46 protein-coding genes (1 of these 46 running past the window's edge) are annotated in these 57,671 nt (G+C 59.6%); 41 read left to right on the top strand and 5 right to left on the bottom strand.

The window, feature by feature from the left end:
* The 6 genes from HMPREF2527_RS08420 to HMPREF2527_RS08395 all read left to right on the top strand — a co-directional run.
* A protein-coding gene (locus tag HMPREF2527_RS08420) for a hypothetical protein (protein ID WP_070507722.1) crosses the window boundary here: on the top strand, positions 1 to 203 show its 3' portion. Its footprint begins 136 nt before the window's first position; the window shows 203 of its 339 coding nt (coding positions 137–339); its start codon lies off the left edge, out of view; its stop codon occupies positions 201 to 203.
* Positions 204 to 455: 252 nt separating this feature from the next.
* The gene (locus tag HMPREF2527_RS08415; RefSeq protein ID WP_070507720.1) at positions 456 to 1,862 is read left to right on the top strand and encodes an amino acid permease; all 1,407 of its coding nucleotides are present in this window, start codon (positions 456 to 458) and stop codon (positions 1,860 to 1,862) included.
* A gap of 303 nt (positions 1,863 to 2,165) precedes the next feature.
* Entirely contained in the window at positions 2,166 to 2,435 is a 270-nt protein-coding gene (rpsO, locus tag HMPREF2527_RS08410; protein WP_005507098.1) for a 30S ribosomal protein S15, read from the top strand.
* A gap of 401 nt (positions 2,436 to 2,836) precedes the next feature.
* A complete protein-coding gene (locus HMPREF2527_RS08405; protein ID WP_070507719.1) occupies positions 2,837 to 5,056 on the top strand; it encodes a polyribonucleotide nucleotidyltransferase in 2,220 nt (739 codons plus the stop codon).
* A 142-nt stretch (positions 5,057 to 5,198) separates the two neighbouring features.
* Complete coding sequence (locus tag HMPREF2527_RS08400; RefSeq protein WP_168160859.1) at positions 5,199 to 6,245, top strand: acyltransferase family protein; 1,047 nt, start codon at positions 5,199 to 5,201, stop codon at positions 6,243 to 6,245.
* A gap of 22 nt (positions 6,246 to 6,267) precedes the next feature.
* A complete protein-coding gene (locus tag HMPREF2527_RS08395; RefSeq protein ID WP_005507100.1) occupies positions 6,268 to 7,599 on the top strand; it encodes a M16 family metallopeptidase in 1,332 nt (443 codons plus the stop codon).
* A 187-nt stretch (positions 7,600 to 7,786) separates the two neighbouring features.
* On the opposite strand, the gene HMPREF2527_RS08390 is transcribed toward HMPREF2527_RS08395, so the two are convergent.
* On the bottom strand, positions 7,787 to 9,733 hold the full coding sequence (locus tag HMPREF2527_RS08390) for an acyltransferase family protein (protein WP_070507714.1): 1,947 nt from the start codon (positions 9,731 to 9,733) through the stop codon (positions 7,787 to 7,789).
* A gap of 253 nt (positions 9,734 to 9,986) precedes the next feature.
* Here HMPREF2527_RS08390 and dapB point away from each other — a divergent pair, with 253 nt between their 5' ends.
* From dapB to HMPREF2527_RS08335, 11 genes are all read left to right on the top strand, one after another.
* On the top strand, positions 9,987 to 10,757 hold the full coding sequence (dapB, locus tag HMPREF2527_RS08385; protein ID WP_070507712.1) for a 4-hydroxy-tetrahydrodipicolinate reductase: 771 nt from the start codon (positions 9,987 to 9,989) through the stop codon (positions 10,755 to 10,757).
* A gap of 9 nt (positions 10,758 to 10,766) precedes the next feature.
* On the top strand, positions 10,767 to 11,429 hold the full coding sequence (locus HMPREF2527_RS08380; RefSeq protein ID WP_049348889.1) for a tetratricopeptide repeat protein: 663 nt from the start codon (positions 10,767 to 10,769) through the stop codon (positions 11,427 to 11,429).
* Between the two features lie 193 nt (positions 11,430 to 11,622).
* Complete coding sequence (gene dapA / locus HMPREF2527_RS08375) at positions 11,623 to 12,558, top strand: 4-hydroxy-tetrahydrodipicolinate synthase (RefSeq protein WP_005507104.1); 936 nt, start codon at positions 11,623 to 11,625, stop codon at positions 12,556 to 12,558.
* 388 nt (positions 12,559 to 12,946) lie between these two features.
* Positions 12,947 to 14,662: a ribonuclease J gene (locus HMPREF2527_RS08370; protein ID WP_070507710.1), complete on the top strand. Its 1,716-nt coding sequence runs from the start codon at positions 12,947 to 12,949 to the stop codon at positions 14,660 to 14,662.
* A 266-nt stretch (positions 14,663 to 14,928) separates the two neighbouring features.
* Positions 14,929 to 18,135 (top strand): FtsK/SpoIIIE family DNA translocase, encoded by a 3,207-nt coding sequence (locus HMPREF2527_RS08365; protein WP_070507708.1) that lies wholly within the window; start codon positions 14,929 to 14,931, stop codon positions 18,133 to 18,135.
* Between the two features lie 200 nt (positions 18,136 to 18,335).
* Positions 18,336 to 18,983: a CDP-diacylglycerol--glycerol-3-phosphate 3-phosphatidyltransferase gene (gene pgsA / locus HMPREF2527_RS08360; RefSeq protein ID WP_070507706.1), complete on the top strand. Its 648-nt coding sequence runs from the start codon at positions 18,336 to 18,338 to the stop codon at positions 18,981 to 18,983.
* A 100-nt stretch (positions 18,984 to 19,083) separates the two neighbouring features.
* Entirely contained in the window at positions 19,084 to 19,674 is a 591-nt protein-coding gene (locus HMPREF2527_RS08355) for a CinA family protein (RefSeq protein WP_070507704.1), read from the top strand.
* Between the two features lie 285 nt (positions 19,675 to 19,959).
* Positions 19,960 to 20,367, top strand: a complete 408-nt coding sequence (locus HMPREF2527_RS08350; RefSeq protein WP_012903910.1) for a helix-turn-helix domain-containing protein — start codon at positions 19,960 to 19,962, stop codon at positions 20,365 to 20,367.
* Positions 20,368 to 20,512: 145 nt separating this feature from the next.
* Positions 20,513 to 20,734 carry a DUF3046 domain-containing protein gene (locus HMPREF2527_RS08345; RefSeq protein WP_049351797.1) on the top strand — a complete coding sequence of 74 codons (222 nt, stop codon included), beginning with the start codon at positions 20,513 to 20,515 and terminating at the stop codon, positions 20,732 to 20,734.
* Between the two features lie 403 nt (positions 20,735 to 21,137).
* Positions 21,138 to 22,241: a recombinase RecA gene (gene recA, locus HMPREF2527_RS08340; protein ID WP_049351794.1), complete on the top strand. Its 1,104-nt coding sequence runs from the start codon at positions 21,138 to 21,140 to the stop codon at positions 22,239 to 22,241.
* A 209-nt stretch (positions 22,242 to 22,450) separates the two neighbouring features.
* Positions 22,451 to 24,415: a regulatory protein RecX gene (locus HMPREF2527_RS08335; protein ID WP_070507702.1), complete on the top strand. Its 1,965-nt coding sequence runs from the start codon at positions 22,451 to 22,453 to the stop codon at positions 24,413 to 24,415.
* A 162-nt stretch (positions 24,416 to 24,577) separates the two neighbouring features.
* Here the strand turns inward: HMPREF2527_RS08335 and HMPREF2527_RS08330 are convergent, their stop codons facing one another.
* Entirely contained in the window at positions 24,578 to 25,960 is a 1,383-nt protein-coding gene (locus HMPREF2527_RS08330; RefSeq protein WP_070507700.1) for a hemin ABC transporter substrate-binding protein, read from the bottom strand.
* Positions 25,961 to 25,995: 35 nt separating this feature from the next.
* Between HMPREF2527_RS08330 and miaB the strand changes: the two genes are divergently transcribed.
* From miaB to dapF, 3 genes are all read left to right on the top strand, one after another.
* The gene (gene miaB, locus HMPREF2527_RS08325) at positions 25,996 to 27,510 is read left to right on the top strand and encodes a tRNA (N6-isopentenyl adenosine(37)-C2)-methylthiotransferase MiaB (protein ID WP_005507114.1); all 1,515 of its coding nucleotides are present in this window, start codon (positions 25,996 to 25,998) and stop codon (positions 27,508 to 27,510) included.
* A gap of 89 nt (positions 27,511 to 27,599) precedes the next feature.
* Positions 27,600 to 28,520, top strand: a complete 921-nt coding sequence (gene miaA / locus HMPREF2527_RS08320; RefSeq protein ID WP_070507698.1) for a tRNA (adenosine(37)-N6)-dimethylallyltransferase MiaA — start codon at positions 27,600 to 27,602, stop codon at positions 28,518 to 28,520.
* 96 nt (positions 28,521 to 28,616) lie between these two features.
* Complete coding sequence (gene dapF / locus HMPREF2527_RS08315; RefSeq protein ID WP_070507696.1) at positions 28,617 to 29,552, top strand: diaminopimelate epimerase; 936 nt, start codon at positions 28,617 to 28,619, stop codon at positions 29,550 to 29,552.
* Positions 29,553 to 29,678: 126 nt separating this feature from the next.
* Here the strand turns inward: dapF and HMPREF2527_RS08310 are convergent, their stop codons facing one another.
* Positions 29,679 to 30,302: a class I SAM-dependent methyltransferase gene (locus tag HMPREF2527_RS08310; RefSeq protein WP_070507693.1), complete on the bottom strand. Its 624-nt coding sequence runs from the start codon at positions 30,300 to 30,302 to the stop codon at positions 29,679 to 29,681.
* A 142-nt stretch (positions 30,303 to 30,444) separates the two neighbouring features.
* Here HMPREF2527_RS08310 and hflX point away from each other — a divergent pair, with 142 nt between their 5' ends.
* The gene (gene hflX, locus HMPREF2527_RS08305; RefSeq protein ID WP_070507691.1) at positions 30,445 to 32,157 is read left to right on the top strand and encodes a GTPase HflX; all 1,713 of its coding nucleotides are present in this window, start codon (positions 30,445 to 30,447) and stop codon (positions 32,155 to 32,157) included.
* Positions 32,158 to 32,163: 6 nt separating this feature from the next.
* The gene (locus HMPREF2527_RS08300; RefSeq protein ID WP_070507689.1) at positions 32,164 to 34,236 is read left to right on the top strand and encodes an ATP-dependent DNA helicase; all 2,073 of its coding nucleotides are present in this window, start codon (positions 32,164 to 32,166) and stop codon (positions 34,234 to 34,236) included.
* Positions 34,237 to 34,481: 245 nt separating this feature from the next.
* Here the strand turns inward: HMPREF2527_RS08300 and lexA are convergent, their stop codons facing one another.
* Positions 34,482 to 35,156 (bottom strand): transcriptional repressor LexA, encoded by a 675-nt coding sequence (gene lexA / locus HMPREF2527_RS08295; protein ID WP_005507121.1) that lies wholly within the window; start codon positions 35,154 to 35,156, stop codon positions 34,482 to 34,484.
* Positions 35,157 to 35,985: 829 nt separating this feature from the next.
* Here lexA and HMPREF2527_RS09625 point away from each other — a divergent pair.
* The 3 genes from HMPREF2527_RS09625 to HMPREF2527_RS08280 all read left to right on the top strand — a co-directional run bounded on the left by HMPREF2527_RS09625 (position 35,986) and on the right by HMPREF2527_RS08280 (position 38,316).
* Positions 35,986 to 36,642 carry a LysM peptidoglycan-binding domain-containing protein gene (locus HMPREF2527_RS09625; RefSeq protein WP_083294484.1) on the top strand — a complete coding sequence of 219 codons (657 nt, stop codon included), beginning with the start codon at positions 35,986 to 35,988 and terminating at the stop codon, positions 36,640 to 36,642.
* Between the two features lie 118 nt (positions 36,643 to 36,760).
* Positions 36,761 to 37,528 carry a type 1 glutamine amidotransferase family protein gene (locus HMPREF2527_RS08285; protein WP_083294483.1) on the top strand — a complete coding sequence of 256 codons (768 nt, stop codon included), beginning with the start codon at positions 36,761 to 36,763 and terminating at the stop codon, positions 37,526 to 37,528.
* On the top strand, positions 37,528 to 38,316 hold the full coding sequence (locus tag HMPREF2527_RS08280) for a HisA/HisF-related TIM barrel protein (protein ID WP_049361759.1): 789 nt from the start codon (positions 37,528 to 37,530) through the stop codon (positions 38,314 to 38,316). Before HMPREF2527_RS08285 ends, HMPREF2527_RS08280 begins: the two co-directional genes overlap by 1 nt.
* Positions 38,317 to 38,489: 173 nt before the next feature.
* Here the strand turns inward: HMPREF2527_RS08280 and HMPREF2527_RS08275 are convergent, their stop codons facing one another.
* The gene (locus tag HMPREF2527_RS08275; RefSeq protein WP_049345337.1) at positions 38,490 to 38,912 is read right to left on the bottom strand and encodes a DUF1844 domain-containing protein; all 423 of its coding nucleotides are present in this window, start codon (positions 38,910 to 38,912) and stop codon (positions 38,490 to 38,492) included.
* A 293-nt stretch (positions 38,913 to 39,205) separates the two neighbouring features.
* Here HMPREF2527_RS08275 and infC point away from each other — a divergent pair, with 293 nt between their 5' ends.
* From infC to tyrS, 16 genes are all read left to right on the top strand, one after another.
* Positions 39,206 to 39,907, top strand: coding sequence for a translation initiation factor IF-3 (infC, locus tag HMPREF2527_RS08270; RefSeq protein ID WP_083294482.1), 702 nt, complete (start codon positions 39,206 to 39,208; stop codon positions 39,905 to 39,907).
* A 197-nt stretch (positions 39,908 to 40,104) separates the two neighbouring features.
* On the top strand, positions 40,105 to 40,299 hold the full coding sequence (rpmI, locus tag HMPREF2527_RS08265; RefSeq protein WP_004006287.1) for a 50S ribosomal protein L35: 195 nt from the start codon (positions 40,105 to 40,107) through the stop codon (positions 40,297 to 40,299).
* A gap of 114 nt (positions 40,300 to 40,413) precedes the next feature.
* A complete protein-coding gene (gene rplT, locus HMPREF2527_RS08260; RefSeq protein ID WP_005507127.1) occupies positions 40,414 to 40,794 on the top strand; it encodes a 50S ribosomal protein L20 in 381 nt (126 codons plus the stop codon).
* Between the two features lie 209 nt (positions 40,795 to 41,003).
* Positions 41,004 to 41,915 (top strand): TrmH family RNA methyltransferase, encoded by a 912-nt coding sequence (locus HMPREF2527_RS08255; protein WP_246824802.1) that lies wholly within the window; start codon positions 41,004 to 41,006, stop codon positions 41,913 to 41,915.
* 91 nt (positions 41,916 to 42,006) lie between these two features.
* Positions 42,007 to 42,927, top strand: a complete 921-nt coding sequence (locus HMPREF2527_RS08250) for a cation diffusion facilitator family transporter (protein WP_070507685.1) — start codon at positions 42,007 to 42,009, stop codon at positions 42,925 to 42,927.
* Between the two features lie 18 nt (positions 42,928 to 42,945).
* Positions 42,946 to 43,761: a DUF421 domain-containing protein gene (locus HMPREF2527_RS08245; protein ID WP_070507683.1), complete on the top strand. Its 816-nt coding sequence runs from the start codon at positions 42,946 to 42,948 to the stop codon at positions 43,759 to 43,761.
* Positions 43,762 to 43,777: 16 nt separating this feature from the next.
* On the top strand, positions 43,778 to 44,260 hold the full coding sequence (locus tag HMPREF2527_RS08240; RefSeq protein ID WP_070507681.1) for a (deoxy)nucleoside triphosphate pyrophosphohydrolase: 483 nt from the start codon (positions 43,778 to 43,780) through the stop codon (positions 44,258 to 44,260).
* 313 nt (positions 44,261 to 44,573) lie between these two features.
* Positions 44,574 to 45,095: a hypothetical protein gene (locus tag HMPREF2527_RS08235; protein WP_005507133.1), complete on the top strand. Its 522-nt coding sequence runs from the start codon at positions 44,574 to 44,576 to the stop codon at positions 45,093 to 45,095.
* 236 nt (positions 45,096 to 45,331) lie between these two features.
* Entirely contained in the window at positions 45,332 to 46,459 is a 1,128-nt protein-coding gene (gene pheS, locus HMPREF2527_RS08230) for a phenylalanine--tRNA ligase subunit alpha (RefSeq protein ID WP_049328035.1), read from the top strand.
* Positions 46,460 to 46,462: 3 nt separating this feature from the next.
* Positions 46,463 to 49,033 carry a phenylalanine--tRNA ligase subunit beta gene (gene pheT, locus HMPREF2527_RS08225; protein WP_070507679.1) on the top strand — a complete coding sequence of 857 codons (2,571 nt, stop codon included), beginning with the start codon at positions 46,463 to 46,465 and terminating at the stop codon, positions 49,031 to 49,033.
* A gap of 192 nt (positions 49,034 to 49,225) precedes the next feature.
* Entirely contained in the window at positions 49,226 to 49,993 is a 768-nt protein-coding gene (locus HMPREF2527_RS08220) for a hypothetical protein (RefSeq protein WP_049345348.1), read from the top strand.
* A 395-nt stretch (positions 49,994 to 50,388) separates the two neighbouring features.
* On the top strand, positions 50,389 to 50,874 hold the full coding sequence (locus HMPREF2527_RS08215; protein WP_049345349.1) for an arginine repressor: 486 nt from the start codon (positions 50,389 to 50,391) through the stop codon (positions 50,872 to 50,874).
* Between the two features lie 153 nt (positions 50,875 to 51,027).
* Positions 51,028 to 52,632 carry an AMP-binding protein gene (locus HMPREF2527_RS08210; RefSeq protein ID WP_070507677.1) on the top strand — a complete coding sequence of 535 codons (1,605 nt, stop codon included), beginning with the start codon at positions 51,028 to 51,030 and terminating at the stop codon, positions 52,630 to 52,632.
* 133 nt (positions 52,633 to 52,765) lie between these two features.
* Positions 52,766 to 53,341 (top strand): adenine phosphoribosyltransferase, encoded by a 576-nt coding sequence (locus HMPREF2527_RS08205; protein ID WP_005507865.1) that lies wholly within the window; start codon positions 52,766 to 52,768, stop codon positions 53,339 to 53,341.
* A gap of 226 nt (positions 53,342 to 53,567) precedes the next feature.
* Positions 53,568 to 55,862 carry a HelD family protein gene (locus HMPREF2527_RS08200; RefSeq protein ID WP_070507675.1) on the top strand — a complete coding sequence of 765 codons (2,295 nt, stop codon included), beginning with the start codon at positions 53,568 to 53,570 and terminating at the stop codon, positions 55,860 to 55,862.
* Positions 55,863 to 56,028: 166 nt separating this feature from the next.
* Positions 56,029 to 57,333 carry a tyrosine--tRNA ligase gene (tyrS, locus tag HMPREF2527_RS08195; RefSeq protein ID WP_049341763.1) on the top strand — a complete coding sequence of 435 codons (1,305 nt, stop codon included), beginning with the start codon at positions 56,029 to 56,031 and terminating at the stop codon, positions 57,331 to 57,333.
* The last annotated feature ends 338 nt before the right edge of the window (positions 57,334 to 57,671 follow it).

Here is a 57,671-nt window from a genome sequence, read left to right as displayed (position 1 = left end):
CACTGTGCGGTGCCGTGGCTTACAAGAATTGGAAGCGTAAGGCTGGCGCAGGCCGTGCCACCTTCCTCACCGCTCTCTACCTCGGCGCGTTCGGCGCCGCTCATCCGCTCGCCAAGAAGCTTGGCGCGTGGCCTGCAGTCTACACTGTGACTGCTGCAACCGCTCTGTGCTCTATCGTCATTGGACGTAAGCGACAGAAGTAATCTTTGACGAAAAGACGGCGGAAAGGCAACGTTGCCTTCCCGCCGTCTTTTGCGTTCCCTCCCACCGTACCGGTTGGGAGCGGATGCGCCGGGGCGACGCGCGAAGGCAACACCTTCCGCGCAACGCCCCATCACTCGATGGGGAGTGAATCAACCGGTACCGCTCTCAGTCACCTGCTGAGCTGCGGCACCGCCCGATACGTTTCCCCGCCACCGGCGGGTACACCCCACGAGGTAAAGGAAAAGAAGAAGATGAATACCACTCCGGACTCATCCCCGGTACAGCAGGGCGTAGCTGAGGCTACCTCCGAGAGCCCGCAGCTAGCGCGTGGACTCTCCCTGCGTCACATCATGTTCATCGCCCTCGGCTCCGCCATCGGCACCGGCCTGTTCTACGGCTCGGCATCCGCCATTCAGCTGGCGGGCCCCTCCGTGCTGCTTGCCTACGTTATTGGCGGCGCGGCAGTGTTCATGGTGATGCGCGCAATGGGCGAACTCGCCCTGGCGCACCCGGTCTCCGGAGCGTTCTCCGAATACGCTACCCGCTACCTCGGACGCTGGGCTGGTTTTGTGACCGGCTGGACCTACGCCCTGGAAATGGCGCTGGTTGCCATTGCGGACGTCACCGCCTTTGCCGTGTACATGAAGTTCTGGTTCCTGAACAGCCCCTCCTGGATCTGGATCGTCTCGGTTCTGCTGATTCTGCTCGCCATTAATCTGGCGAAGGTCAAGGCGTTCGGCGAAACCGAATTCTGGTTCACTCTCGTGAAGGTCAGCGCCATTATCGCCATGATTGTTGGCGGCGTGGTTCTGCTCTTCGTGGGTGTGCAGGCGCACGACTCCGTGGCGCCCTCCGTTACGAACCTCTGGGCTCTTGAAGGCGGCTTCTTCGCGAACGGATTTACCGGCTTCCTCGCCTGCTTTACCGTGGTGATGTTTGCCTTCGGTGGTATCGAGAACATCGGTATTGCCGCCGGTGAGGCGAAGGATCCGCGCACCTCGATTCCCAAGGCGATTCGCACGGTGCCGTTCCGCATCCTTATCTTCTACATTCTGACCCTGTCGGTCATCATGTCCCTGTACCCCTGGTACTCGGTGACGAAGGCGAACTCGCCGTTCGTGCAAATCTTTGAGGGCCTGGGCATTCCGGCTGCCGCTTCGATTCTGAACGTGGTCATCATTACCGCCGCCATCTCTGCGCTGAACGCGGACGTGTACGGTGCCGGCCGCATGATGTACGGCCTGGCGAAGCAGAACCTGGCGCCGGCTTCCTTTGCGAAGGTTACGAAGAACGGTGCGCCCTGGATGACCACCCTCATCATGGTGCTGGTTATGGCAGTCGGCGTGATTGTGAACGTGCTCTTTGAGAACGCGTTCGAGGTGGTCGCCTCCCTGGCGACCTTCGCGACGGTGTTCGTGTGGGTCATGATTCTGCTGGCGCACATTGCGTTCAAGCGTAGCGGCGCCGATACTGACCCGCAGCCGGTGCGCCAGCCCCTGTGGCTGAGCTACCTGGCGTTGGCGTTCATGATCTTTATCGTGGTGCTCTTCGGTTGCTTCGCCGATACCCAGCTGGCGCTGGTGATGGGCGCAATCTGGTGCCTGTTCCTGCTGGGCTACTACCGCCTCGTGGTGGTCCGCGCTCGCGTTGAAGTATAGAGAACAGAAGCGTAGAGAACAGAATCACAGAGAGCAGAAGCATAAACGCTGAATCCTCAACGTAAAGCCCGGTGCGAGAGCCCTGCGTGAGAGCCCGGCTGTGAAGCCCGGCGACCGGTAGTGTGATGAGCTACCTGTCGCCGGGCTTCTGCTCACCCTTCCACGAAAGCGCCTCGGTAGCGTAGAATGGGAAGAACGCGTCTGCAGTCCGCAGTAGACGACGTGTATTACAGGGCGTAAGCCCACCACCCGGCGGCAACCGTCCGTACGGGACGTATGCGGTACTAACTCTAGGAGTTAAAAGTGGCACTGGATCCCGCTGTCAAGCAGGCAATCATCAAGGAATACGCAACCCACGAGGGCGACACCGGTTCGCCCGAGGTTCAGATTGCAGTTCTGTCTCGTCGTATCGCCGACCTGACCGAGCACCTGAAGTTCCACAAGCACGATCACCACTCCCGTCGTGGCCTGATGATCCTCGTTGGTCGTCGCCGCAACATGCTCGGCTACCTGAAGAGCGTCGACATCGAGCGTTACCGTTCGCTGATCGAGCGCCTGGGTCTGCGCCGATAAAACAGGAGCGTCTTGACGCTTTTGTGGTGATTAATCGCCTTTAGGCGGTGTGTGCGGACGTGCTGTCAGCACTACCAGCCCTCCATTTCGGAGGCGGGTAGCGCCAGCGCGTCCGTACTGCCGCGTTGAGGGGCGCATCTTCCGCTAGCTAGATTCCTGCGCTAGGTTTTTGGGCTAGATTCCAAAGCTGCGCGAGAAGATGCCGCCTCACCTGAAAGAAAGAACACGGGCCGTACCGGCACACACGCCGCGGTCCTCGGTAGCGAATTACGGAACAACACCACCCCCACAACCGTGCCGACACACGTCGAGCACACGAAAAGGCGGGGGAGAGGTGCCGTGGTTTCCTATCGAAGGCCGACTCGTGCGCCGTACGGCCTGCCAAGAAGAAAGAAGGAACCGTGGAAGGTCCCGAAATCAAGTTTGCTGAAGTCGAAATCGACAACGGCATTCACGGTAAGCGCCACGTGCGCTTTGAAACCGGCCGTCTCGCCAAGCAGGCTAACGGCTCGGTGCTCGTCACTATCGATGACGAGACCACCCTGCTCTCCGCAACCGTGGTCGGCAAGTCTCCCCGCGATGGCTTCGACTTCTTCCCGCTGACCGTGGACGTGGAAGAGCGCATGTACGCAGCCGGCAAGATCCCGGCATCCTACTTCCGCCGCGAAGGCCGCCCCAGCACCGAGGCCATTCTGGCAGCCCGCCTGATTGACCGCCCGCTGCGCCCCGCCTTCACCAAGGGCATCCGCAACGAGGTGCAGGTCGTCGTGACCGTCCTGACCTACAACCCGGACGAAATCTACAACACCTTCGCGATCAACGCGGCTTCGGCATCGACCACGCTCTCCGGCGCGCCCTTCAGCGGCCCCATCGGTGGCGTGCGCATGGCACTGATTGACGGCCAGTGGGTCTGCTTCCCCAAGTACTCCCAGCTGGAAAACGCCGTGTTCGACATGGCTGTTGCCGGTCGTATCGTCACCAAGGCTGACGGTACCGAAGACGTCGCGATCATGATGGTCGAGGCTGAGGCCACCGACAACTCCTGGAAGCTCATCAAGGAAGACGGCCAGACCGCCCCCACCGAAGAGGTCGTCGCCCAGGGTCTGGAAGCCGCTAAGCCCTTCATCGCCGCCCTGTGCAAGGCCCAGGCTGACCTGGCCTCCCGCGCCGGCAAGCCCGCTCTTGAGTTGCCCTTCTTCGGCGGCCACGGCGAGGACGTGGACGCAGCCGTGAAGGAATTCGCCGCAGACCGCCTGGTCGAGGTGTACTCCATCGCTGGTAAGCAGGAGCGCGAAGCAGCAGCAACTGAGCTGAAGGAAGACCTCAAGGAGGCCCTGACCGGCGAGGGTAAGGAATTCGAAGAGCGCGCCGACGAGGTTGACGTGGCATTCGCCGCCCTGACCAAGCACATCGTGCGCCAGCGCATCCTCACCGAGCAGGTCCGTATTGACGGCCGCGGCCTGACCGACATCCGCCAGCTCACCGCTGAGGTTGAAATCCTGCCCCGCGTGCACGGCTCCTCCCTCTTCGAGCGTGGCGAGACCCAGATCATGGGTATCACCACCCTGAACATGCTCAAGATGGAGCAGCAGCTGGACTCCCTGCACCCGCTCAAGTCCAAGCGCTACATCCACCACTACAACTTCCCGCCGTACTCCACCGGTGAGACCGGCCGCGTGGGTTCGCCCAAGCGCCGCGAAATCGGCCACGGTGCACTCGCAGAGCGCGCAATCACCCCGGTGCTGCCCTCCCGCGAAGAGTTCCCCTACGCAATCCGTCAGGTCTCTGAGGCTCTGGGCTCCAACGGCTCGACCTCCATGGGCTCGGTCTGTGCATCGACCCTGTCCCTGCTGAACGCCGGTGTGCCGCTGCGCGCACCCGTTGCAGGTATCGCAATGGGCCTGGTCTCTGACGAGGTTGACGGCGAGACCCGCTACGCAGCCCTGACCGACATCCTTGGCGCGGAAGACGCACTGGGCGATATGGACTTCAAGGTTGCAGGTACCTCCGAGTTCGTGACCGCTATCCAGCTGGACACCAAGCTCGACGGTATCCCCGCATCCGTGCTCGCTGGCGCACTGACCCAGGCACGTGAGGCTCGCCTGCACATCCTCGAGGTGCTCGTCAGCGCGATTGACGCACCGGATGAGATGAGCGAGTTCGCACCGCGCATTATTTCCGTGAAGATCCCGGTTGCCAAGATCGGTGAGGTCATCGGCCCCAAGGGTAAGATGATCAACCAGATCCAGGAAGACACCGGCGCAGACATCTCCATTGAGGACGACGGCACCGTGTACATCGGCGCAGCTGACGGCCCCTCCGCAGAGGCAGCACGTTCGGCAGTGAACGCTATCGCTAACCCGCAGGTTCCCGAGGTTGGCGAACGCTACCTGGGTACCGTGGTGAAGGTGACCGACTTCGGTGCGTTCATCTCCCTGACCCCCGGTAAGGACGGCCTGCTGCACATCTCCGAGATGCGTAAGCTCAACGGCGGCAAGCGCGTTGTTGACGCTGAGGACGTTGTCTCCGTGGGCCAGAAGGTCCAGGTGGAAATCACCAAGATTGATGACCGCGGCAAGCTCTCGCTGGCACCGGTCGTTGAGGGTGGCGACGACGAGTAGTCGTAACCCCCGCTAAGTGATGAGGGGCGCCCGGCGCACCCGGTGCGGTTCATTCCCCGCCGGATGCACCGGGCGCCCCTTGTTCGCGAGTAAGAGAGATAAGATTAATATATTTCTCTTGCACTGGAAAGAAAGTGAGCGAATGCAGACACGACGTGACAGCACAATTGATATTGCTAAAGGCATCGCAATCATTGCAATTGTGTTTGGGCACATTCATCGAGGGATGTGGGCATCTGGACTGGGGACGGAAGCCTTCCGCCCCTACAAATATGTGTTTGACTACGGTGTCTATTTTTGGCACCTGGTAGTTTTCGCTTTTCTGAGCGGCCTTTTTGTCGCACGAGGAGCCACGAAGACTACCCCCTCCTCATACCTGACAAAGCGTCTGATCCTCTTCGGATACCTCTACGTTATTTGGCAGGTTCTGCAGGTGGGCATGAAGCTTGTGCTCCCGTCTAATTCTTCCGATAAGACGACTGTTATGAGCCTGCTCGAGCTGTGGAAGCCCGAGGGTCAGCTCTGGTTCTTCCCTTGGCTCATGATTGTCACCATTATTGCTGTGGTGACGCGAGTATGGCAGAAGAACGCTATTGCTGCCCTAACGATTGCTGGTTCAGCGATTCTTGCGCTTGCCTCGTGGGGCTACATCGGCGAATATGTCGGCACGCAGGGTCTTTCGCTGCTCTTCTTCTTCCTCGTTGGTGTAGCCCTTGGCTATGAGAGATTCCAGCGCATTATGAGCTCCATTCCTTTGGCTGCTCACGCGGGTATCGTTGCTGTTGCCCTGTTCGACTACATCTATCTTCTGATGAACTTTCAGGCTACTCCGCCTACCGTCATTCCTTACTTCACGAATAATGTCGGTGCGGTAGCTATGGGTATTCTTGCAACGGCGATGTCCTCGCTGGCGGTGCTTTCGCTCTCCTACCTGCTGGCGCGGGTTCCGTGGAGCGGATGGCTCGCCTACCTGGGCCGTCACTCCCTGGAAATCTTCATCGCGCATATTGTGTGCGGTGCAGCTTTCCGTTTCGTACTGATTAAGTCCGGTTTCTTCTCGGTGCCCCTGTTCTTGGTGGGAGGAACGATCTTCGCGATCCTCGCCTCGCTCCTGATGGGGTACTGCGCTCAGAAGCTGCGGGTTCCGCTGTTTGCGTTGCCTCGCCCTCTTGAACGAAAAATTAGCTAATCGAAATATCGAAGGACGCTGAATGTCTATTTCCCTGCCCGTCGAGCTTGAGGCCATCGCCGAAGAGCTCAACTATGAGCACGGCCGCCTCATCTACGAGGGTGTAGGCGGTAACGAGGTGCGCCGCTCCATCCTGCCCGGTGGTGTACGCGTGATTACCGAAAAAATGCCCGGTACCCGCGGCGTATCCATCGGGTTCTGGGTGGGAGTCGGCTCCCGCGACGAAGCCCCCGGCATGCTCGGCTCCACCCACTTCCTGGAGCACCTGCTGTTCAAGGGCACCGGAACCCGCACCGCCCTGGACATCGCATCCTCCTTCGACGCGGTAGGCGGCGAATCCAACGCCCTGACCGCTAAGGAGCACACCTGCTACTACGCGCGCGTGCTCGACGATGACGCACCCATGGCGGTGGACGTTATCACCGACATGGTCACCAACGCCCTGCTGGACCCGGCTCACCTGGAGCAGGAACGCGGCGTGATTCTCGAAGAGATCGCCATGGACCAGGACGACCCGACCGACGTTGCCTTCGAGAACTTCGTGGAGCAGCTCATGGGAGAGAACCCGCTGGGCCGCCCCATCGGCGGTACCCCGCAGGAGATTACCGAGGTGCCGCGTGACGCCGTGTGGGAGCACTACAAGCGCTACTACACCCCGGACCGCCTGGTGATTTCTGCGGCCGGTTCGCTGGAGCACAGCACCATGGTCCGCCTCGTGCTGGAGGCGCTGACCCGCTACGGCTGGAACCTGCAGGAGGGCGTGGCACCGGCACCGCGTCGCGTACGCACCGACAGCGGCATTGTTCCGCTGAGCGAGCTGCGTGAGGTGGAGAAGGGCTTCGAACAGACCAACATTGTGATGGGCTGCCCGAGCATTATCGCGGGCGACGACCGCCGCTACGCGATGAGCGTGCTGACCAGCGCGTTCGGTGCGGGCATGTCCTCGCGTCTGTTCCAGGAGATTCGTGAGAAGCGCGGTCTGGCGTACAGCACGTTTGCGTTCTCCGGTGCGTACTCGGACGCCGGCTACTTCGGCATGTACGCGGGCTGCCTGCCCGCCAAGACCGAGCAGGTGCGCGAGGTCATGGGCTACGAGTTCGATAAGCTCGCCACCGCCGGTATTACCGAGGAGGAGCTGACGAAGGTCCGCGGCCAGCTGGCTGGCTCCACCGTGCTCGGTAGCGAGGATTCGGGTTCGCGCATGTCCCGCCTGGGCCGTGCCGAGCTGGATTCCGGTCTGTTCACCAGCACCGACGAGCTGCTGGAGAAGATTCGTGCGGTCTCCCTGGAGGAGGTTCGTGACCTGGCGGCGTACCTGGGGCAGCAGCAGATGATTACCACCATCGTGCGCTAACCCTCAACGCGAATAAGGCATAGAATGCCCGTTCCCACACCCCACTAAATCGGGGGAGGGAACGGGTATTTTGTATGTATCGGCACCTATCAAAGAGATGCCTCCAAGAAGTGTTTCCGGGTGTTCTGCCACCCATACTCTTGACGCTCAGCATGAGCGGCAGAACCCGAAAAACTACTGCTCAGGGCTACTTCTGTGCCTTGGCGATAGCTTCCATCAGCACCTGGGCGTAGAGTTCCTGACCAGCAACCTCAGGGTGAACACCGTCAGAGGCCAGCAGACCACTCTGAGTCTGCAGAGCCTGGCGGATCGTAGAGTTCCAATCCGCAATAATCACACGATCAGAATGCTGAGCCGCAAACTCACGAATCTTACCGTTCGAGTAGTCAATCCAGGTCAGGTTGCGCGGGCCGTAACCGGTGACCAGCACCAGCTTAGAATCGGCGGGCATAGCCGCCAGAACCTCGTCGAGCTGACCATCCAGAATGGTCGAGTTCGCGGTCACCGACAGCACGAAGGTTTTACGAATCTGGCCGTTGGCACCCATGGACTTAATAATCGGCAGGGCCTTAGCAATGGTTCGTCCCTCAGCCGCATCGATAGATGCCTCGGGCATCTTGTCGTACAGCTCGGGGGATACCGCCACCACAATGGAGTCACCCACAATGGTCACCTGCGAAGAATCCACCGAACCGGTCGCGGCCTTCGACTCCGAGGGACTTGCCGAAGGCTTCGCGTCCTTACCCGCAGCGCTCGGGCTTGCCGATGCGCTCGCAGCCTGTGCCTCCTGACGAGCCTTCAGGCGTTCAGCGGCGGCACGCTTGCCGTCCTCAACGGACTGCTGGGCGGTAGTCATTGCCGGAGCGGTGTGCACCGCCAGGCCGGTCGAAGCAGCAGCCACAACAACGGCAAGAGCCACCGAAACCGGCAGGAACTTAGTGCGCGAGGACTGGAAAGCCGCCACCACACGGTTAGCGCTACCGCGGAAACCGTAGCGGCGAATCGGGGTCTCAACCCAGCGGTACGACATCTCCGCAATAGCGAAGGTCGCCACCAGAACGCCCACGTTCACCAGCGGGGAGCGGTCCGCACCCATCAGGTAGTGCATGACCACGGCGAGCGGCCAGTGCCACAGGTACAGGCCATAGGAACGTTCGCCCACCCAGCGTAGGGGAGCGAAGTTCAGCAGGCGGCGCAGCACCTCGGAGGCGCCAGCAAGCATGTCGGGAAGCATGCCCTGAATCACGCCCAGTGCCAGCAGGGAGGCGCCAAACAGGCCCCAGGGAATCGCACCGGGAGCCGATTCGGGAACGAGGATTGCGTAGGGAATCAGTGCGAACAGGGACAGCCAGCTGATCATGACGCGGGCGAAAGCGACCAGTCCGAAGGGCTGAGCCACGCGGTACAGTACCGACTGCTGTAGCGGCGGGTACAGCGACCAGGGGCGCGCAAACGCCAGCAGGGCGCCGAGCAGCAGGCCGTACAGGTGAGTATCGGTGCCGTAGTAGACGCGGCTAATGGGTGCGCCGGACATCAGAAGAGCGGTAGCAACGCTCAGTGACGCAATAATGCCCAGCACCATAACCACGCTGAAGCGACGCCACGAACGGCGCAACAGCACGCCGGCGCCAACAATGAGCAGCGGCCACACCACGTAGAACTGTTCTTCCACTGCCAGGGACCAGAAGTTTGTGAAGAGCTCCGGGGAGGTCTGCGCGAAGTAGTCATTACCGGCAAAAATGGAAATCCAGTTGGACGAGAAGGTCGCCGCACCGGCGAGCTGTCGGCCGAGGTTCACCTGAATATCGCCGCCAATGAGCAGGCTGACCGGTCCCATGACCAGAATCAGCAGGGTAATGGCGGGAAGTAGTCGGCGGGCACGGCGAATCCAGAAGTTGCCCAGGGCAATTTTGCCGGTGAGAGCACCTTCACGCAGAAGCAGGGAGGTAATCAGGAAACCGGAGATGACGAAGAAAATATCCACGCCGATCATGCCGCCGGGTAGTACGGTGGGCCAGAAATGGTACACCATCACGAGGAGCACAGCGATTGCTCGCAGACCGTCCAGACCCGGCAGAATATAACGCCGGTTAGCCTCATCTGGACGCACGGAGGAGGTAAAGAGGGACTTCATACTGTCAAAGCACTCCGTAGGATGGAAATTATAGAAATACTTCCTAATTATATGGTTGCTAACTTTAGATAGCGTATTAAACGGCTTGTATGACGGTTAGATTACTTCGCTTTTTAGACCGCTGAGGTTCCGCGGGGTATCTCACCCAGCGTGTGCGATGGCGTGCACCGCGCCCACACGGGGGATAATAGAGGCTGTACGTCACAGCGTCTGCCCCATAGTCGGGGTGCACAAAAGCTACGGAGGAGAGAAGATGGCCCACGAGGGCGACGAAAAAATCTGGAAGGTAGCGGTACTCGGTGCCGCAGGCCGCATGGGCTCTGAGGCGGTGCGCGCCGTCAACACCTCCGCAGACATGGACCTGGTGGCGGCACTGGGCCGTGGCGATGACCTGCAGGAGCTGGTCGATGCCGGCGCAGAGATTGTTATTGACCTGACAGTTCCCGAATCCAGCGAGGCGAATGTGCGTTTCGCGGTGGAGCACGGTATGCACGCGGTGGTTGGTACGACCGGTTGGACCCCCGAACGCCTGGACTCCCTGCGCGAGCTGCTGGTAGAGCACCCCGAGGTGGGTGTGCTCATCGCCCCGAACTTCGCGATTGGTTCGATTCTCGCCACCGAGTTCGCGGCGAAGGCGGCACGCTACTTCGAGTCTGTAGAGATTATTGAAATTCACCACCCGAATAAGGTAGATGCCCCCTCCGGTACCGCTGTGCACACCGCCCGCAAGGTGGCTGCCGCCCGCGCGGAGGCTGGTGTGGGTGCAAGCCCGGACGCCACCACCTCCGATCCTTTGGGCTCGCGCGGTGCCGTGGTCGACGATATTCACGTACACGCGGTGCGTCTGCGCGGCATGGTGGCGCATCAGGAGATTCTGCTGGGCGATCCCGGTCAGCAGCTCGTGATTCGTCACGATTCCTTTGACCGTGTCTCCTTCATGCCCGGCGTGCTGTTGGGTGTGCGTGAGGTGGCGGCGCATCCGGGCCTGAGCGTGGGCTTGGACGCCTACATGGATTTGTCCTAGGAGAGAATATTGTCTGAACAGACTTCACCCGACACCTCGCCGGTATCTTCCGAGGCTCGTAGCCCCTGGTGGACTTCGCTACGTTTGTGGACTGTCTGCGCCTGCGTGCTGATGGTGCTGACCGTGCTGATTCTGCCGCTGCCTCTGGCGGCGCGTGCCTCTATCCTGGGCGTGCTGATTTTTAGTGCCGTCTTTGTGACGGTGGATGCCGGCGGCTGGGGTAAGACCTTCGCGGCACTGACTTGCGCGCTGCTGACCCTGTACCTGGTACACATTGCGCAGCAGGGGTTCGTGATGCTCACCTCCGGTTCGGTGGCTGGCATTGTGCTTGGCGCGGGTATGATTTTGCTGCCGATTCTGGGTGCGTGGGCGCTGGTGCGTGAGGTGCTTTTCGGTGCTCGTATTCAGCGTATGGCTCAGGAGTTGGCTGCTTCGGGTGAGCTGGCGGAGGATACCCTGCCGCGCACCCCCTCCGGTCGTGTGGACCGTGAGGCGGCGGCGGTGGAGTTTGAAGGCTTTGCGGCGGCGGTTGAGCAGGACCCCGAGAACTGGAAGGCGTGGTTCAACCTGGCGTGCATGTACGATGCCGGTGGTGAACGCAAGCGTGCCCGTGCGGCGATGCGCAACGCGTGGGCGTTGCGTTCGGGCGGTCAGGCGAAGGGCATGCGTTAGGCTCTGACCCTGCGATCCCTAGTCAATGCCACATTTATTTTCGGTATGAGACTGATAACGCCGAGGCTATGTGCCCGGTTTCATAGGCTCTCGTGGAAGTACCGCGGGTTTGAAAGAGTCCGAATAGTAGAACACGCATGAAAACTTATGCGTTCTAACGGAAAAATCTGCATTTCGGGCGTACTCTGGACATATGTCTGAGAACCTTTCGAACCCCGGTACTTTTGTTGAACCCGTCTTCGGTCGCCTCCTGACCGCAATGGTGACCCCCTTCGCGAAGGACGGCTCCGTTGATGAAAAGCAGGTCGCAGACCTGGCGAACTACCTTGTGGAGAACGGCCACGATGGTCTGGTGGTCTGCGGTACCACCGGTGAATACTCCACCATGACCGATGACGAGAACGAGCGCGTCTTCCAGATTGTGAAGGATACCGTCGGTTCTCGCGCGAAGATTATTGCCGGTGTTGGTTCGAACGATACGGCGCATACTATTGAGCTGGCGCACCGTGCCGAAAAGATTGGTGTGGACGGCCTGCTGGTTGTGACCCCCTATTACAACAAGCCGACTCAGCCGGGTGTCTACGCCCATTTTGCGACCGTTGCGCAGGCAACTGAGACCCCCGTCATGCTTTACGATATTCCGGGTCGTGCGGGCATCCCCATCGCACCCGAAACCTACCGTCGCCTTGCAGAAATTGATAGTATTGTAGCGGTGAAAGACGCCAAGGCAGACTTCGGTGCCGCAACCGAGGTCATGGCAACCACCGACCTGCACTACTACAGCGGCGACGACGGACTGACCCTTCCCTGGATGGCAATGGGCGCCGTCGGCCTCGTTTCGGTGACCGCACACGTGGCACCTGCACTCTTCCGTGCCCTGATTGATGCTGTCGTTGCACAGGACCTGGTGGAGGCTCAGCGTCTTCACCTGGAACTGACTCCGATTGTCCGAGCAACCATGGGTCGTGCCCCCGGTTGCGTTGCTGCCAAGGAAATCCTTTCCTGGCAGGGTGTGCTGGATGAGCCCGTCGTTCGCTTGCCGCACGTACTCTCCGAACCGGAGGTTGCCCAGGCTATGCGAGCTGACTTGCTCTCCTCGAGTATCGCTCACACCCTGAAGAACGCCTAAACTTTAACGCAGAACCTGCACAACTTATCGTGCAGAGCGCGTATATATAGAGGACTTAGGCTACCGTCACACCCCGCTTTTGGGGCGCATGATGTAGTCAACGGATGCGGACTCCACACCTAGCAATGGGTGAGGGGTCCGCTCTGGCGTATTGCCACGGTTTACCGCCCAATGATTCGGCCCCCACTCAGACAGGGACGTAACTTAGGCAGAGGCACCCGCGCAGTACGCCCCCAATACTTTTAAATACTTTCGGTGATTTGGACGCACCGGCAGCACCTCCGCCTCGGCACATGAGAGCCGAACCGGCGGGAGCGCATGCGGTACGAAGCGTCGCCTACGAATCACAGACATCACAAGAAAACATAGAAGAAAGAGGAGACACACGATGAGCGTCTTTGAAGCGAATCTTCCCCTCCCTCCCCGCCTGAAGAAGGACACCCTGCGCGTGGTGCCCCTGGGCGGCCTGGGCGAAGTCGGTCGTAATATGACCGTGTACGAAATTAACGGCAAGCTGCTGATTGTTGACTGCGGCGTGCTCTTCCCCGAAGAGTCCCAGCCCGGCGTGGATCTGATCCTGCCCGACTTCAGCTACATTGTCGACCGTCTGGACGACGTGGTTGCCATGGTGCTGACCCACGGCCACGAGGACCACATCGGCGCGGTTCCCTACCTGCTACGCCGCCGCCCCGACATCCCCCTGGTCGGTTCCGAACTGACCCTGGCACTGGTTGAGGCGAAGCTCGCCGAGCACCGCATCAAGCCCTACACCCTCGCGGTGAAGGAGCACCAGGTGGAGCGTTTCGGTCCGTTCGAGTGTGAGTTCGTTGCTGTGAACCACTCGATTCCGGATGCGCTGGCTGTCTACATCCGCACCAAGGCCGGCAAGGTTCTGCACACCGGTGACTTCAAGATGGACCAGCTGCCGCTGGATGGTCGCCTGACCGACCTGCGCCACTTTGCTCGCCTGGGCGAGGAGGGCGTGGACCTGTTCCTGCCGGACTCCACCAACGCTGAGGTTCCCGGCTTCACCCCGACCGAGAAGCACATCGGTCCGGTGCTGTCGAACGTTTTCCGTGACGCAAGCGGCCGCATCATTGTGGCTTCCTTCTCCTCGCACGTTCACCGCGTGCAGCAGGTGCTGGACGCAGCCGCTGAGCGTGGCCGCAAGGTCGTGCTCGTGGGCCGCTCCATGGTGCGTAACATGACCATTGCTGAGAAGCTGGGCTACCTGAAGGTTCCCGCTAACGTGCTGGTGGACCTGAAGAAGGTTGACGACTACCGCCCCGACCAGATCGTGATGATGTGCACCGGTTCGCAGGGCGAGCCGATGGCGGCACTGTCGCGCATGGCGAACGGTGACCACAAGATTCAGATTGAGCCCGGCGACACCGTGGTGCTCGCCTCCTCGCTGATTCCCGGTAACGAGACCAGCGTCTTCCGCATCATTAACGCCCTCATGAAGCTGGGCGCTAACGTGGTGCACAAGGGCAACGCGAAGGTTCACGTTTCCGGTCACGCTGCCGCGGGTGAGCTGCTGTACTGCTACAACATCCTCAAGCCGAAGAACGTTATGCCGGTTCACGGTGAGGTTCGCCACCTGATTGCTAGCGGTGACCTGGCGATGGAGACCGGCGTTCCGAAGAAGAACGTGCTGCTCTGCGAGTCCGGCACCGTCGTGGATCTGCGCGATGGCGTGGCGTCCGTGGTGGGCGAGGTTCCCTGCGAGTACCTGTACGTTGACGGCCGCTCTGTCGGTGAGGTCACCGAGAGCGATCTGAAGGACCGCCGCATCCTGGGTGAAGAGGGCTTCGTGTCCATCGTGACCGTGGTGGATCGTGCCACCAAGCGCGTGGTGACCGGCCCGGATATTCACGCTCGCGGTATCGCTGAGGACGACTCGGTCTTCGACGAGATCGTTCCGAAGATTACTGCCGCCCTGGAGGATGCTCTGCACCGCGCACCCGAGAAGGTGCACACCGTGCAGCAGCTGCAGCAGATTGTGCGCCGCACCATCGGTGCCTGGATTTCTCGCCGTCTGCGCCGCAAGCCCATGATTGTTCCCGTGGTTGTTGAGAACACCTCGAAGGCTGCGAAGAACTAATACTCTGCGCGAGGCTAACTGCCTGGCATAGCGAAAGGCGGGGTCGATACTTGGTGTCGGCCCCGCCTGCCGTGTATCTGCGCAACGTACGCGTGAAAGCTGCGCGAAAGCTGCGTGAAAGCTCGGCGAAAGCGAACGCAGTAGGGGAGAAGCGCCTCATCAGCGCCCTATCAACACCTCTATAGGCACCGGGCGGGGCGCACTTTTTAGCTCACTGATAACGAAAGAATCGGTACATTAACGGGAAGGTTGATACCCTAAAAGGTATGGCTCCACGGACCACGAAGGGTCGTAACACGACCTCTACTAAAGCAAACACTAAGAAGACCACCCGCAAGCGCACCACCTCCCGAGGCGGTGCCCAGCGCGGTGCCAACGCGGCGAACCCTGTAGCGGGCGCTATCTCCTCCGTCTGGCTGAGCATCGCTCACGCTATCGGTGGGCTCTTCCGCTCCATTGGCGCGGTGCGCACCGACCTTGCGCCCGAAGACCGCCGTGACGGTGGCGCGCTCACCATCCTGCTGTTCGGCATGATTAGCGCCGGAGTGGAGTGGTACAACTGGCGTGCCCACACCTCCCTCGGTTTGTTGCGCGCGCCCCTGGACGCCTGGCACACCATGCTGGGTGGTATTTTCGGTCAGGGCGCCCTGTTGATTCCGGTGTTCTGCCTCATCATGGCGTGGTGTGTTTTCCGTGGGCCCGACCTGATTAAACGTAATAACCGCGTGGCGGTGGGGTCCTTCATCATGCTGATGGCGGCATCCCTGTTCTTTGCACGCCATGCGGGTCACCCGACGTTCGCGGATGGTTTTGACGCCGTCTGGGCTGGTGGTGGCGTGGCTGGCGTGCTGCTGGGCACCCCCATTGTGCGTTTGAGCGGGGGTATTGCGTTCGTTGAGATTCTGATTCACCTGCTACTGGGTATTGCCGGTCTGATGGTTCTGACGAACACTCCGATTCGTCAGGTGGTGCCGCGTACCCTGCACCTGGTCGGTTTGGCTTTGGGTGAGAAGCCTAACGGCACGACTCGAACCTCCGCGAAGGATAGCCCTTCGGATGCGACTCAGACCGTGGATCTGAACGCTGAGGAGCACGACCGTAGCTACCTGTACGAGGATGAGAAGCCGGCGCGTACGGCTCCGAAGTCTGGCGGCCTGTTCTCTCGTCTGCGCGGTTGGTTGGGCATTGCTCCCGCTGCCTCGACCGATTCTTCCCTGGACGAGTACGCCGGTGATGAAGCATTCGTGAGTGCCGTGGTGGATGAGACTCACCCGGAGACCACGCAGATGCCGGTACAGCCGGAGGACTCTGCACAGGATTCTGCGCAGGGATCCGCTCAGCAGACGCGCCCGGCGGCTAAGCCGAACCGTCTGTCCCGTCTGCCCGGTCGCCTCAACCAGGCACCGGCCGCGCAGGGTACGTCCGCCCAGGGTACTTCTGCACAGAACGGTGCTTATTCGAGCAGCCCTGACCTCTTCGACGTTGAGGCGTCGGATGCACCCGCAGCCCGCCTGGATCAGGTGCAGCGTGCCGCCGTGGCGAACGGCCGCGTGAACCGTATTCCTGGCGAGGAGCCTCTCTTTGACGTTGAGGCATATGACGGATTCGGCGCTTCTGAGGAAGCTTCACCGCAGACGAAACCGCACCAGGTGGTGAACCCTGCACAGTCTGCGGCACAGCCCGCCGCCTCGGCTTCTGCATCCCAGGCTCCTGCCGCACCCGCGGCGCAGCCGCCGATTCCGACCCGCATGCACTCGCCGGGTGCGCACCCGAAGAACGCGGCTCCCGCGGCTTCGCGAGCGCCCGAGGCTGGCGCATCCCGCCCGCTGCAGAACAACACTCAGGTGGCGACCACCGAGCAGGCGCGCGGCGAGCAGGTTGTGCAGTCCTCCCGCGGCACCTATGTGCTGCCCTCGGAGGAGATACTGGTTGCTGGTCCTCCCGCCAAGGAATCTTCCGAGGTCAACGAGCACGTGGTTGAGGCTCTGACGAATGTGCTGGAGCAGTTCAAGGTGGATGCGCAGGTCACCGGCTTCTCGCGCGGCCCGACCGTGACCCGTTACGAGATTGAGCTGGGTCCCGCCACGAAGGTTGAGCGTGTGACGGCGTTGAGCAAGAACATTGCGTACGCTGTGGCGAGCCCGGATGTTCGTATTCTGTCCCCGATTCCGGGTAAGTCCGCGATTGGTATTGAGATTCCGAATACGGACCGTGAGACCGTTGCCCTGGGTGATGTGCTGCGTTCCCCGCAGGCTCACGCGAACCAGCACCCGATGGTCATGGGTGTGGGTAAGGACGTTGAGGGCGGTTTCGTGCTGGCGAACCTCGCGAAGATGCCGCATATGCTGGTCGCTGGTGCGACCGGTGCGGGTAAGTCTTCGTTTGTGAACTCGATGATTACCTCGATTCTGATGCGTTCGACTCCGGACCAGGTGCGCCTGGTGATGGTTGACCCGAAGCGTGTGGAGCTAACCGCCTATGAGGGTATTCCGCACCTGATTACGCCCATCATTACGAACCCGAAGAAGGCCGCTGAGGCCCTGCAGTGGGTAGTTCGTGAGATGGACGCCCGCTACGATGACCTCGCCCACTACGGCTACAAGCACGTGGACGACTTCAACAAGGCGGTGCGTGAGGGTAAGATTCAGCCCGATCCCGGTAGCAAGCGCACGGTGCATGAGTACCCGTACCTGCTGGTGATTGTTGACGAGCTCGCCGACCTGATGATGGTCGCTCCGCGCGATGTGGAAGAGGCGATTGTTCGTATTACCCAGCTGGCGCGTGCGGCGGGTATTCACCTGGTGCTGGCGACCCAGCGTCCTTCGGTGGATGTGGTGACCGGTCTGATTAAGGCGAACGTTCCGTCCCGTATGGCGTTTGCGACCTCCTCGGTTACTGACTCTCGCGTGGTGCTGGATCAGCCCGGCGCGGAGAAGCTGATCGGTCAGGGTGACGCGCTCTTCCTGCCGATGGGTGCTTCGAAACCGATGCGTGTTCAGGGCGCGTGGGTGTCTGAGTCTGAGATTCACGCCGTGGTTGAGCACGTGAAGAAGCAGGCGCCGACCATCTACCGTGAGGACGTGATGGTCTCTGCCGCGAAGAAGCAGATTGATGAGGAAATCGGCGATGACCTCGACGATTTGCTGCAGGCGGCGGAGATTGTGATTACGACCCAGTTCGGTTCGACCTCGATGCTGCAGCGTAAGCTGCGCATGGGCTTCGCGAAGGCTGGCCGCATTATGGACCTGCTGGAGTCGCAGGGCGTGGTGGGCCCCTCGGAGGGCTCGAAGGCACGTGAGGTGCTCATCCGTCCGGATGACCTGCAGGCGACCCTGGCACGTATTCGCGGTGAGGAGCCTCCGGCTGCCGACCCTTACGCGAATGCGGTGGACACGGGCGAGGCGGTCACCGACTATTTCGATGAGCCCGATGAGGAGGGCTCGGAGGACGCCTGGCAGCTGACCGGCCGCTAGCCCTTCAGAGCCCTATCCATTCGGCTGAGTCCACTCGGCTGTGTGAGTGCGCGACATGCACCCCGTATCGTCCCTGTGATGTCTGCTACGGCACACGTATAATGGACGGTACGGGGTGTTTGCGTATCCCCGATACGTTTAGGTGTCGGTGCGTACGCGGTCTCTCACCGTCGAAAGCCATCTACCCGTAAGGAGCCGTTATGAATGAAGCTCGCAATTCCGCATCCGCCGGTGCGGTCAGCACCGCGAAGCCTTCGAACTGGAATGTGCCGAATGTGTTGACGGTTCTGCGTATTATTGCGGTTCCTTTCTTCATTGTTGCCCTGGTCGCGGGCGGTACTTTTGGTGCCGCTGATCCGACGCACCGCTGGCTGGCGTGGATTATTTTTATTCTTGCCATGCTCACGGACTGGGCAGACGGCTACCTGGCGCGCTCGCGTAACTTGATTACGAGCTTCGGTAAGATTGCTGACCCGATTGCCGATAAGTTCCTCACCGGCGCGGCGTTTATTGTGCTGTCGGCGCTGGGTGAGCTGTGGTGGTGGGTCACGATCGTGATTCTGCTGCGTGAGTGGGGCATTACGATCATGCGTCTGTTCGTCATTAAGTACGGTGTGATGGCCGCTAGTAAGGGCGGCAAGATTAAGACTGTGCTGCAGACGGTGGCGCTGGTGCTGATGCTTCTGCCGCTGGGTCAACTGGGTATTGGCTGGCTGCTTCCGGGTTGGGTTCTGATGGGCGCGGTCACCGCGATTACCGTGTGGACCGGCTTGGTGTATGTGCGTGATGCGTATATTTTGCGTCGTAACTGGTTGCAGGCTCAGGCCTCCCAGGGCGGCGGTAAGTAGAGGCGAGGGGAGTGGCATGTGCTGCTCCCCTTCGCTGTACCTGCGGTGCGTTGCGTGCCGCGTGAGGTTTTGGGCGGCGGTGCGCCGCTGAAAGGAGAGAATGATGGTTCCCCTCGTACTTGAAGACGCTCTGTCCCTTGAGCTTTCCTCCGCTGAGGTTTTCTCCGGCACCCCGGAGGCGGCGGCGCTGCTGCTACGTGATGCGGTGCAGTTGCGCGCCGCCCAGGAGGGGCCGGTGCAGGTGGCGACGGCTGAGTCGCTGACCGGCGGGGATGTGGGCGGTGCGATTTGTACGGTGCCGGGCGCATCCGCGTATTACCGCGGCGGCGTGATTTCGTACGCCTACGAGGTGAAGTCTCAGGTGCTGGGCGTGGACGCTCAGCTGCTGGCACGTGAGGGAGCGGTGCATCCTGCGGTGGCGGTGCAGATGGCGGTCGGTGCGGCGCGTGTGTGCGGTGCCGATTATGCGGTGTCGACTACGGGTGTTGCCGGTCCTGATCCTGCGGATGGCCAGCCGGTGGGCACGGTCTATATTGGCGTGTGTTCCCCGTCCGGTTCTGAGGTGTTTGAGCGGCACTATTCGGGGGACCGGGCGCAGATTCGTGCGGCGGCGAGTGCGGATGCGATTGCTCTGCTGGCGCGTGCGGTACGCGGCGGTGCCGGTGGGGTTCTGGAGAACGAGCAGGCGTAGCGTGCTGGGCTAGACTGTGCTGTGCTGTGCGGCGCCTGGAACGGCTGTGTAGTCGTCTGTGCAGCGCCTACCTGAGAAAAAATTTTACGGTTCAAATATATTCACAGGGTTCTTTCAGCTCCGAGGGAATAAAGGCATAGGTTCGTCTGTTTGAATAGATACAAGCCGTAAGAAGAAGACAAAAATGGCGGGGCTCCTAGCTCACGCTCCAAAAATCAGTTAGGCTTAACTATGTACAGTCCCGCGCGTCGGGAATACCTACTCAGGAAAGTGATATAGAAGCTCATGGCTAAGCAGCGCGTATCGATTAATGGCATTACTAAGTGGAAGGAAATCGAGGAGACCCCCCGACAGGCCGCCCCGGTCGTTGAGGAAGCTAAGGTTGTTCCCCTGCGACAGGCAATCGGTGAGGTCCTTCGCGACGTTCGCCAGCGTCAGGGCCGCACCCTGCGTGAGGTTTCCCAGCGTGCCCGTGTTTCCCTCGGTTACCTGAGCGAAGTTGAGCGCGGTCAGAAGGAAGCTTCCTCCGAACTGCTGGCGTGGATTTGCCAGGCTCTGGACATTCCGATGTCCCAGATGCTGCGTGAGGTTGCCGACCGTATGGCGGTTCTCGAGGGCGTTCAGATCCCGGATACTGTTCCGGCTGAGATGTCTGAGCAGTACAAGAGCGATTACTACATTCTCTCGAAGTAACGCGAGGCGGCACATGCCGCGCTAAACGTGAAGCGATGCCGTGCATCCCCGTAAGGTGGGTGTGCGGCATCGCTTATTCTCGGTTTATTACCGAGCGATGTGACGAATTATGAAGCAAACTAGCGGTGAAGCGGAAGGAGCGCTTGTGAAGCTGAGCGAATTTTGGGCGTGCATGGAGTATGAGTTCGGTGCCGGGTATGCTCCGGTACTTGCGCGGGACCTGGTGCTGGGCTCGCTGGGTCATGTGACCGCTGCGGAGGCGCTGGACCAGGGCGTTAACCCGAGGGATGTGTGGCTGGCGATCTGTGATGAGCAGGAGATTCCGCAGGAGCGCCGCCTGGGTCCGGATAAGGAACCGCTGCGCTAGGTAGTGAGCCTGGCGTGTTCTAGCGTATGGGCGGTGCCCACCGTCTGTTCCCTAGCGTTTGTTCGAGTGCTGGCGCCTGTGCGGGAGGTATTTTCGAATAATTAGCCGAGAATCCGGGGTTTTTCGAAAATATATGCCGAAACCCTATCCGATTTATTCGAAACCGGGTCGTAATTTTGTTCGACTCATGCTAGACTTTCCACATCAGGAATTTTTCGGAAAAATCTTCAAAGTTTTCCACAGATTTTAAAAAATGGCCTTATCCTGTCAGGCTGTGACCCTAGAGTAGTCTCAGAAGGAACCGGTAGGCCAAAACCTTCAAGGTCTCGATTACGAGTCCCACCGATTCCGAAGAAACATTACTCCCGTCAACCACTGACAACACAAAGAACGAGGTACTACCGTGGCTAAGAACACCAAGTCTCAGAGCGTAGCTCGCGTTCCCGAAGAGGGTCGCGCCAAGGCACTTGAAGCCGTGATGGCACAGATCGACAAGAACTACGGCAAGGGTGCAGTCATGCGCCTGGGTGATAAGGAAATCACCAAGACCGAGGTTATCTCCACCGGCGCTATCGCCCTGGATGCCGCTCTGGGTATTGGCGGTCTGCCCCGCGGCCGCGTCATCGAGATTTACGGTCCCGAGTCCTCCGGTAAGACCACCGTTGCGCTGCACGCTGTAGCGAACGTTCAGAAGGCAGGCGGCGTGGCGGCGTTTATCGATGCCGAGCACGCACTGGACCCAATCTACGCGGCTAAGCTGGGCGTGGACATCGACCAGCTGCTGGTCTCTCAGCCCGACACCGGTGAGCAGGCGCTGGAAATCATGGACATGCTGGTTGGTTCCGGCGCTGTTGATATCGTGGTCGTCGACTCCGTCGCCGCGCTGGTACCCCGCGCCGAAATTGAAGGCGACATGGGTGACTCCCACGTGGGTCTGCAGGCTCGCCTCATGAGCCAGGCGCTGCGTAAGATTACCGGCCGCCTCTCTGCAACCGGCACCACCGCAATCTTCATCAACCAGCTGCGTGAGAAGATTGGTGTCTTCTTCGGCTCTCCCGAAACCACCACCGGTGGTAAGGCGCTGAAGTTCTACGCTTCGGTCCGTATCGACATCCGCCGCATTGAGACCCTCAAGGACGGCGCTAACCCGATCGGTAACCGCACCCGCGCCAAGATCGTGAAGAACAAGATGGCTCCGCCCTTCAAGCAGGCTGAGTTCGACATCCTCTACGGTGAGGGCATCTCCGTTGAGGGCGGCATCCTGGACCTGGCGGTGGAGAACGACATCGTCAAGAAGTCCGGCGCATGGTTCACCTACGACGGTGAGCAGCTGGGCCAGGGCCGCGAGAACGTTCGTAAGCTGCTCAAGGACAACCCCGAGCTCACCGAGGAACTGCAGTACAAGGTTCTGGTGAAGCTGGGCATCATTGAGGAAGAAGTTGAGGAGCAGGCAGTTGCTGAGTCCGAGGGCAACGACCCGCTGGACGAGCTGGCTGAGGAGTTCTAAACCCGCCCGCGTAGCTTCTTGCTAACGCCACGACTGATTGCCGTGTGCTGTGCATTCCGCACGGTGCACGGCAATCTGTCGTTAACGGGAGCCCGTTAACGGGCGTATCGGGGGTGCCGAGACAACGCCTCGTTACAATGGGGGAGCGCCGTATAGCCGGGCGCACGGGTCATCAAGCGAGCCAACACAGGGGAGAGGAGGAACTGAACATGACGGAACAGAACGGTCATGAAGAGCGTGAGCAAAACAGCGCGCGTGACGGCGACGCCGGTTTTGCGGCGCTGGATGCGACCGAACCACACTTCGGTCCCTCAACTATGCAGGGGTCAGCCTTCCATGACCCTGCATTCCATGACTCGACTTTCTCTGCGTCTGTTTCCTTTGAAGCTACTGGTTCGTTTGAATCTACCGCCCCGCCGGTTGAGGTAGGCGGCTTCGAGGCGCTCAATTTTGAGGCGCCTGCCGCCCTGGCGGAGCCCATCCTCAGCTGGGAGGCGCCTCCTTCTGTTGAAGAGCCCCCGTATGAGGATGAGCCCCCATACCCTGATGAACCCCCATACCCTGATGAGCCTCCCTACGAGGACGAACCTGCGTATCCGGTAGAGCCTTTGTACCCTGAAACAGAGTACCCTAAAGCAGAGTACGCGGGGGAATATTGGGTACCCTCGGACGAAGCGGCACCCCCAGAAACGATAGCGGAGCAGCGTGGGGGCCAAGAAACCGCATCCCAGAAACCTAAGCCGAAAGCACGGCAGGCTGAAAAGCTCGCGCATAAGAAGAAGCCAGCGCCTCAGAAGAAGTCAGCGGCCACAGAAAACGCATCCAAAAAATGGGTGCGGAACAGGACCGCGGATTCGGTAGCCGCTGAGGAGTTCCCGGACTGGCACCCCGCCTCGCACGGCTTTGTTGAAGAAAGCATCGCCCGCGATAACGGCGGTGACTACGCCGGGGAGTTCCGCGTACCCGAGCTGCCCCTGCAGGCTGTGCCCGCCAGTTCTGAAGGTGGCAGTTCTGAGGAAGACGGCGAATCCCCGCGCCGTAGCCTGCTCGTTGACCCGAACCTGCCCGCCGTCTCCATTGACGAAGCGCCCGCTCGTGCCTTCACCCCCGGCGGTGCCGAGCCGCGCCCTATGGCGGCGGGGCGCATGAGTCGAGCGGGTGCCGCCTCCATCGGCTCGGGGCTCACTGCCGAAGAGAAGGAAGAGATCGAGAGGCAAGCCGCTCAGCGGGATAAGCAGAAGAAACGCAAGTCTTCGCGTGCCTCCAAGAACACCGACTATAAGCGTGGGTTCCGCCGTATGAGCGCGGCGCAGCAAGAGAAAATGCGGAGCCGCTCGCCCTACGCGCCCGCCTTCGGGGCTCGAAGCGACGACGAGGAAATCCGCAAGAGCCCCACGCGCCGCGGCTCGGGGAGCAACCTATTTAGGGAGGGAAGCGCCTTGAACGAAGAACTCACCCCCGCCGAAGAAGCACTCATTCGCGGTATCGCTGAGGAAGAGGCGCAGGGCGTCGGTACCGGAAAGCGCCGTGCCGCTTCGGTCGGTTCCCCAAAGGGTGGTTCTCGAGCTCGGGTCTCCCAACCAGGCGGCTCTCAGATGGGACATGCTTCCTCACCGCCGGAAAGCAACGTGCCTTCCTGGAAACAGAAGGTGCGTGCCGCCCGCGCTGCGAAAGAAACAGACCCCTACACGCGCGCTAAAACCATCGTGTACAACCAGCTGGCGTACTCGGCAAAAACCCGAGGTCAGCTGCGTAAGAAGCTGCAAACAGAAGGATTCGACGCGGAGCTCATTGAGCCGCTACTCGATAAGTTCGAGGCAGCAAAACTCATTGACGACGCCGAATACGCCCAAAGCTTTGTGGCGCAGAAGAGCCGCACCAAGAAGCTCTCCCGCGCCGCGCTGCGCCGTGAGCTCGCCGAACGCGGGGTGCGCGGTGAAGAGGCGGAGAACGCACTGGCTCAGCGCACCGACGAGCAGGAACGTGAGGATGCCGCCGAGCTGGTGCGTAAGAAGCTGCGCCCCGGCATGGATCTGAGTGACCGCGCCGAAAAGGATAAGGTGACCCGCCGACTGCTGGGGATGCTGGCTCGCCGCGGGTACTCCTCCTCGGTGTCGATGTCGGTGATTCGTGAGGAACTCGCCGCCTACGGTGCAGAGGACGAGCTCTGGTAGAGGGCGAATAAAGACGGTCCGCACGCACAGATAGACCCATGCTGGGGTGACCATAAAATAGGCACAACAAAGGGTGAGCCCGCTACAGACATACTCTGTGGCGGGCTCACCCTTACGTTTTTGAGATTTATAAAATACCTTGTCGAAGGCCATATCCGCTGGTTACTCGACCGCTCCCAGACGGTCCGCGAAATCGGCGAGGGTTGCATCCTGAGAACCAGCGATTTCCAGCAGCAGGCGCATCAGTTGCGCACTCTCACGGCGAATACGAGGCAACAAGCCGGCACGCGCCGAAGAAGAGTACAGCTCCAACAGGGCGCACACGGTCACCGCCGTGCACACCGCCAAATCCTCCGCCAGGTGCTCATCCAGCGGGGCGTCCTCGAACAGTGCAGAGTACAGCGCCGGCAGCGCCTTCTTACGGTCCACCCGGTAGCGCGGGTACTCCGGCGAGGAGGGGAAGCCCAACATCGCCTCAACGAAGGGGAAGCCGCGGTGGTGCAGGCAGGTGCCCTCCGCATCGACCATGCGCACCTGCGCCCCGTCCGCCGAACCAATCAACACGTTCTGCGGCGAAAAATCGCCCGAAGAGAGCATATACACCTTGCCGCGGTTGAGCTTGAACTGCTCGGGTACCGGCGGGCGCTTGGTGAAGAAGGGCTGCAGAACGCGGCGGAAACGGAAGGACAGCTCCTCAACAGCGGCGGGAAGAACGGGGGCGTCCTCATGCGCGGCAGAGCTGGAAGCCGGGCTGTCAGCACCGTGCTCGGGGGCGCGCGCCTCGTCAGCCACACCGTACAGCTTCTTCAAACCGCGCTCAGCCAGCCCCGGCGAGGCGATAGCACCCGGGAACTGCGCCTTGCGGTCGGCGCGCGCCAGGTTCAGGCGGTAATCCTCCACCGCCTCGCCCATGATGCCGCTGGCGGCAAGGGAACGGTACGCCTCAATGTAGTAGTTCAGCGCATCCAGCGCCTGCTGTTCGGTGCCCTCCAGTAGGGCGTGGGCGACCGAATACTGCTCGCCCTCAACGGTTCCGGCGCTCACATCTTCCAGCGCCAGCACGCGCAGCTCAGCGTCCGCGCCATAGAGCTGCGGGAACAGACCCGGAACCTGCCGGTTCAGCGCCTCCAAACCGTAGCGCTCACGCAGGTACCCGAAACCGCCCGCGTTCACCGTCGAATCCTTACGGCGGTAACGCTTCACAATAATCGAGGTCGGCAAAGACTGTGTAGACTCGAAAGACTGTGCAGACTCGGCGGCAGGCTCATACACGACACGCACCACAACGGAACGCATGCCGGTGCCCAGAATCTGCACGCGCTCAACCGCACGGGCAGCTACCTGATCCAAAGAATGCGCCCAGCTGAGCAGCTGCATCAGGGTCTGACGCATCGAGGCAGAATCAGCGCTCGCCTGAGGCGGCACGGGAGAGTAGGCGGCAATCGCCTCCTCGATGAGGGTGTTTAGAAGCTCCCCGTCAGGGGCGGGGGCGGAAGAATCGTTCGGTGACAGAGCCGGAAAGTTACTACTAAGGGAAACCTGCATAGAGCCATTATCCCCTATCGGATACCCTATAGGGCATGACTTCGACCCTCAGCGATTCCGCCCAGACCCCCGAAACCAGCCCCCGCACCTACGAAGTGCGCACTTTCGGCTGCCAGATGAACGTGCACGACTCCGAACGAATGTCGGGTCTGCTGGAGGCTAACGGCTACGTTCGCGCTGAGGAAGGCACCCAGCCCGACCTGGTTGTTTTCAACACCTGCGCGGTCCGCGAAAACGCTTCCAACCGCCTGTACGGCAACCTCGGTCAGCTGGCACCGGTCAAGCGCGCCCACAAGGGCATGCAGATCGCTGTGGGTGGTTGCCTGGCACAGAAGGACCAGGACGCCATCATTGAGAAGGCACCCTGGGTGGACGTCGTGTTCGGTACCCACAACATTGGTGCCCTCCCCACCCTGCTGGAGCGTGCCCGCCACAACCACGAGGCGCAGGCAGAACTGCTCGAATCCCTCGAAGTTTTCCCCTCCACCCTGCCGACTAAGCGCGACCACGTGTACTCCGGCTGGGTGTCCATCTCGGTTGGCTGTAACAACACCTGCACCTTCTGCATCGTGCCGTCTCTGCGCGGTAAGGAGAAGGACCGCCGCCCCGGCGACATTCTCGCTGAGGTTCAGGCGCTGGTCGATGATGGCGCTATTGAGGTGACCCTGCTCGGCCAGAACGTGAACTCCTACGGTGTGGAGTTCGGCGACCGCCAGGCGTTCTCCAAGCTGCTGCGTGCCTGCGGTGAGATTGAGGGCCTGGAGCGTGTACGCTTCACCTCCCCGCACCCGGCAATGTTCACCGACGACGTGATTGACGCGATGGCGGAGACCCCGAACGTCATGCCCGTGCTGCACATGCCGCTGCAGTCCGGCTCCGACAAGGTGCTCAAGGACATGCGCCGCTCCTACCGTTCCAAGAAGTTCCTGAACATTCTGGACAAGGTGCGCGAGCGCATCCCGAACGCCGTGATTACCACCGACATTATTGTGGGCTTCCCCGGCGAGACTGAAGAGGACTTCCAGGACACCCTGAAGGTTGTGGAGCAGGCTCGTTTCTCCTCCGCGTTCACCTTCCAGTACTCGATTCGCCCCGGCACCCCGGCGGCGACCATGGAGAACCAGATCCCGAAGGAGGTCGTGCAGGAACGCTACGAGCGTCTGATTGCCCTGCAGGACCGCATCGCCGGTGAAGAGAACCGCAAGCAGCTCGGTAAGACCGTTGAACTGATGGTCGTTGCGGAGGCAGGTCGTAAGGCTGACCAGACTCACCGCCTCTCCGGTCGTGGCCCGGATCAGCGCCTCGTGCATTTCTCGGTGCCCGAGGGTTGCGAGACTCCGCGCCCCGGCGACATGGTCACCGTGCCCATTACCGAGGCTGGTTCCTTCCACCTGATTTCTGACCCGACCGCCGAGCAGTACCAGCTGCGCCGCACCCGCGCCGGTGACGCGTGGGACCGCTCCCAGGCTGACTCTTGCGGTACCGGCACCACCCAGGTGCCCGGTGCGCCGGTGGGTCTGGGCATGCCGACCATCGGTCTGCGCCCCTAAAACCTAGATTCGAATCATGCGCCCTGTTCTTCGGGCTCGCACCGCTACCGCAAGTGGGGGGGGGTGAGGGAACCGGTAGAATGGGGCGCATGACTATCTCCGAAACTCTGCCCGTTATCGCTATTGTGGGCCCGACCGGCACCGGTAAGAGCGCGCTCGCTATTGAGCTGGCTCTGCGTCTGAACGGTGAGTGCATTAACGCTGACTCTATGCAGTTCTACCGGGGTATGGATATTGGTACCGCGAAGGTCACTGCGGAGGAGATGCGCGGCGTCCCGCACCACCTGCTGGACATTATGGATGTGCGGAATGAGGCGTCCGTGGCGGAGTTTCAGGAGCGTAGCCGTGAGCTGATTGAGCAGATCCGCGGCCGTGGCCGCTACCCGATTCTGGTGGGTGGTTCCGGTCTGTATGTGCGTGCAGCCCTGGATAAGTTGGAGTTCCCCGGCACGGAGGCGCGGGTGCGTGAGCGCCTGGAGGAGCAGGCGCGTACCGAGGGTATTGGTGTTCTGCATGCCCGCCTGGCGGAGGTCGACCCGGAGTCGGCGGCGCGCGTGAAGGATGAGCGCCGCATCATTCGCGCCCTGGAGGTGTTCGAGGTGACGGGTCGCCCGTTCTCGGCGTTCATGCCGGTGCGCGAGTACGTGACCGAGAGTATTCAGATTGGTCTGGATATGGATCGTGCCCTGCTGCACGAGCGTCTGCACCGCCGCGTGGAGCTGATGCACGAGCGCGGCCTGCTGGACGAGGTGCGCACCCTGAACGAGCAGGGTTTGCAGGAGGGTAAGACCGCCTCCCGCGCGATTGGTTACGCGCAGTTTGCTCGTGCCCTTGAGGATGCGGACTACAACGTGGAGCAGGCGATTGAGGATACGACCATTGCGACCCGCCAGTTTGCGCGCCGCCAGCTGACCTGGTTCCGTGCGGACCCGCGTGTGCACTGGCTGGATGCGCTCTCACCCACCCTTGCCGATGAGGCGGAAGCCATCATCCGCGAAAGCACCCGATAAGCCACAATAACGAGCCGTCGCCGAACCGATACCTCGTCGAGTCGGTCGGCGCGGTAAAATCATAAACGGACAGGTCACCAACCTTAAGGACAGCATATGAGCGAGAACCCTTCCACCTGGGGCGAGCTGGCAGGCCTGACCCTCACCAAGGGTCACGGCACCGGTAACGACTTCATCTTTCTGACGGACGAGAACGCAGAAATTGCTCTCACCCCCGAGCTGGTAGCCCGCGCCTGCGACCGACACTTCGGCATTGGTGCGGACGGCTTCATTCGTGCTACCCGCAGCACCGCCTCCCGCGCGGGCCAGAAGCTGCTCGAGGAGCACCCGGACGCTGTCTGGTTCATGGACTACCGCAACGGTGACGGCTCTATCGCTGAAATGTGCGGCAACGGTGTGCGCGCGTTCGTGGAGTACCTGCGCACTGAGGGCCTGATTGAGCTTGAGGTGGGCGAGACCGTCAAGATTGGTACCCGTGCCGGCGTGAAGACTGTGGCGCGTACCGAAGAGGGCTACGCGATTGATATGGGTCCGTGGAGCTTCATTCACGGTGAGGCTGCCCGCGAGGGTGGCGAGGACTGCCTGGTGTCTGCTCGCGGCCTGAAGACTCCGCGTGCTGGCCTGTCCATTTCGATGGGTAACCCGCACACCGTGGTGATGCTCGGCTCTGACGGTAAGCTGGACGGCCTGGACCTGCACAGCCTGCCTCAGGTGAGCCCCGCCCCGGTCAACGGTACGAACGTTGAGTTTGTGGTGCCGGTCGATCTGGACGTTGAGAGCGGCGCGCATGTGGGCGCTATCCGTATGCGCGTGCACGAACGTGGCGTGGGCGAGACTCTGTCCTGCGGTACCGGCGCGTGTGCGGCTGCTGCTGCGACCCGTTTCTGGGGCGGCGAGGAAGCACCGGATGAGTGGCTGGTGCATGTGCCCGGCGGTACCCTCGCGGTGACTTTCGTGCTGGGCCCGGATGACCTGGAGCATGTTGTTCTGGCTGGTCCGGCGCAGATGGTTGCAACCGTCGTGCTGCGATAACGTGCTGTTTTAGAACAGAGATTTTATAGAGAAAAGCGGCGGGTGTTTTCTGATAACACATTCAGAAAACACCCGCCGCTTTTACGTTTTTAGCAATGAGCGCCAGAGGAATCAGCGCCAGGGGCTTTAGTCCTCGTAGCGGTGCACCTGCAGAATACGGAAGCCCTTCGAAGTCGTATAGCGCGACACCTCAAACTCGCCGGGGTGCAGCTCCTCAAGCTGCGCGTCCATCCACTTCTGTAGTGAATCGGAGCCCAGGTTCTTCTGAACCACCAGGTAGGCGTCACCGCCGGGCGCCAGACGCGGCAGCCAGGTCAGCAGGATCTCGTGCAGAACCTCCTTGCCCACGCGAATCGGCGGGTTCGACCAGATGGTGTCAAAACGCAGTTCGGGGTCAACCGATTCGGGGGTTCCCACGGTGACGTTGGACAGGCCGAGAGCGGCGGCGTTGCGTTCAGTCAGGCTAACGGAGCGGGAGTTCACGTCCACCGCGTGCACCTGCGCCTGCGGTGCGAGCATCGCCAAAGTCAGGGTGATGGGGCCCCAACCGCAGCCGATGTCGAGCATGCGTTCGCCCTGCGGGTCGGGTGCTTCCTGCAGCAAAATAGCGGTGCCCTTATCAATGCCGGAGGGGCTGAAAATGCCGTTAGCTGTAGTGACAGTGACCTTGCGACCGGCAAGCTCCACCTGCACGGGGCGGGGCTTGAACTCGGTCTCGGGGGTTTCAGAGAAATAATGCTGCTCGCTCATGCTATCCAGTGTACCGGTAGGGCAAGAACCCGCCGCACACGGGCAGAGTATGCGCGGGTGGGGCAATAGCTTGCACGCCCTGAGCGCACAGGCGACCGAACCCCCTACCCGATGCGGGCAACGGCGGTAGAATTAGAATCGTATGAATTCTAAGAACACCCCCGTATCTGATACCGAAAAGCTGCCCAGCGATGAGCAGCTGCGCCGCACCGTAGACCGCGTTCTGGGCCGATCCCAGGCCGCCGCCTCCGTCACTACGTATGACGCCGCCGGTACCGCGCATCACAGCGATAATTCTTCCAGCACCCACGGCAACAATAGCCGCCGTGTGCTGGATACCCGCGCGCGCGAAATTTCTGACGTTCAGCGCGAGCACTCCGAATATGACGGTGATCAGGAAGATCTCGCTGAGCGCCGCGCCCTGCGCCGTACCGCGAACCTCTCAACCGAACTTGAAGACGTCACCGAGGTCGAGTACCGCCAGCTGCGCTTGGAGCGCGTGGTGCTGGCTGGTCTGTGGACTGAAGGCACCGTAGAGGACGCAGAGAACTCCCTGCGTGAGCTCGCGGCACTGGCTGAAACCGCAGGTTCCGAGGTTCTGGACGGCCTGGTTCAGCGCCGCCTCAAGCCGGACCCCGGCACCTTCCTCGGCTCCGGTAAGGCACTGGAACTCAAGGACATTGTGGAGGCGACCGGCGCCGACACCGTCATTGTCGACTCTGAACTGGCTCCCTCTCAGCGTCGCGCCCTCGAAGACATTGTGAAGGTCAAGGTTATTGACCGCACCGCCCTGATTCTCGATATTTTCGCTCAGCACGCTAAGTCCCGCGAGGGTAAGGCGCAGGTTGAGCTGGCTCAGCTGGAGTACATGCTGCCGCGTCTGCGTGGTTGGGGTGCGTCCCTGTCCCGTCAGGCGGGTGGCCGTGCCGCAGCCGGTGAGGGTATCGGTTCGCGTGGTCCCGGTGAAACCAAGATTGAGATGGACCGCCGCCGCCTGCGCGCTCGCATGGCGAAGCTTAAGCGTGAGATTGCTGCGATGGCGCCGGCGCGTGAGACGAAGCGTCTGAACCGTCGCCGTAACCGTGTGCCTTCGGTTGCTATTGCCGGGTACACGAACGCGGGTAAGTCCTCCCTGCTGAACCGTCTGACCGACGCGGGCGTGCTCGTGGAGAACGCCCTGTTTGCGACCCTGGATCCGACCGTCCGTAAGGCTCAGACCCCGGACGGTATCGGCTACACCCTTTCTGACACGGTGGGGTTCGTGCGTTCGCTGCCGACCCAGCTGGTGGAGGCGTTCCGCTCCACCCTGGAAGAGGTCGCTGACGCTGACGTCATCCTGCACGTGGTGGATGCTTCGCACCCGGACCCGGAGGGGCAGATTCGTGCTGTCCGCGAGGTCATCGCGGAGGTTGACGCCCGCCATATCCCCGAGATCATTGTGCTGAATAAGGCGGATGCCGCCGACCCGTTCGTGCTGGAGCGTATGCGCCAGCGCGAGCCGGAGCATGTGATTGTTTCGGCGCGTACCGGTGAGGGTATTGAGGAGCTGAAGCAGAAGATTGCGGACACCATTCCGCGCCCCTCCATTGAGGTGAGGCTGCTGATTCCGTACTCGCACGGTGAGATTATTTCGCGCCTGCACGAGTGGGACGCCGAAATTAAGAGCACTGATTTCGTATCGGACGGCACCTTCGTGGTGGCTCTGGTTCGTGAGGATGTCGCCTCCGAACTGTCCGAGTATGTGCTGGAGGGCGACCTGCTGGAGGTTCTGGAAGAGGAACTTGCGGAGGCACACGCCCTCACCGAAGCGACCGCTTCTGTTTCCGAGCAGTCCTCTACCCCTGAGGCTCGCTAGGAGCGTATGAGCGTGACCGAGAGCATCAACGCGCCCAAAAACACCCCGGGAACTGTACCCGGACCGGCAACCGACGGCACCCGATTCACCGGGCAGGAGCTTGAGACCCTGCCCGGTGCGAAGGATGCCCTGACCCTGCTGGACGAGGCGGTTGCCGCCACCGGCGGTCAGAACCGTGCCGGTCAGCGCATCATGGCGGCGCATGTGGCGCAGGCTCTTGAACTGCAGCGTCACCTGTTGGTCCAGGCGGGTACCGGTACCGGTAAGTCCCTGGGCTACCTGGTTCCTGCCCTGGCGCGGGTGGGGGAGTCGGACCAGCCGATTGTGGTTGCGACGGCGACTCTTGCCCTGCAGGCGCAGATCGTGAACCGCGATATTCCGCGTCTTCTACAAGCGCTGGAGCCGCGCCCGGAGTCGCAGGCGCAGGTGGCTCTGCTCAAGGGCCGCAATAACTACCTCTGCCTGCACAAGCTGGAGGGCGGCTACCCGGAAGACGAGCCGGATGCTCTCTTCGACATGCCTTCTTCGACCTCGCGCGTGGGTGAGGAAGTGGTGCGCCTGCGCGAGTGGGCTGACCGCACGGAGACCGGAGACCGTGACGAGCTGAAGCCCGGCGTCTCTGACCGCGCCTGGGCTCAGGTATCGGTCAGCGCCGCCGAGTGTTTGGGTCGCCGTTGCCCGCTGGTGGAAGAGTGCTTTAGCGAGATGGCGCGTAGCCGTGCCGCTGAGGCTGACATTGTCATCACGAACCACGCCCTGCTGGCGATTAATGCTTTTGAAGGCATGAAGGTTCTGCCCGAACATGAGACGGTCATTATTGATGAGGCTCATGAGCTGGTGGACCGCGTGACCGGTGCCGTGTCTGGTTCTTTGACGGTTGCGATGGTTCGCCGTGCGGCACGTAGCGTGAAGAAGCATTCGAAGGCTGATTCCGGCGCACTGGAAATGGCAGCCGGCACCCTGGAGACCGCGTTCGAGGGTCTTGCCGAGGGCCTGCTGAAAGGCCTGGACGGTCGCCTTTTGACCGCTATTTCTGCGGTCAACGATGCCGCCCGCACCGCCCTGTCCGATACCAAACCGGACGGTCAGGACGTTGACGCCGGCCTGCAGATGGCGCGCTCGCGTGTCTCTGAGGTGCACGATATGAGCAGCCGCATTCTGGAGGCTTCGGGCGAGCAGGACGTTCTGTGGATTTCTCGTCAGGGCGGTTGGGAGAACGGCCGCTACGTGGCTGCTTCCGATACCGACCCGGCGACCCTGAATATCGCTCCGTTGAGCGTTGGCCTGCAGTTGCGTGACGGCCTGTTCGCTGACCGCACCGTGATTTTGACGAGTGCGACCCTGACGGTGGGTGACTCTTTTGATGTTGCAGCCGCTGCCCTGGGACTGCAAGGGGAGGGTGCGCCGCGCTGGACGAGTATCGATGTGGGTTCACCTTTCGACTACCGCAAGCAGGGCATCATGTACGTTGCCGGAGATTTGAAGCCTCCGGGATTTGGTGTGCACGAGGGTCAGCTGGAGCGTCTGCGTGAGCTGTGCGAGGCGTCGGAGGGCGGCGCCCTGGGCCTGTTCTCCTCGAAGCGTGCCGCTGAGCGTGCCGCCGAGTACATGCGTGAGCATAGCGACCTGAACATTCTTCTGCAGGGTGAGTCTTCGCTCAAGGCTCTGGTGGAGGAGTTCAGCGAGGACGTTGACTCATGCCTGTTCGGAACGATGAGCCTATGGCAGGGCGTGGATGTTCCGGGTGACTCTTGCCGCCTGGTGGTGATGGACCGCATTCCGTTCCCCCGCCCGGACGACCCGATTGCGCAGGCTCGTACGGAGGCGGTGAACCGTCACCGCGGTAACGGCTTTATGGCGGTTTCTGCTCACCATGCGGCGATTCGTATGGCGCAGGGCGCGGGCCGCCTGATTCGTTCGGTGTCTGACCGCGGCGTGGTGGCTGTACTGGATTCTCGTGTGGCGACTAAACGTTACGGCGGTTTCTTGATGAAGGCGATGCCGCCGATGTGGTCGACGCAGAATAAGGCAGCCGTGATTGGTGCGCTGGCTCGTCTTTCGGCGAGTATTGAGCGTTAGCTCGGGCGAGATCCATTCCTTGCCGCGCCGCCGCCCCGTTTTGGGCATATAAATTTAGACATATAGAAATCACCCCGGTGATACGTGAACGTTTACGTATCACCGGGGTGATTTCTATAGAGAGCTAAAAGCCTCGTAGCTATGTCTTTTAGAGGCTGTGTTGTTTAAAACAGCTTCTTTGAGATGCTGTGGCTGTTTAGAGCCCGCGTCTTTCAGAGACTGCATCTTCTAGAGGCTGTGGTTTTCTAGAGACTACGCAGCACGGAGACGACCTTACCCATGACGGTTGCGCGGTCACCCATAATCGGCTCGTAGTTGGAGTTGCGCGGCATGAGCCAGGTGTGGCCGTCAACCTGACGGAACACCTTTACGGTTGCTTCATCGTCGAGCAGAGCAGCAACGATATCGCCGTTGTCTGCGGTGTGCTGCTCGCGGACAACCACCCAGTCGCCGTCGCAGATTGCGGCGTCAATCATGGAATCGCCCTTGACCTTGAGCATGAAAAGCTTGCCGTTACCGACCAGCTGGCGGGGCAGGGCAAGCACATCCTCCACGGACTGCTCGGCGGTAATGGGGCCGCCCGCTGCAATTCGTCCAACCAGGGGAACGGGTACGAGGTCCTCATCGCCGACTTCGAAGTTCGGCAGCTCGGGCAGGGAAGAGGAAGCGCTACCGTGGATGCCGACGCCGTTCTCATCCAGCACCTCAATGGCGCGGGGGAGCTTGGGGTCGCGGCGAATGTAGCCCATGGTCTCGAGACGGCCGAGCTGGTGAGTGACCGAAGACAGGGACGCAAGACCCACCATGTCACCAATCTGGCGCATGGACGGCGGGTAACCCTTTTGTTCAATCTCGGTGCGGATCGCGTCAAGAATCTTCTGCTGGCGCGCGGTCAGCGCCGGACGGGGTGCTGTTGCCATTTCTTTTCCTTCGGTCTGTGCCCCGATTTCTGTATTCCGGTCTCTGCAGTCTGTTTGAGACACAGTCCGGTCGGGGCACGGATGGGTGCTTCACACGTTTTCCGATGGTGTCCTAAAAATTTTTTGGTTCTGCTGAAATTGGTCTTATCTCGTCAGGGGGTGGAGGAATTCTATCCGTGCCGGAGCGATACGCGGGCAACGAGTATGCGCCTCCGCCCTATAAAACTCAGTCAGCAGCACCTGCATTTAGATACAGAACCAAGCTGTAACGGGTACAGAAACCTGCTGTGAGTAGGACTCATCAGGAGCGTGTGGAACGTCTCTTGACACCAGTGTAGAACACTACACCGAAAAACTCAAACAAATATTCTAGATTTTTTCTTCGAAACTCGAAGAAATTTTTAGTACATCTCTGCTAGACTTTAGAACAAGAGTTCGTATATACTCTTGAATCTCTCCTGAAATTCAGGATTTACGGGTGAATGTTCGAAAAATATTCGAAGATTCGACCCGGAGTCTTCCAGGAGGGGCGAGTGAAGGAGTGTTCGAATGTATTCGAATCCTCTGCCTCTCTCTTCGCACGATCTACCCCGGATGCTCTAGGGAGCATCCGGCGAAGAGAGAGCGCAGGGGATGGGGTGTTGGGGCGACCCAGCGCAACCCGGTGCATCCGGCGCTCTGACCTAACTAGAGAATAGCTACCCAATAGTTATCGCCTAACAATCACCACTCCATAGTTATCACTCAACTAGGACCTCCGAGCGGGTATCGCTCGGCATTGCTAGACCCGCGAGGTAACCCCGGGGCGAGCTAAGAGAAAGGAACCACAATGACTACTGCAACACCTCTTGCTTCTCGTGACACTTCTGCACACCTTCCGGCAGGTTTGGTGGTACTTCACCCCGCCCGCACTGCGTCCGCCAGCACCGTGCAGGGGCGTTCTCGTGTGCCTGCGTCTTCGCAGTCTGTTCGCTCTTCTCGTGCGGCTCATGCGCCTCGCCCCGCTCAGGTGGGTCAGCCTACTCGTGTTCCCGCCGCTTCTGCCCCTGCTGGCTCTATTCAGGCACCGGTTCGCTCTGTAGCTTCTGGCGCGCAGACTGCTTCTGATGCGCCGACCCCTAGCGTGAAGAGTGTTCTTCTGGCTAAGGGCGGCGAGTTTCTGCGCGCGGTTCCCGCTTCTATTCGTCGTCTTGGTACTGTGCGCGGTTTCCTGAAGGGGCTGCCTCTGCTGACTTTGGCGGCGCTGATTGTGCTCGGTGCTATTAGCTTCTTTGGCCCGGCGGCTTCTGCTTCTGTGGAGAACGCTTCGGTGACTCGAACCGTCGTTGTGGTCAAGCATGGCGAGACCCTGTGGGATATTGCTCAGGCGGTGGATCCGCAGGGTGACACCCGTGATACTGTGGTTCGTATTATGGAGTTGAACTCGTTGACCAGCACCTCTGTTGATGCCGGTCAGCGTCTGGAAATTCCTCAGACTCAGCGCTAAGCATGGACACGTACGTGGTTGGCTTCTGCATGAGGTTGATGTCTTGACTCCGAACCCGCTATCTCTCAAGCTGAGCGCTTGAGTCGAATTCTTGAGCCTATGAAATAGGAGCGCACCGATGCCTGTTCCCGCTGAACCCACACCCGCTGCAACCACACCCGTCGAAACTGAATCTGTACAGACCACTCAGCCCGCTCGTCCCGTGGTTGCCGTTTTGGGGGATCCCGGAACTCGTGGTCCTCTGGTGAAGCTTCTTCAGGATGCGGGGGCGGACGTTATCGTGACCGCTGTGCCCGACCAGTTGCGTGAAGCTGACGGCATGGTGGTGACCGGCGGTGTGAGCTCTCTCGAGGCGTACGAAGACCTGAAAGCTAAGGACGCTGAGCGCGTGATTGGTCGCCGTGTTGCTGGCGGTCGTCCGGTGCTGGTTGCCGGTGCGGCGTTGAGCTGCCTCTTCGACTCGGTGACGGTGGAGCATCCGCAGATGGGGCAGGTTCAGGTGCAGTGCATGGGGGAGTGGCCCGGTGAGAGCGTGGAGCTTTCTGCCCGAGACCTGGCGCCCGGTGCTTCTGCCCTGCGTTCTTCCTCCGATAGTACGTTGCTCAAGGATCTTGAGGGTGAGGCTCACTTCAAATCTGAGCACGGCGTTTTTGAGTGGGCTTTTGATCAGAGCATTGAATATATTGCCCCTCCGGCGGTGACGTGGACTGTCACCGAGCCCGCCTATATCGCGGCGGTTGAGAACGGTCCGCTGACGGCGGTGCAGTTCTGCCCGGTGGGATCTGGTGAGCTGGGTGCGGAGTTTATGCGCCGCTGGGTTGCATCCCTGGCGGCGACCGGTCGCCTGTCTTCTGGTGACTCCGCTACTGCGGCGGGAGGTAACTAATGTCTGCACCCGCTCTTGAACTTCTGCCCGCCGTTGATATTTCTGAAGGCTACGCGGTGCGCCCGGTGGGCGGCACCCTGTCCGGTGGTGAGCAACGCCTCGACCCTGTTGAGGCGGCTCTGACCTGGGTGAAGGCTGGTGCTCGCTGGATTCACCTGGTTGACCTTGATTTGGCGTTTGGTCGTGGCACGAATACTGAGGTTCTGGCTGAGGTGGTTGCCGCTGTCCGCGCCGAGAATGCCCGGATGACCGGCTCCGCTCCGGTTCGTGTTCAGGTCAGTGGCGGTGTGCGTAATGCTGAGAGTCTGGAGCGCGCCCTGAGCCTGAATCCGGACCGCGTGAACGTGACTAGTGCGGCTCTGGCGGATTCTTCCTGGCTTGAAGGTGTTCTGGCTCATTATGCCGATTCTGATCTTCTGGCTCTTGGCCTCGATGCCCGTTATAACCCCGAGCGGGGCTGGGTGACGGTGGCTCGCGGTACCGATTGGTCGGGGCCTGATTTGGCGGAGGCGCTGGCGTGGCTGGAGAGCGCGGGTGTGCGCCGCTATATCGTCACGGATGTGAGTAAGGACGGTTCTCTGGCGGGCCCGGGTGCGGAGCTGCTGGATGAGGTGCTGGCTCAGACTGCCTGTCGGGTGGTGGCGTCCGGTGGTGTGGCGTCGCTGGCTGATCTTGTGAAGCTGCGTTCTATGGTGCCTTATGGTTTGGAGGGCGTGGTGCTTGGCAAGGCGCTGTATGTGGGTAACTTTAGTTTTGAACAGGCTCTTGAGGTCGCTGGCTCCCGCTAAAGCTACCGCTCTGCTTTAGCCCGCGTAGATTTCTTATCCGCATAGGTTTTATATATGACGAAGCCCCGTCTTCCTCAATACGAGGGATGCGGGGCTTCGTGATGGCATACACCAGATATGGCTTAGTAGGCCTGCTGGTTTAGCGCACGTCCTGGCTTAGTACACCAGTTGGTTTAGTACACCGGGCCGGTGAGCTTTTCGCCGGGGCCCTTGCCGGGCTCGTCCGGGAAGGGGGATGCTTCGCGGAAGGCGAGCTGCAGGGTGCGCAGGCCGTCGCGCAGGGGTGCTGCGTGCTGGGAGCCGATTTCGGGTGCAGCGGCGGTGACGAGGCCTGCCAGTGCGGTGATAAGCTTGCGTGCTTCGTCGAGGTCCTTGAGGTCGTCGGCGTTTTCCTCTGCTGCCAGGCCGCACTTGACGGCTGCGGCGCTCATCATGTGGATGGCTGCGGAGCTGATGACTTCGATGGCGGGTACGTCTGCGATGTCACGCAGCTGTTCGTTGACGGCTTCGACCTGCTCTTCGGTGAGTTCGGTGTGGCCGTGTACGGGGGTTTCTTCTTCCGCGGTGAAGCGGAAACTCGTGTTTTCAGTGCTCATAGTCCTAGAATCTCATATTTCGTTTGTTTCGGTAAATGCGTCCTTAAGAGTGGATGCTTCTGTGGGCTTTCTGCAGGAATCCCCGCAATTTTTATGGTGTTTTACGTCTAATTCCTTGCGCCTGTTGGGGATTCTGCGGTATGGTTGTAGGCAGTTTGCAAGTGGAGCATGCCTCCCACCCGGTTGACCGCCGCAAGCGTTAGCTTGCGAGTTTTGAGGTGAACGGGTTTGTCCGCCGCTTTCGGCGTACGCTGGTTTGTGCCTCCGCTTGTGTAACTGCGGGGGCTTTTTTAGTGCCCGCAACGGATAGTATTCACGGGGAAACCCACAGAGCACAGGAGCTAGTCATTAGCGAACCACGCATTAACGATCGTATCCGCGTTCCCGAGGTCCGTCTTGTCGGTCCCGGTGGCGAGCAGGTAGGCGTTGTCCCTCTGAAGGACGCTCTGCGTCTGGCTGAGGACGCCGAACTCGACCTGGTCGAGGTTGCCCCGAACGCGAAGCCGCCCGTGTGCAAGCTCATGGATTACGGTAAGTACAAGTACGAAGCCGCAATCAAGGCTCGTGAATCCCGCAAGAAGCAGGTTAATGCCGTTCTGAAGGAGATCCGTTTCCGCCTGAAGATTGATACCCACGACTACGAAACCAAGGTTGGACACGCTCGTCGTTTCCTTTCCGGTGGTGACAAGGTCAAGGCAATGATTCAGTTCCGTGGTCGTGAGCAGCAGCGCCCCGAGATGGGTGTGCGTCTGCTGGAGCGTCTGGCGGCTGAGCTGGCTGAGGTGAGCACCGTTGAGTCTCGCCCCCGTCAGGATGGCCGCAACATGGTGATGGTTCTGGCTCCGCTTCGCGGTAAGGCAGAGGCTCGCCGTGAGCAGGGCGCCGGCGGTCGCAAGGGTCGCGAGCGTATTGACACGACCAAGGCGAAGCCCGTAACTAATTCTTTGGCAGACGCTATGCCTGCCGAGTTGAAGGCACAGGCTTCCGCCGAGTAGGGAACCGGGTCGTCACTTTAGGATGGGCACGCGCCTCCACCGTTGGGTGGGTGTTGCGGGTTCACCCGGTGCCGGTTCCGAGGCACCTCGTTGGGGGTGCCTCACCTTTGGTCCTTGGGGCTGATGCGTGTATCGCTCAACCCCACTAAGCTACCCCGCTGTTGTGGCGGGGGATGAATGTAAGGAGAACGGCAGCTATGCCGAAGCAGAAGACCCACTCTGGTGCTAAGAAGCGCTTCAAGCTCACCGGTAGCGGCAAGGTTAAGCGCCAGCAGGCGAACCGTCGCCACTACCTGGAGCACAAGTCCTCTCGTCTGACCCGTCGTCTGGCTTCTGACCAGATCGTTACCGGCGGCCAGGCAAAGGTTGTCAAGAAGATGCTGGGTAAGTAAGCAACGCTTACTCTCTGCACCTGGCGCACCGATAGTGGTGCGCACTGATTAAAGACTCGCTCCTGTTCAGCGTGATATGTGAGCTGTTCAGGACATAAGACGAAGGAGACACACGTGGCACGTGTGAAGCGCGCGGTTAACGCGCACAAGAAGCGCCGTACTATTCTCGATCGTGCATCCGGCTACCGCGGTCAGCGTTCTCGCCTGTACCGTAAGGCTAAGGAGCAGGTCACTCACTCGCTGGTTTACAGCTACGACCACCGTCGTAAGAAGAAGGGTGACTTCCGTCGCCTGTGGATTCAGCGTATTAACGCTGCTTCCCGCGCACAGGGCCTGACCTACAACCGCTTCATCCAGGGCCTGAAGGCTGCTGGTGTTGAGGTTGACCGCCGTATGCTGGCTGAGCTGGCTGTTAACGAGCCCGCTGCTTTCAACGCACTGGTTGAGATTGCTAAGAACAACCTGCCCGAGGACACCTCGGCTCCCAAGGCTTAATTAGCCTAGGTTGTGTTCTTACCTCGAAGATCTAGGTTCGGGGTAGGATGCTTAAGCGTCGTGAGCGGCCGTCTGCACTTTTGAGTGTGGGCGGTCGCTTTCTGCGTATCTGGGGGTTGTGCTTGTGGCTGTTCTGCGTTTTTTGGGTGTGCCTTTGCCTGTACCCTTTAAGAGTGAACTTTTTTGAACGTATTAGTACCCCCGTTGTGATGTCCAATCCGCAGGCAGATCGTGTGCGCGATATTGCGAAGCTGCGTACCCGCGCTGCCCGCACGAAGAAGGGCCAGTTCCTGGTGGAAGGCCCGCAGGCTGTGCGTGAGGCGTTGAAGGCGCATCTGAAGAAGCCGATTCTGGATGCTGTCTACGTTACGGAGGCGGCTTTTGACCGTCATGAGGATATTGCTGAGCTGCTGGAGCAGGTCTACGGCACTCCCACCCCGGAGGAGGGTCGCCGCGTCTTTATGCGTGTGGTGACCGATGAGGTGCTGGAGGCGATGGCTGATTCGGTGAGCCCGCAGGGTATTATTGCGGTTTCCTTTATGGTGGATGCGTCGTTCTCGCTGCTGTGGGGTGAGGGCGCGTTGAACCCGAAGTTGATTGCTGTGCTGTCTCGTGTGCAGGATCCGGGTAATGCGGGCACTATTCTTCGTGTGGCTGATGCGGCCGGTGCTGACTTGGTGATTACGACTAAGGGCTCGGTGGATTTGTATAACCCGAAGACGGTGCGTTCTACGGCGGGTTCGCTGTTCCATGTGCCGATTATTCAGGGCGTGCAGCTGGAGGATTTCGCGGAGGATGTGAAGTCTCAGGGTACTGCTGTGCTGGCTGCTGACGGCTATGGTGCGGTGAATCTGCAGGAGCTGAGTGAGTACACTGCGGCTCGTCGTGTCGGTGTGGAGGCGAGTGCCCCCTCCGGCGTGAAGGGTAATTTTGATCTTTCTAAGCCGACGATGTGGCTTTTCGGTAATGAGGCGCAGGGCTTGAACGCTGAAGAGAAGGCTGCCGCTACGATGCGCGTGGCTGTTCCTGTCTATGGTTCGGCTGAGTCTTTGAATGTGGGTACGGCTGCTGCTGTGTGCCTGTATGCTTCGGCAATGGCTCAGCGCGGCGTTTCTCGCTAGGTTTTGGGCGGTTCACGGCTGTGGTACAGCGGTGGGCCGCTTTAGCCTCATAGGTTTTAGAGTTTTAGTTTAGGGCTGAGAAAGGGAAATTATGTCTGCTCCTTCTGGTCATTCGGGTTCGGGCGCGATTATTGCTGCGCTGGGTGCGAACCTGGGTATTGCGGTGCTGAAGTTTTTGGCTTTTGCGCTGACTCGTTCTTCGTCGATGTTGGCGGAGGCTATTCACTCGGTGGCTGACTCGGGTAATCAGCTTCTGCTTCTTTTGGGCGGTCGCGCTTCGCAGAAGCAGGCTGATGAGGAGCATCCGTTTGGTTATGGCCGTAACCGCTATATTTACGCGTTTATTGTTTCGATTATTATCTTTGCCCTGGGTGGCTTGTTCGCTCTGTACGAGGGTTATGAGAAGCTGCATGACCCGCACGGTATTACTGAGTGGCAGTGGGTTCCGGTGGCTGTTCTGGTGGGTTCGATCCTGCTGGAGGGTAATTCGTTCCGCGTGGCGGTTAAGGAGTCGCGTGATCTGAAGGGCAAGCAGAGCTGGATGCGTTTCTTGCGTACTTCGAAGAACCCGGAGCTTCCGGTGCTTCTGTTGGAGGACGCGGGTGCGCTGCTGGGTCTGATTTTTGCGCTCTTTGGTGTGGGTCTGACTCTGTTGACCGGTAATGGTCTGTGGGATGCGTTCGGTACCCTGGCTATTGGTGTGCTGCTGGTCTTTATTGCTGTGTTCCTTGCGGTGGAGATGAAGTCCCTGATTTTGGGTGAGGCTGCTTCTCTGGAGGATTTGGCGAAGATTCGTGCGGCGATTGAGGATGGCGATAGCGAGCGCATTATCCACATTAAGACCGTGCACTTGGGTCCTGAGGAGATTCTGGTGGCGGCAAAGATTCGTATTCATGATGCTGACACCGGTCGTGCGGTAGCTGATGAGATTGACGCGGCTGAGGTTCGTATTCGCGAGGCTGTTCCTGCGGCACGCATCATTTATTTGGAGCCGGATATTTTCCGGGCTTAGTTCTAGGAGATTTTTGTTATGACCGTTGAGATGATCGTTGATGGTTTGCTAAAGATTTTCATTGGCCTGATCATTCTTTTGGTGTACCTGCGTCTGACTCACCGTTCTCAGGCGGGGCACCAGACCCCGATTGATACCATCGGTAACTTTGTCATCGGTGGTGTGTTCGGTGGCGTGTTGTACAGCAAGCAGATTAGCCTGTTCTACTTTGTCATCTACATGGTGTTTACGCTGTGCATGATTCAGCTGCTGAACGTGGCGACCACGAAGATTCGTTTTCTGCATATGGCGGTGCGTGAGCAGCGCGTGCCGGTCATTACGGATGGTGATATCGATATTAAGAGCTTCCAGCAGGCAGATGTGGTTCTTGATCCGATGCGCCTGATTGCTGACCTTCGTGCGCAGGGTATTTACGACCTGGAAGACATTGAGTTCGCTCAGATTGAACCGAATGGTGTGCTGAGTGTGATCCGTAAGGGTGACGGTGTGCCGAACTTTGCTCTGATTGTGAAGGGTAGCTTGGTCACTCGCGATATCGCGGATGCGCACAAGACCGAGGATTGGGTGTACCTACAGTTGCGTGCCGCTGAGGTCGAGCTTGAGGATGTCTTCCTCATGGAGTTCAAGAACGGTAACCGCCTTCTGATTCTGCTGAATGACGGCACTAATATTCGCCGTGAGGTGGCAGAAGCCTCGAATATGAATGATGAGGAAGAAGAGTGGCAGGAAGGCGTGGAGGAAGCTCCTGAGCCTGAGAATACTGAGGATGCCGAGAAGGAAGTAGCGGAGCACGCTGCTGAGGATGCGCATCCGATGAAGGATTCTAAAGCGTAGAAGAAGGTAGAGAAAGATGAGTGAAGTGTCGCCCTCGTTTGAGGTTCAGGTGGTTGGCGCCGCCGTGGTCGATTCTTTGGTGGCTCCGACCCGTATGCTGGTGGCTCAGCGTTCTGAGCCGCAGACTGTTGCCGGCATGTGGGAGTTCCCGGGCGGTAAGGTCGAGCCGGGGGAGAGCTGCAAGCAGGCGCTGGTGCGTGAGCTGAAGGAGGAGCTGGGCGTGCAGGCGCGTTTGGGTGCTGAGGTGCCCGGCGCGTATCCGCAGGGTTGGCGTCTGAGCGAGCGTCTGGCGATGCGTGTGTTCTTTGCTGAGATTCTTTCGGGTACTCCGGATACTTTGGAAGATCACAGCGCTCTGCGGTGGATGCCGCTGCCGAAGTCTAAGGATGACGCGCAGGCGTACGATGACCTGCTGGGTTTGCCGTGGATTCCTGCTGACTTCCCGATTGTGGAAGCGCTCCTGCAGCAGCTGCAGGACACTGGCACTGGTGAGGCGTAGACCCAAGGTCTGACCTCATGCTCTGCACTAGTTCGTTGCGAGGCTAATTCGCCGTTGTGTGACACGTTCGCGGCGGTAACAGGATAAATTTTCTCTATCTTTTGTGACACTGTTTGAAGGCGGGATTCCCTGTGGGGAGTCCCGCCTTTATTCATATTTTGAGGGGGATTTATGCGCCGTGTAATCCTGACTTGTGTGTTTGTTGGGGAGGGGATTTTGTCATATATGGGTTCGACACGGATACATACTTTGGAAACCAATCGGTAGGCGGGTAGTATTGAGGGAGAAATCACATACGTATTGGGAGACAATGATGACTGCTCAACCCCCGTTTGATCCGGGTGCCTACCGCTCCGACGCGGTTCCCTCGGACACTCAAGCTATTTATATTCAGGAAGGCGGCGCTGAGCCGCGCGGAATTCTGTTCCACTCGCCGACCAAGCACCCGAAGATTCTGCGTCTGCAGGAGATTATGATTGTCTCCGCACTGCTCTGCTTGATCCACGGTGTTATTTCCTCGTTTGCACCGGATAACCTGTCCCCGCTGAAGGGTCTGCCGGAGTTCGGTGTTGCAGGCGGTATCGGCCTGCTGGTTGTTTCTGCGGTTGTGTACATTTGGGTGTACTTCACGATTCAGAAGGGCAAGCGTCTGGGCCTGACTGTCGGTCTGATTTTTGCAATTCTGGGTGCGTTCGTGGCGATTATGTCTCTGATTGGTAATGTTATTGACGCTCAGCGCTACGGCTTCGTGCCCCTGTACGCGGCATGGTTCATTGCGAACGTGCTGTGGATTCGTGCTTCTTTTGACCCGGCTGTGAAGCAGGCTCTGAAGTAAGTACAACCCTTCAACACTGTTGTTGAGGCTATATACCTAAGAACGCCCGGATGGACTATCCGGGCGTTCTGCTGTTTACGCTTCCTTCTCTGGTCTAAAATGGATAGGATATGCGCCCGTCGCCTTCCCCTTGTCCCGCACCCTGTGTGGGTAGCCGGGGGAGAGCAGGCGGTGCTGCCTAAGGTGTATAACGAGCCAGCCGGCATAGTGCCGGTGGTATGCAGAGAAGAGTGACAATGACCGATTCCGTGCAGGAACACGAGGGTCTTAACGGCCCGGCTCAGGTTCTCGCCCGCATTGCGCAGGTTCTGGAGGAGAACCCCGAGAACGGTTTGGACGCTATCCGTGAGGCTTTTGAGGCTGAGCGTGAGCGTGCCAAGCAGGAGATTCGCGAGAAGGCTAAGGACTTTGACAGCCTCAAGGAGGTGCGCCTGAGCTTCTTCGGTGAGAAGGGCATCATGAGCATCGCTAACCGCCAGATGCGTGATCTTCAGAACCAGCACAAGGGCCCGGTGGGTAAGCTGATGGGTCAGGCTCGTGCAGCCCTGACTGAGGCTATTGAGGCTCGTACCGCTGAGCTGGAGGCTGAGCGTGAGGCTCGCATCCTGGCTGAGGAAGCTGTGGACGTTTCTGCTGCTTCGCCTCGCCGTTCCCTGGGCGGCCGCCACCCGATTGCTCTGATGCAGGAGCGCCTGACTGACATTTTCGTCGGTATGGGTTGGGAAGTTGCTGACGGCCCGGAGCTGGAGTCTGAGTGGTACAACTTTGACGCTCTGAACATTAAGCCGGATCACCCGGCACGCGAAATGCAGGATACTTTCTACGTTGAGCCGAAGAACGCTCACCTGCTGCTACGCACTCACACGTCGCCGGTGCAGATGCGCTCGCTGCTTTCGCGTGATTTGCCGCTGTACATTGTGTGCCCGGGCCAGGTGTACCGCACCGATGAGCTGGACGCGACCCATACTCCGGTCTTCCACCAGATTGAGGGCCTTGCCGTGGATAAGGGCCTGACCATGGCTGATTTGAAGGGCACTCTGGAGTACATGGCACGCGCCATGTTCGGTGAGGACGCGAAGATTCGCCTGCGCCCGAACTTCTTCCCGTTCACTGAGCCTTCCGCAGAGCTGGATTTGTGGCACCCGAACGCTAAGGGCGGCCCGCAGTGGATTGAGTGGGGTGGCTGCGGCATGGTGAACCCCAACGTTCTGCGTGCGGCGGGTATTGACCCTGAGGAGTACTCGGGCTTCGCCTTCGGTATGGGTATTGAACGTACCCTCATGTTCCGTAACAACGTCGCTGACATGCATGACATGGTTGAAGGCGACATCCGTTTCTCTGAGCAGTTCGGGATGGAGATCTAAATTATGCGTGTACCCCTGTCATGGCTGCGCGAGTTCGTGCCTGTAGCTGAGGATGCTTCGGCTGAAGATTTGATGGCGACCCTGGTGAAGGTTGGCCTGGAAGAAGAAGACGTTCACCGCCCCTCTGATGAGCTGTCCGGCCCGATTGTGGTTGGCCAGGTGCTCTCTATGGAGCCGGAGACTCACTCTAACGGCAAGACCGTGAACTGGTGCCAGGTGCGTGTGGTTCCGGAGGGCCAGGAGCAGACTCTGACCGGTAAGGGCATTGAGCCTTCCGGCGTTCAGGGCATTATTTGTGGTGCCCACAATTTCAAGCCCGGCGACAAGGTTGTCGTGACCCTGCCCGGCGCTGTTCTGCCCGGTGGTTTCGAGATTACCGCTCGTAAGACCTACGGCCACAAGTCGGCGGGCATGATTGCCTCGACCCGTGAGCTGGGTATTGGTGACGATCACGGCGGCATTCTGGTGCTTTCGACCCTGGGCCTGGACCCGGAGCTTGGCACCGACGCGATGGAGCTGCTGGGCCTGTACGATCAGGCTGCTGAGGTGAACGTGACCCCGGACCGCGGTTACGCGTTCTCTCTGCGCGGTATTGCTCGCGAGTGGTGCCACGCTACCGGTTCTTCCTTTGAGGATTTTGTGCTGGCGTACGGCGAGCGCGCCCCGGAGGCTAACGACGCCGGTCACCCGGTTTCCCTGCGTGATGACGCCCCGATTCACGGTAACCCCGCATGCACTCGCTTCGTGATGCGTGAGGTGTCGGGCGTGAAGGCGGATGCGCCGGTTCCGACCTGGATGTCTTCGCGTCTGCGTCTGGCGGGTGTGCGCTCGCTGTCGCTGCCGGTGGATATTTCGAACTACGTGATGCTGGAGACCGGTCAGCCGCTGCACTTCTACGATGCTGACAAGGTTCAGGGTGAGATTGTGGTGCGTCGCGCCGCAGCTGGTGAGAAGCTGGTGACCCTGGATGGCGTTGAGCGTACTCTGCACCCCGAGGATATTGTCATTGCTGATGATTCCGGTGTGATTGGTCTTGCCGGTGTGATGGGCGGCGCCTCCACTGAGGTGACCGATTCGACCACCCGCATTCTGGTTGAGGCTGCTCGTTTTGATGAGGTGTCGGTGGCTCGTACTGCTCGCCGTCACAAGCTGATTTCTGAGTCCTCGAAGCGTTTTGAGCGTGGCGTTGATCCGCTGATTCAGGCAGCGGCTGCTCAGCGTGCGGTTGAGCTGCTGGTTGAGCTGGCTGGTGCTCAGGTTGAGCCGGGCGTTACTGACGTATCCCTCGGCTATGAGCCGGTCGTGATTGACCTGCCTGCTGATTACACTGCTGGTCGTATCGGCGTGGATTACTCGCCGGAGCAGATTGAGTCGTGCCTGCGTGAGATTGGTTGCTCGGTGGAGCGTACCGAGTCCGGTTACGCTGTGACTGTCCCGTCGTGGCGTACTGACCTGCGCGCGAAGGAGGACCTGACTGAGGAAATCGCACGTATTGACGGTTACGAGAACATCCCCTCGACTCTGCCGGTGGCTCCTGCGGGTCACGGTTACACTCCGGAGCAGGCGGGTAAGCGTCGTGCGCTGAATGCGCTGGCTGCTTCCGGTCTGACTGAGGTGTTTGCGTACCCCTTCGTGTCGGCTGATGCGAATAACCTGTGGTCGGCTCCGTGGGCGAGCACCCCCGAGAACCCGGTGACTGAGGTTCCTTCGATTCGCCTGGAGAACCCGATTTCTTCGGCTGAGGGCTGGATGCGCCGCTCGCTGCTGCCGGGTCTGGTTGAGGTTCTGAAGCGTAACCTGTCTCGTGGTTTCAAGAACTTGGCTATTTTTGAGTCGGGTCATGTGTTCATTCCGGGTGAGCAGCTGGGCTCCGAGTCTATTCCGCCGCTGGGAGCTCGCCCCTCGGATGAGGTTCTGGCTGATCTGAATGCCGGTATTCCGCAGCAGCCCACTTTCATTGCTGGTCTGTTTGCAGGTACTGAGCACGAGGCGATGCCGGGTGCTGCTCCGCGCGCTTACGACTGGCGTGACGCTCTGGACGCTGTGCGTCTGGTGGCTGCTGCTGTGTCGGCTGAGATTCAGGTGCGTAATGGTGTGCACACTGCGTTCCACCCGGGCCGTGTGGCTGAGGTTCTGAACGCTGCCGGTGAGCGCGTTGGTTTCGCTGGCGAGCTACACCCGAAGCTTCTGCAGGAGCTGAACCTGCCGGAGCGTACTTGCGCGTTTGAGCTGGATTTCTCGGCTCTGTTTGCTGGTCGTGTTGAGGCGCATCAGGCTACTCCGGTGCTGACTTTCCCGGCTGCTACCCAGGATGTGGCGCTTCTGGTGGACCGCGATCTGCCTGCTTCTGAGGTGGAGCGTGTTCTGCGTGAGGGCGCTGGCGAGCTGCTGGAGGACATCCGCGTCTTTGATGATTACCGCGGTGTCGGTATTGATGAGTCGAAGAAGTCTTTGGCGTTTGCTCTGCGTTTCCGCGCGCCGGATCGTACGCTGACTGCTGATGAGGCATCGGCTGCTCGTGAGGCTGCTGTGGCTGCGACTGTTGAGCAGCTGGGTGCGGAACCGCGTGTCTAACCGGGTCTAACCCTAAGGCGTAATGCCTAGTGCTGACGGGGTGGGAGTTGTTGGCTCCCACCCCGTAGCTTTTGGCGTTGCGTGGTGGGTTTACCTGTTGGGTTGGTTTATGAAGCGTTGATAAGCGCTTTCAGTGGTGAACTCATGTGGTTATGGGTACCCTAGAAGATAGATGAAGTGAGGGAGAGAGTAATGGCTAATCGAGAGAACTCGCGCGAACAGGATGAGCTGTCGCAGTCTACTGAGGTCGAAGAAACCTACTTTGAGGATTCTGAGTACGAGGATTCTGAATATGAGGAGTACGACGAGTACGAGGATTACGACGATGAGGAAGAGAACTCCTCCCTTTTCGCGATGAGTGAGGAAGAGCTGGATGACCGCCCGGGCGTAAACTGGCTGTCGGTTCTTTCTGCTGCTGTCGCGGTTATTCTTTCCATTGTTTTGGCTATTGCGGGTGTCCGTGCTTTTGCGTCGGTGAATAATAACGCCGAGTATGCCGGTAAGAGCTGGGTCATTCAGGGCACCTACCAGGATTTGACTCCTGACCTGATTACGAAGGGCAATGTTGCTCGTTATAAGGGCAACTTGCCGGCTGATGACGCGCTGAACGGTAAGACGTATGTGTCGAACCTGAAGGATAAGTATCAAGTGACTTCGGGTGCTCCGATTGAGTTCCGTGGTTCGCAGACTGGTGACGTTCCTTCGGAGTTCCCGCGTGAGGTAGACGGCCTGTTGGTGGAGAAGGGCGGCACTCTTGAGGTCGTCTACACCGCCGAGAAGGGCACGTTGAAGCCTGTGACTGAGGACAGCGTGAACGCCGAGCGTTTTGCCGGTATCGCAAGTATTGTTGGTGCGGTGCTGGTGCTTCTGCTGGGTCTGGGTTTTGCTGTGTGGCTGAACCGCCGTTCGCGCGATGTCGAGTATGAGGACCTGGATGGTCTGGTGGAGGATGAGCGCTAGGCGTTCTGAGTCCTGAGGATTCACCTCGAAGTTTTGTTGAAGGAGCCTGTTTCTGGCGCACATGATGTTGCTGGAGGCGGGCTCCTTTTGCGCGCTCGCCTGAGGTAGGTCGCTTGCTCGATTCGGCGCGCCAGCCCAGAATGTTCTTGCACGCTATGCATTCATTGCGAGGTTATGCGCCCGAATGTGTAGATACACGCTACATTCGCGGCATTTTGCGTGACAGTTGGTGAGATAAACCCTGAAATTTCCCCCATATCTTGGAATAATCCATATTTGGTGCGCATATTTATGTGCATATGTATTATCTTGGGTAGTAAAGAATGTTGCGCTGCGCCACCGTTGGGCAGCTCCGTTCTGAATTCGTGATTGGCACCGTAGGAAGAAGAGATATTATGCCTTTCCCCTCGACCAAGATCGCGCGTCAGGCACGCATCGTTGAATTGCTGCAGACCCGACGTGTCCGCTCCCAGGCTGAACTGGCGCAGTACCTGGCCGATGATGGTATGAAGGTTACTCAGGCGACCCTTTCCCGTGATCTTGTTGAAATTGGCGCTGAGCGCATCCGTGATGAAGGCGCTGGCTTGATTTATGCTGTGCCGAATTATCCTGCTCGTCGTGGCGGCGGTACTGCACCTGATGCCCGTATGATTTCCCTGTTTAAGGAACTGCTGATTACCGCTGAGGGTTCGGCAAATATTACGGTTCTGCGTACTCCTCCGGGTGCTGCGCAGTTCTTGGCGTCGTCTATTGATCAGGGCGGTCTTGAAGCGATTATGGGCACTATTGCCGGTGACGATACGGTAATAGTGATTACTCGTGACCCCAATGGTGGGGCTGCGCTTGCCGAGAGCTTCTTGGATTGGTCTGCTGCTCAGTAGTAGCTGGGGCGTATCTTGCGCTGTTCTTCTGATATTTCGGGGGGAGCGGTTGAAGGTACGCCCTTCTGCTGTCTTAGGGTTCTTTGCCGGGCTTCTAGCTCGTCTTCTCCTTTTCTAGATATACCGATTTTTCTGTGGTGAGAGTTTTCTATCATGTCTGAAATACACGATTCAGCGAACAATATTGCCTACCTTTTGGCTGAGGCTGCTTCTGGTTCGGGGGCTAAGACAGCTTTGGCGATTCCGGCTTCTGAATCTGCTGATATGCGGGTGGTGAGCTACGCGCAGTTGGCGTCTGCGGCCGCGCAGGTTCAGCGTCATTTGGCGGCGCTCGGTGTTGAGCGTGGTGACCGTGTGGCGTTGTCTATGCCGAATGTGGCGTTGATGCCTGCACTGTATTACGGCATTGTGGCTGCGGGTGCGATTTGTGTTCCGTTGAATCCGCTGTTGTCGGGTGCTGAGCTGGAGTATCATCTGCGCGATAGCGGGGCGAAGGTGCTTTTTGCGTTTGCGGGTACTCGTCTGGCGTCGGAGGCATCCTCGACGGTGCTGGTGAAGAACGGTTCGGTTCGTTGCGAGATTTTCACCGGGGGAGAGGGCTCGCCGGTGGCTCCTTTTGACGTGCCTGCCGATAGCGCGCTGTCGGCTACTGATTCGTCGGATGCTGTTCTGGAGCCTGTCCCGGTGGCGGCGAGCGACCCGGCGATTATTCTGTACACTTCGGGTACGACGGGCAAACCGAAGGGCGCAACGCTGACTCACGCGAATATCCTCTCGAATGCTCGTAGCTGTGTGAGTGTTTTTGGATTCACCGCTGAGGATGTCATTTTTGGTGGTCTTCCGCTGTTCCACGCGTTTGGTCAGACGGTGTCGATGAACGCGGCGTTTGCGGCGTCGGCTACGGTGGCTTTGCTGCCACGTTTTACCCCTGATGGCGCGCTGAACCTGGTGGAGCATACTGGGGTGTCGGTGTTGGCTGCGGTCCCGAGCATGTATGTGTCGTTGGCGGCGGCGCTGGAGGCTGAGCCTGAGCGTGCGCGCTCGCTGCGTGGTCGCATCCGTTTCGGTATTTCGGGTGGTTCGCCGCTGCCTGCGCCGGTGCATTCTGCGTTGAAAACGCTGATTGAGTGCCCGGTGTATGAGGGCTACGGTTTGAGTGAGACTTCGCCGGTGGTTTCGTTTAATCAGGCGGAGTTTGGCATGGTGCTCGGTTCGGTGGGTCGTGTGCTGCCGGGCGTGCAGGTGCAGGTCCGTTGCCCGCAGGGTTCCGAGTGTGCGCCGGGTGTGAGCGGTCAGCTGTGGGTACGCGGCGAGAATGTGATGGCTGGCTACTGGAATAATCCTGCGGCTACTGCTGAGGTTTTTGACGGCGAGTGGTTTGCGACCGGCGACGTTGCTCGTGTTGATGAGCAGGGCAATATTTTTATTGTGGACCGTATTAAGGACATGGTTCTGCGTAACGGCTATTCGGTGTATCCGCGTGAGATTGAAGATGTTCTCTATACCCATGAGCAGGTGCAGTCGGTAGCTGTGTTGGGCGTGCCGGATGAGCGCGTGGGCGAGGAGATTGTCGCCGTGGTGATGCCGCGTCCGGGTGCTGATGAGGGCGTGCTGCAGGCGGAGTTGAATGCGTTGGCGCGTACTCGTTTGGCGGCGTATAAGTATCCTCGCCGCTACGTGATGGTGGAGAGCATGCCGCTGGGGCCGACCGGCAAGATTCTTAAGCGTGACTTGCGGGTTGTGATTCAGAGAGGCTAATCCCGGCAGATGGTTCTTGTCGCTCATCTGAGGACAAGCGCGGGTGAAGAGGGTAGAATTTTGTAGGCGGCTTCTACCGCGTTATTGTTCCCGGGCGTTTTTTCGGGACTATCCCCTTCACGAAAGAGAGAGCATGAGCGTTCCCGCTTCTGAGGCTTCGCGAACCCCTATTGAGCAGTTGATTCCGGCTGCTTGCGCTACGATTCCGAATTACCCGCATGAGGGTATCCTCTTTTACGATGTGACCACTCTCTTCGCTAATGCTGAGGTGTTCAAGGCGTGCATTGATGAGCTGGCTACTCGTTTTGAGGGTCAGTTTGATGTGGTGGCTGGTGTTGAGGCTCGCGGTTTCTTGCTTGCTTCTGCGCTCGCGTACGCTACCGGCACTGGCGTGATGACGGTTCGTAAGGCGGGTAAGCTTCCGCGTGAGACGTACCGTGAGGAGTATGCGCTGGAGTACGGTAGCGCGGCGATTGAGATTCACTGTAATGATTTCGCTCCGGGTACTCGTGTGCTTCTGCTGGATGATCTGCTGGCGACTGGCGGTACCCTGGTGGCTGCCGCGAAGCTGGTGGAGCGTGCGAACCTGAAGGTTGCCGGCGTTGGTGCTCTTCTGGAGCTGGAGGGTCTGGGCGGTCGTGAGGCGCTGGACGGTTACCGTCTTGAGACGCTGAGCTTGGTGTCTGAGTATCCGCTACCGTCAAAGTAGTTTTATAGAGTTTGAGGCTTACCGCCGGTTGGGTGTGTGTAGCTGATAGTGATGAGGGGTGCCCTGCCGGTTGAGCCGGTGGGGCACTTTTCTGTATGGGCCGGTGCGGGTTTTCTACGGGGGTAATATTTCTGCCCTTCGGAGCCTGTCCTGTAAAATAGTGACCCGTATTTTTGGGTGCCTGTCGCACCCTGTCTTTGAGACACCATAGGTTTAAGGAGCTTACGTGTCATCTGAATCTTTACCCCAGCAGTCTGCTGATTCTTCGGCGGCTGAGAAGCTGTTTGCTGAGCAGATGGCTGCGGAGCGTGAGTATGTTGCTCGCGTGTATGCTCGCCTGGATGAGCTCCGTGAGGAGACGGCTGAGAAGCTGGCTGCTGTGCGTAAGAATCAGGCGGTGGGCGGTCATCAGAACCGTTCGGAGCGTGACTCTTTTGCTACTCACTATGAGGATCGTTTGGCGCAGCTGAATGCTGTGGATTCTCGTCTGACGTTTGGCCGACTGGATATGGACCGTGAGGGCGCTGATGCGGTGCGTTATATCGGTCGTATTGGTATTACTGATAGCAATCAGCAGCGTCTGCTGATGGACTGGCGTGCCCCGGAGGCAGGTACGTTCTATCAGGCGACTGCTTTCCACTCGATGGGTGTGCGCCGCCGCCGTCACCTGATGCTTGAGGGCCGCACTGTCGTAAATATTGAGGATGAGGTCTTTGATACTCAGATGCTGCAGGATGAGAACACTCTCCACGGTGAGGGTGCTTTGTTGGCGGCGTTGAATAAGAAGCGTACCGGCCGCATGGGCGATATTGTGGCGACGATTCAGGCTGAGCAGGATGCGATTATCCGCTCGGAGCTGCCGGGTGTGCGTGTTGTGCAGGGTGGTCCGGGTACCGGTAAGACTGCTGTGGCGCTGCATCGTGCGGCGTACCTGCTGTACACGAACCGTGAGCGCCTGTCGAAGGCTGGCGTGCTGGTGGTGGGCCCGTCGAATTCGTTCATGTGGTATATCGAGCGTGTGCTTCCTTCGCTGGGTGAGACCGGCGTGGTGATGGCTTCGTTGGCGACCCTGTACCCGGGTCTGCGTGCTGTGGCTGAGAAGGACCGTGCGGTTGCCGCGTTGAAGGGCGATTTGCGCATGGTGAAGGTTATTAAGCGTGCGGTGGCGGATCGTCAGAAGGTGCCGGCTCAGGTTCAGCGTCTGAATGTTGAGGGTACTGATGTTGAGCTGACTCCGGAGATGGTTCGTTCGGCTCGTTCTCGTGCTCGTTCGACTGGCAAGCCGCATAATGAGGCTCGTGAGACGTTCGTGAAGATTCTGTTGAAGGAGCTGACCGCGAAGCTGGATGATCAGCTGAACCGTGCGGCGGGTCGTGTGGTGGAGCGTCCGTATCTGCAGGATGACGTGCGTGCCTCGATGGATGTGCGCCGTGCCTTGAACCTGGCGTGGATGCCGCTGTCGCCTGAGACTCTGTTGCGCTCGCTGTTCTCGAAGCCGCACTATCTGGAGTCTGCGACTCGTGAGTTGTCGAAGGCTGAGCGTGAGTTGCTGGTTCGCCCGGCGGATGCCCCTTTCACAGAGGCTGATGTTCCTCTGCTGGATGAGGCTGCTGAGCTTTTGGGCGATTTTTCGAAGGTGACCGGTGCGGCTGCTGCGGCTCGTGCCGCGGCGGAGCATCGCGCGAACCTTGAGAATGCGGCGAAGGCTCTGGAGAATGTTCACCAATCGCTGGAGGATATTGGCGCTGATGGCGTGATTACTCCTGAGCAGATTGCGATGATGAATGAGGTTCGTGGCGAGCGTATGACTGCTGCGGCTGCGGCGTCGGCTGATCGTACGTGGGCGTATGGCCATATTGTGGTGGATGAGGCTCAGGAGCTCTCGCCCATGCAGTGGCGTTTGCTGATGCGTCGTTGCCCGATGAAGTCGTTCACGATTGTGGGCGATATTGCTCAGGCTTCTTCTGCTGCGGCTGCTTCTTCCTGGTCGCAGGCGTTGGAGCCGTTTGTGGGTGAGCGTTTCACTCTGGAGGAGCTGACGATTAATTACCGTACTCCGGCTCAGATTGCTGAGGCGGCGGTGTCGGTTGCTCAGGCTGCTGGTTATGAGGTGTCTGCGCCTCGTGCGGTGCGTGAGGGTCAGTGGCCTCCGCTGGTGCATGAGGTTGCCTCCGAGTCTGTTGTGGAGCAGACCGTGTCTGTGGTCAGCGAGGAGGTCGCTCATTCGGGTGGCGCTCTGATTGGTGTGGTGTGCCCGCCGAGCCTGTATGTTCAGACGGCTCAGGCTGTGGCTCGTGCTCATGCTGATCGTACGGGTACCGCGCAGACTGCGTTGGAGAATCAGGTGCTGGTTCTGACTCCGTGGGAGGCGAAGGGCCTGGAGTTTGATGTTGTGGTGATTGTTGAGCCGCAGCAGCTGATCGATGATGCTGATGGTGCTGTGGGTGACTTGTACGTGTCGATGACTCGTCCGACTCAGCGCCTGCACATGGTGGGTTCGCGGATGCCCGCGGGCCTGTAGCCTTCATAGCTCTGTAGCCTCTTTCTGTTATTTCTTTGGGCTGGTGCCGTAGCGGTTTGGGCGCTCGCTTGGGTTTTTCTGAGCGTTTGGGCTGGTGCGGTGCTAGGCTTGTTACATATTTTGTTCGAGCGCCTTCGGGCGTTGTTACCTTGTGAATGGGAGAAGCATGTCTGCCGAGATCCTCAACGCGCAGCATAATGACGATACCTTCGAGAATATTTGGCAGGAACTGAAGTGGCGCGGCCTGGTGCACGTGAGCACTGATGAGGCTGCTCTGGAGAAGGCGCTGAGCGAGGAGAGTCTGACTTTCTATACGGGTTATGATCCGACTGCGGCTTCTTTGCACCTGGGTCACCTGGTGCAGCTGCTGGTGATGCGTCGTCTGCAGCTTGCCGGTCACAAGCCGCTGGGTCTGGTGGGTGGTTTCACCGGTTTGATTGGTGATCCGCGTCAGACTTCTGAGCGTGTGCTGAACTCTCCTGAGGTTGTTGCTGAGTGGGTTAAGTCTCTGCGCGCTCAGATTGAGCGTTTCCTGTCGTTCGAGGGTGAGAACGCTGCCCGTATGGTGAATAACCTGGACTGGAGCGGTCAGATGTCTGCTCTGCAGCTGCTGCGCGATGTTGGTAAGCATTTCCGCGTGGGCACCATGGTGAAGAAGGAGATTGTGGCGAAGCGCCTGAACTCCGACGAGGGCATTTCGTACACCGAGTTCTCGTACCAGATTCTGCAGGGCCTGGACTTCCTGGAGCTGAACCGTCGTTTCGGCTGCACTCTGCAGACCGGTGGTTCTGATCAGTGGGGCAACCTGACCAGCGGTACCGAGCTGATCCGTAAGGTCGAGGGTAAGAGCGTTCACGCTATTGGTACCCCGCTGATTACTAACTCTGACGGCACCAAGTTCGGTAAGAGCGAGGGTAACGCTATTTGGCTGAACCCGCAGATGTGCTCGCCGTACGCGTTCTACCAGTTCTGGCTGAACACCGCGGATGCGGATGTGGTGGATCGCCTGAAGGTGTTCACCTTCCTGACCCGCGCAGAGATTGCCGAGTTTGCCGAGAAGGTTGAGAAGGAGCCGTTCAAGCGTGAGGCTCAGAAGACTCTGGCGTACCTGGTGACTTCGCTGGTGCACGGCACCGAGGCTACCGATCAGGCTGTGGCTGCTTCGGAGGCTCTGTTCGGTAAGGGCGATTTCGCTGCTCTGGATGAGGCTACCCTGGAGTCTGTGATTGCTGAGCTTCCTTCGGCGAAGCTGTCTGAGGACCGTCTGGACATGATTTCTGTTCTGACTGAGCTGGGCTTTGCGAAGTCTAACTCTGAAGCTCGTCGCATTCTGAAGGAGGGTGGCGCTTCGGTGAACGGCGTGAAGGTTCAGGGCGAGGACGCAGCTATTTCTAAGGATGATCTGCTGCACGGTCGTTTTGCGATGGTTCGCCGTGGCAAGAAGAACCAGGGCGCTGTAGAGCTTGTTTAGTCTTTTCTGACTTTCTCTATACATATAGAGGGGAGGGGTTCTTCTCTGCTGAGTGTTTAGTGCTGAGTGTTCGGTACTGAATGTTCGGTGGGGGAGTGCCCCTCCTTTTCTATTCCACCTATATATCTCTATATACAGAGTCTGTTAGAGAGCCCCTCCGTCAGGAGGGGCTCTTCTTGTATCGTTCTGCTACCCTCTGGCTCTGGGGTTTCTTGGTTTGTCTTTGTTGGCGAGGGCTTTGGGCGCCTTTCGACCCTGTTTTGGGGGTCCAGAGAGGGGAATTCGCAGATTTTTGAGGTTTCTAGAAGTTTTTTAAAGATTTTTTAGCACCCATAAAA

This window comes from Rothia sp. HMSC071B01 (assembly GCF_001808945.1).
In the GTDB taxonomy this organism is placed as follows: Bacteria; Actinomycetota; Actinomycetes; order Actinomycetales; family Micrococcaceae; genus Rothia.
Note: the sequence above shows the minus strand (reverse complement) of the source record. Positions and strands in the feature narration are given on the sequence as shown.

What these genes read in the sequence shown, in the direction of transcription:
- miaA (WP_070507698.1), top strand. Translation starts at nt 27,600, where the DNA reads ATGACTATCTCCGAAACTCTGCCCGTTATCGCTATTGTGGGCCCGACC.
- HMPREF2527_RS08400 (WP_168160859.1), top strand. Translation starts at nt 5,199, where the DNA reads ATGCAGACACGACGTGACAGCACAATTGATATTGCTAAAGGCATCGCA.
- HMPREF2527_RS08215 (WP_049345349.1), top strand. Translation starts at nt 50,389, where the DNA reads ATGCCTTTCCCCTCGACCAAGATCGCGCGTCAGGCACGCATCGTTGAA.
- HMPREF2527_RS08280 (WP_049361759.1), top strand. Translation starts at nt 37,528, where the DNA reads ATGTCTGCACCCGCTCTTGAACTTCTGCCCGCCGTTGATATTTCTGAA.
- pheT (WP_070507679.1), top strand. Translation starts at nt 46,463, where the DNA reads ATGCGTGTACCCCTGTCATGGCTGCGCGAGTTCGTGCCTGTAGCTGAG.
- HMPREF2527_RS08355 (WP_070507704.1), top strand. Translation starts at nt 19,084, where the DNA reads ATGATGGTTCCCCTCGTACTTGAAGACGCTCTGTCCCTTGAGCTTTCC.
- HMPREF2527_RS08310 (WP_070507693.1), bottom strand. Translation starts at nt 30,302, where the DNA reads ATGAGCGAGCAGCATTATTTCTCTGAAACCCCCGAGACCGAGTTCAAG.
- HMPREF2527_RS08335 (WP_070507702.1), top strand. Translation starts at nt 22,451, where the DNA reads ATGACGGAACAGAACGGTCATGAAGAGCGTGAGCAAAACAGCGCGCGT.
- HMPREF2527_RS08245 (WP_070507683.1), top strand. Translation starts at nt 42,946, where the DNA reads ATGACCGTTGAGATGATCGTTGATGGTTTGCTAAAGATTTTCATTGGC.
- hflX (WP_070507691.1), top strand. Translation starts at nt 30,445, where the DNA reads ATGAATTCTAAGAACACCCCCGTATCTGATACCGAAAAGCTGCCCAGC.
- HMPREF2527_RS08275 (WP_049345337.1), bottom strand. Translation starts at nt 38,912, where the DNA reads ATGAGCACTGAAAACACGAGTTTCCGCTTCACCGCGGAAGAAGAAACC.
- HMPREF2527_RS08330 (WP_070507700.1), bottom strand. Translation starts at nt 25,960, where the DNA reads ATGCAGGTTTCCCTTAGTAGTAACTTTCCGGCTCTGTCACCGAACGAT.
- miaB (WP_005507114.1), top strand. Translation starts at nt 25,996, where the DNA reads ATGACTTCGACCCTCAGCGATTCCGCCCAGACCCCCGAAACCAGCCCC.
- dapB (WP_070507712.1), top strand. Translation starts at nt 9,987, where the DNA reads ATGGCCCACGAGGGCGACGAAAAAATCTGGAAGGTAGCGGTACTCGGT.
- HMPREF2527_RS08250 (WP_070507685.1), top strand. Translation starts at nt 42,007, where the DNA reads ATGTCTGCTCCTTCTGGTCATTCGGGTTCGGGCGCGATTATTGCTGCG.
- pgsA (WP_070507706.1), top strand. Translation starts at nt 18,336, where the DNA reads ATGAATGAAGCTCGCAATTCCGCATCCGCCGGTGCGGTCAGCACCGCG.
- dapA (WP_005507104.1), top strand. Translation starts at nt 11,623, where the DNA reads ATGTCTGAGAACCTTTCGAACCCCGGTACTTTTGTTGAACCCGTCTTC.
- HMPREF2527_RS08205 (WP_005507865.1), top strand. Translation starts at nt 52,766, where the DNA reads ATGAGCGTTCCCGCTTCTGAGGCTTCGCGAACCCCTATTGAGCAGTTG.
- tyrS (WP_049341763.1), top strand. Translation starts at nt 56,029, where the DNA reads ATGTCTGCCGAGATCCTCAACGCGCAGCATAATGACGATACCTTCGAG.
- HMPREF2527_RS08395 (WP_005507100.1), top strand. Translation starts at nt 6,268, where the DNA reads ATGTCTATTTCCCTGCCCGTCGAGCTTGAGGCCATCGCCGAAGAGCTC.
- HMPREF2527_RS08390 (WP_070507714.1), bottom strand. Translation starts at nt 9,733, where the DNA reads ATGAAGTCCCTCTTTACCTCCTCCGTGCGTCCAGATGAGGCTAACCGG.
- HMPREF2527_RS08370 (WP_070507710.1), top strand. Translation starts at nt 12,947, where the DNA reads ATGAGCGTCTTTGAAGCGAATCTTCCCCTCCCTCCCCGCCTGAAGAAG.
- HMPREF2527_RS08235 (WP_005507133.1), top strand. Translation starts at nt 44,574, where the DNA reads ATGACTGCTCAACCCCCGTTTGATCCGGGTGCCTACCGCTCCGACGCG.
- HMPREF2527_RS08350 (WP_012903910.1), top strand. Translation starts at nt 19,960, where the DNA reads ATGGCTAAGCAGCGCGTATCGATTAATGGCATTACTAAGTGGAAGGAA.
- HMPREF2527_RS08300 (WP_070507689.1), top strand. Translation starts at nt 32,164, where the DNA reads ATGAGCGTGACCGAGAGCATCAACGCGCCCAAAAACACCCCGGGAACT.
- HMPREF2527_RS09625 (WP_083294484.1), top strand. Translation starts at nt 35,986, where the DNA reads ATGACTACTGCAACACCTCTTGCTTCTCGTGACACTTCTGCACACCTT.
- HMPREF2527_RS08255 (WP_246824802.1), top strand. Translation starts at nt 41,004, where the DNA reads ATGTCCAATCCGCAGGCAGATCGTGTGCGCGATATTGCGAAGCTGCGT.
- HMPREF2527_RS08365 (WP_070507708.1), top strand. Translation starts at nt 14,929, where the DNA reads ATGGCTCCACGGACCACGAAGGGTCGTAACACGACCTCTACTAAAGCA.
- HMPREF2527_RS08415 (WP_070507720.1), top strand. Translation starts at nt 456, where the DNA reads ATGAATACCACTCCGGACTCATCCCCGGTACAGCAGGGCGTAGCTGAG.
- dapF (WP_070507696.1), top strand. Translation starts at nt 28,617, where the DNA reads ATGAGCGAGAACCCTTCCACCTGGGGCGAGCTGGCAGGCCTGACCCTC.
- lexA (WP_005507121.1), bottom strand. Translation starts at nt 35,156, where the DNA reads ATGGCAACAGCACCCCGTCCGGCGCTGACCGCGCGCCAGCAGAAGATT.
- pheS (WP_049328035.1), top strand. Translation starts at nt 45,332, where the DNA reads ATGACCGATTCCGTGCAGGAACACGAGGGTCTTAACGGCCCGGCTCAG.
- HMPREF2527_RS08240 (WP_070507681.1), top strand. Translation starts at nt 43,778, where the DNA reads ATGAGTGAAGTGTCGCCCTCGTTTGAGGTTCAGGTGGTTGGCGCCGCC.
- HMPREF2527_RS08210 (WP_070507677.1), top strand. Translation starts at nt 51,028, where the DNA reads ATGTCTGAAATACACGATTCAGCGAACAATATTGCCTACCTTTTGGCT.
- HMPREF2527_RS08220 (WP_049345348.1), top strand. Translation starts at nt 49,226, where the DNA reads ATGGCTAATCGAGAGAACTCGCGCGAACAGGATGAGCTGTCGCAGTCT.
- HMPREF2527_RS08285 (WP_083294483.1), top strand. Translation starts at nt 36,761, where the DNA reads ATGCCTGTTCCCGCTGAACCCACACCCGCTGCAACCACACCCGTCGAA.
- rpmI (WP_004006287.1), top strand. Translation starts at nt 40,105, where the DNA reads ATGCCGAAGCAGAAGACCCACTCTGGTGCTAAGAAGCGCTTCAAGCTC.